This is a genomic window from Amycolatopsis suaedae (assembly GCF_004214935.1).
GTDB lineage: Bacteria > Actinomycetota > Actinomycetes > Mycobacteriales > Pseudonocardiaceae > Amycolatopsis > Amycolatopsis suaedae.
Window position 1 is genome coordinate 284981 of the sequence record NZ_SFCC01000006.1, and the last position, 56344, is coordinate 341324.

A 56344-nucleotide genomic window follows, 5' to 3' on the forward strand; every position below is an offset into this window, starting at 1 on the left:
AACCAGACGGTCACCGAGTTCGACGCGCTGTCCCGGCCCACGGCCACGATCCTGCGAAGCCTCAACATCGAGAAATGGCGGACCACAACGGCCTACGGTGGGGACCGCATCCACATCACGCCACCGCAGGGCGAGACACCGAGCACGGTGATCTCCAACGCGCAGGGTAAGGCCGTCGAGCGCAGGCAGTACCACGGCAGTACCGCCACCGGGCCGTACGACGTCACCACCAACGTCTACAACCGCAAGGGACAGCTCGAATCCTTCACCGGCCCCACCGGCGCGACCTGGCGCTACACCTATGACGCACTGGGCCGGAAGGTCAGCGACCACGATCCGGACAAGGGCGTCACCACCTACGCCTACGATCAGTTTGACCGGCTGGTGTCCACAACGGACGCGCGTGGTCGTGTCGTATCGACCAGTTACGACGAACTCGACCGCAAGACCGCGACGTTCGACGGGCCGGTGGGCGGACCGAAGCTCGCCGAGTGGACCTATGACACCCTGCACGACGGCAAGACCAAGCGCTACGGCCAGCAGACGTCGAGTACCCGCTACGCCGGCGGCCGGGCCTATACCCGCTCGGTGCTCGAGTTCGACGTGATGAACCGGGTGAAGTCGAGCAAGGTCACCATCCCGGCCGAGGAGGGCGGCCTCGCCGGCGAGTATGTCTTCGGCACCAACTACAAGGCCGTCTCCGATCTGGTGTCATCCACCACCCAGCCTGCCGCGGGTGGGCTGCCGGCCGAGAACATCTTCCACAGCTACAACGACCTGGGCCTGCCCACCGAGACCGTTGGCCTGCAGGAGTACGCGCGCGAGCACATGTACTCCTTCGCCGGCGAGACGCTACGGCTCACGGTCGGCAACAAGACCAACGTCGCGTGGATCGGTCACAACTACGACGAGGCCACCCGCCGTGTAACTGAGACCCAGGTCAGCCGCAACAGCAGCGTCAGCTCGCGCGTGTTCAATCGCGCCTTCAGCTACGACCCGGCTGGCAACATCACCCGCGTGGCCGACACCCCGCACACGGGGCCGGTCGACACCCAGTGCTTCCGCTACGACTACCTGCGGCGCATGACCAGTGCGTTCACGCCGGCCGGCGGCGACTGCTCGGTGCAGCCGACCACCGCCAACATCGGCGGCAGTGCGCCCTATTGGCACGACTACACCTACGACAAGGCAGGCAACCGCCTCAGCAAGACCGATCACACAGCGCAGGGTGACACCACCTACAACTACGAGTACCCCAAGGGTGATCAGCCGCAGCCACACGCACTGCGTGCCATCACCCGTTCCGGCCCGACCGGAACGGCACGCGACGAGTACACCTACGACCCCGCGGGCAACACGGCCACCCGCATGATCGCCGGTGACACCCAGAAGCTCGACTGGGACAGCGAGGGCCACCTGGCCAAGATCACGCATCCCAACGGCGCCGAGACGACGCACGTCTATGACGCGGATGGGCAGCGTCTGCTCAAGCGTGAGCCCGGACTGGCCGTGCTGTACCTGCCCGGGATGGAACTGACGCTGGACACCGCCAAGCGGGAAGTGACCGGGAAGCGGTACTACACCCACGGTGGCTCCGCGGTGGCGATGAGGTCGTCGGTCGGTGGCGTGACGTTGCTCTTCGGGGATCACCAGGGTACGACGGTGGCGACCATCGCGGACAAGCCGGACCTGCCGATCACGCGACGTTTCCATGATCCGTTCGGTCTGCCTCGTGGCCCACAGCCGCAGTCGTGGCCGGATGACAAGGGGTTCGTCGGTGGGGTGAAGGACTCTTCGGGCCTGACTCACGTCGGTGCGCGGGAGTACGAGGCGGAGACCGGGAGGTTCATCTCGGTCGATCCGGTGATGGACACCGTCGAGCCGCAGCGGGCACATGGCTACGCCTACGCCAACAACTCGCCGGTGACCTTCTCCGACCCGACGGGGCTCGCCTTCTCCAACTCGTGCGGTCCGGACGGAATCCTCTGCGGCACCGGTCTGGCGATGCAGAGTTCCACGTACACCGAGACCCGCGTCTATTGGATGAAGAAAAAGAAGTACAGCCGCGCGGTCATCGGTCGTTTCCTCAAGGCGGAAAGGGAACGCAAGCTCTGGCGCGCCCGCCAGGCCGCGGCTCGTCAGCAGGGGCTGGCGAATGCCGGCATCAGTGAGCAGGAGTACGAGGAGCTGCGCAAGGTCGCCGCGTCCAAGGACGGTTGGTTCGACAAGGTCGTCGAGCAGCTGCCGGACATCCTCGGTGACGTCACCGGTGTGAACGACATCAAGGACTGCGTCTCCGGTGGTGACATGTGGGCCTGTGCCGGTGCGATCATCGGCCTGATCCCGTTGGGCAAGCTGGGCAAGGCGCTCGGTGCCGTCGGCCGCATCTTCGACGCGATCGTCGAAGGCTTCAAATGGGCGGACAAGGTCGCCGCGGCACGAAGACGCCTCAGTGGGGTTCAGGATGCGGTTGCCGCGGCTGAGAACGCGATGGGTTCGGCATGCAGTGTCAATAGCTTCGCTGCTGGAACGCTCGTATTGATGGCCGACGGAAGTCGAAAACCTATTGAAACTATCTTATTGGGGGAAAGCGTCTGGGCTGACGATCCGACAGTTGGTGTCGCGGGGCCCCGAAAGGTTGTTGGCACCATAGTCAGTGAGGGCATGAAAGACCTGGTTGAGATCTCCATGTTTCCGCCCTCGCCATTATTGTCCCAGGCGGGTACGGTGACGGCGACGGAAGGACATCCCTTCTGGCTTCCGGAAACTAGGAAGTGGGCTCGTGCGTCGGAGTTGACTTCTGGAACTATGCTGCGGACTGCAGCCGGATCCTGGGTGTCCATTGATACGGTAAACAGATCGCGATCGTCACGTACGGTATACAACCTGACAATCGCCGGGCTCCGTACCTATCACGTGGCCGTTCCTGAAGGCGACCTGCTCGTACACAACGCTGGCTGGAAATGCGGAGACGACGTGTTCTCTCCGACGGCTTCTGGAAAGGAACCAGCATGGTCGACGGTTCGCGCCCGCTTCTGGAAAAATGAAGCCGCTGAGCCTGCAGTCGCAGACCAGTATGGTGAAGCGAATGTCGCGCGCATGCAGCGCGGACGCGCTCCTCAGCGCAATAACCCCGTGACAGGTAAGGTAGAGTCTATGGAGTTGAGTCATGAACCGATTCCGGCTCGTGCTGGCGGACAACTTGTTACCCCTAGGTGGCCCGAAGATCACGCCAACATCGACCCGCATCGTCATCTTGGGAGCGGATAGGCATGGATCCGAATGATCTGCCGCTAACGTTTGGCGATCGATTTGTTCGAGAGCGCTCGGATGTTATATCTGTCGACGGCGTTGATGTTTACTTACGTTTGTGTATCCCGGAGGTGGCAGCCGGGGCTAAAATACAGATTTCGTTCGAGCGTTATATCAATTTTCCTAGGCAGGCGCTCTGCGTGGCTACAACGAAGGGGAAGTTCACTATTAATGGCGTCGCAGCTGCCCGCATGGTTCTCTGGGCAGACAATTCGCCAAAGTTCATAGAAGGACCTATTAGCAACAGGGTGCCAGCCGAGGTGGTCGTGTACAATGCATGGGAAAGAAGAGGTGGTGGTATTGACGCCGGTCTTCGTTATGCTGGTATTCGGATAGAAACTCTTGAAGAAGATCATTGGCGCCTAAACTGCAGCGATGGCATCGGGGAGGCCGATTTTGCGGACCTGGTAGTAAGTGTAAAATTATTGCGCGGTGCATGATGCTACTAGGGCGCCGTAGTTGAAACAGTGCACGTCTCGTCGACGGTCTACTCAAAGTACGGGCAGACTGGTGCAATAGCGACGGTTATTGGAACTGCGCTGAGAGAGTTTGCTTGGTGTTTGAACTCCAGTAGGCCTGCCAAAACTGCACGCACGCCTGTGGGGCATGCAAGGCGAGGGATCTTCCGGAAGGTTATGGCCAGCTTATCGAGGCAGGATGGGTGATCGTGAGCGGCGCCGTCCTGCTGAGGGAACTTCATAAAACTTATCATGGCGCTTTTGAAACGTTAACTCGTCAAGTGCATCGGGAACTGCCTGTTAATGGGCGAGGAATTCCTGACGGTGACCTTCCGGAGGGTCTTGACGGGCACCATCGCCTAGTTTTCCGAAGGGGTCTGGCATTTGCTTGGAAAGCCCTGTATCTACTTCGCAGGGCGGGCATCGTTGAAAGTTTCAACGCGTACGTAACGGTATTACCGACGTTGTATGACTCGGCCGTATTCACCGGGTCCGTGACATTCTGTTCGCTGACCCCAGATGCGCCGGTTGTGTCGGAAGAGGGTTACGCGGCCTCCTTGACGATGTCGGAGATCACGTCGCCATTGAAGCCGAGTGAGCAGCTGCGGTCGACGTGACGAGGTCATGGCTGACTTTCGGTGTGAAGCACCCGTCCATTCTGGAAAATTCCGTCTACACAGACCTGAGAGATCGCCTGATTGGGCGGTTGCCGGGCGAGTTCGCGCCAGGCGTTCCCGCTCGGTCATCGGAGCAGTCCGGTGGCGACGACGTCCGTTGCCACGGTGAGTAGCCTGCGTAGCTCGGCCTCGCCGCGGCGCAGCTCGTCCGGGCGCCAGCCGAGGCTGATGATGCCGTTCCATGCCGCCCACAGCACGGTGGTGACGTCCTCGACGTTCACGTCGCGGAGCTCTCCGGCGGCGATCCCACGCCGCAGCGCCATCGTGAGCCGTTCGTTCTGCTCGCTGACCGAACGGGCCAGTCGCTCGGCCAGCTCCTGGCCTGCCGGGTACTGACCGGGGCCGGTGGGGAACGCGAGCATCCGGAAGTAGTCGGGGTTGGCCAGGTAGAACGCCAGGTACTCGTCGGCCGCCGCGTAGATCTGCTGGAGCGGCGTCCGGTCGGAGGTGTAGGCGCGGTCCATGTGGTCGCGGTCGGCCTCCAGCGCGCGCTCGACGACCGCCGCGTGCAAGCCGGCCTTGGAACCGAAGTGGTTGTAGATCGAGCCGACGGCGACGCCTGCCCGCGTCGCGATCTCGTCGACGGTCACGTCGGCGACCGGGCGTTCCCGGAAGACCTCCTCGGCCGCGCGGAGCAGCGCGGTGATGGTCCGTTCCTTGCGGGGGTCCACAGCCGTCCCTTCTTGCAATCGTTGCACGACTGCTGTTAGCGTACCGGCATGTTCTTGCAACGGTTGCAAGAAGTGGAGCTACCGTCGGGCCCACTGCGCTACCACGACTCGGGCGACGGGCCGGTGCTCGTGTTCGTGCACGGCTACCTGGTCAACGCCGATCTCTGGCGCAAGCTGGTGCCGCTGCTGTCCGGGCAGTTCCGCTGCATCGCGCCGGACTGGCCGCTCGGCTCACACGCCGTGCCGATGCGACCCGGCGCGGACCTTTCCCCGCCGGGGATCGCCGGGATGATCACCGACCTGCTCGACGCGCTGGACCTGCACGACGTCACCCTGGTCGGCAACGACTCCGGCGGCGCCTACAGCCAGCTAGCCGCCGCGACCCGGCCGGAACGAATCGGCCGGCTGGTGCTGAACTCCTGCGAGACGCCATGGTGCACCTGGCCGCCGACCCATGGATCATTCGGCATCCTGAAAGCCGCGGCCAGGCACCCGCTGACACACCGGCTGCTCTACCAGCCACTGCGATCCCGGCTGACGTGGCGCTTGCCCAACACCTACGGCTGGCTCGCCAAGTATCCGATCGACGCCGAGGTGATGCGCGGCTACCTCCGCCCGGTGCTGACCGACGCTGCGATCCGCGCCGACGGGCGCAAGGCCATCGGCGCGGTCGACATCCGCTACGTCCGCGAGGCCGCCGAGCGGCTGCGCGGGTCCACGCTGCCGATGCTGTGTGCCTGGGCGGCCGACGACCACGTGTTCCCGCTGGCCAGCGCCCGCGAGTACGCGACGCTGCTGGGCGCCGACCTGCGCACGATCGGCGACTCCTACACCTACACCGCCGAGGATCAGCCGGAACGCACCGCCGGGGTACTGCGGGACTGGCTCAGCACGGCATCCTGAGCCCGCAGCACCTCGTCGCCGTGTTCGTCTGCCCACCGCCCGAGTGACTCGATCGGGCCCAACAGGCTCGCGCCGAGCGGGGTCAGCTCGTACCGGCCGGTGACGAGGCCGTTGAACTCGAGCCGCCGCAACGTCTCGGTCAGCACTTTCGCGCTGATGCCGCCGATCCGCGTGCGCAACCGGCTGTGCGAGACCGGCCCGGATCGCAACGCCCAAAGCACCACGCCGTTCCAGGTGTTGCTCAACAGATCGAGCGCGAGCCGCGCCCGGCAGTCCGCCAGTAGCTCATCTCCGGGAACCATCTGGTAACCACCGCCCTGCCTACCGTCGCTGACGTAGCCATCGAACCACGTCAGGAGACACGATGCGGATAGGCATTCTCGGCACCGGCAACATGGCCGACGCCCTCGGCGGGCAGTGGGCGCGACGCGGCCACGACGTCACGATCGGCGGGCGCGACCCCGGCCGCGCGGCCGACCTCGCTCAGCGGATCGGCGCCCGGGCGGGCACGCTCGCGGAGGCCGCGGGCGCGGCCGACGTCGTGCTGCTCGCCGTACCGCACGCGGCACTGCGTTCCGTGCTGGCGGCCGTACCGCTCCAGGGTCGGGTGGTGATCGACTGCACGAATCCCGTGGAGCACGGGCGGCTCACGGACGACCGGATCTCGGTGGCCGACGCCGCGCCGGGGGCACGCGTCGTCAAGGCCTTCAACTTGTGTCACGTCGACGTCTGGCGGATGACCCCACCCGTGTTCGGCGGGCGGCCGCTGTCGGTTCCGCTGTGTGGTGACGCGGTCGACGTGGTGGCTCCCCTGGTCGAGGACCTCGGCTGCCGGCCGGTCGACGCCGGTGGCCTGGACCGGATCGGACTGCTGGAGGCGACGGCGGCGTTCATGATCGGCCTGTGGTTCGCCGGCGAGGACGCGCAGGCGGTGCTCCCGCCGCTGCCTGCCTGAACAGCGTGCTCAGGTGGGCGTCGAACGCGGCCAGCGCCTCCTCCGGCCCGAGCGAGCCGCTGGCCGCGAGACCGCCGAGGCCCTCGACCAGTGCGACGAGCCCGGTCGCACTCGCGTGCGGATCGAGGGTCCTCGAAGCCTCACCGGCCGCCTGCGCCTGCCGGATCTGGCCCGCCACCACGTCCCGCAGCCGCTCGTGGCCCTCACGTAGCCGGGCGGCGATCGCCGGGCTACGGACCGCGTAGGCCTGGAACGCCAGCGCGACCCGCAGTTCGGCACGCCGCGGTTCGTCGAAGGGCAGTTGCTGGACGAGCAGCTCCCGCAGCATCGCGCCGGTCCCGCGTGCCGTCGACGCCTCCACGCGGGCCTGGACGCGTTCGCCGATCACGTCCAGCGCGAACAGCAGCATCTCCTCCTTCGTGCGGAAGTAGTGCTGCACCATCCCGGTCGTCACGCCGGCGGCCGCGGCGACGTGGCGCAGGCTGACGGCCTCGATTCCGTCGGTCGCCGCTACCTGGAACAGGGCGTCGGCGATCCGGGTGCGGCGCTCGTGGTGGTCGACCAGTTTCGGCACCGTCCCATGGTTTCACATTGCGTCTGTAATGGACAAGCTGTTACGTTACGACTGTAACGCATAAAGTCCTGTGAGGTGACCGATCATGCGAACCATGCCGTTCGAACGGCCCGATCCGCTGCGCCCGCCACCCGCCTACGCCGAGCTACGGGCACGGGAACCCGTCGCCAGGGTCCGTGCCGAGGACGGCTCGGCGGTCTGGCTGGTGACGTCCTACAACGCCGTGGTCGCCGTGCTCGGCGACGACCGGTTCGGCGTGAACCCGCCCGGCGGGGGCGGCGAGGGCACGCTGCTGCAGGACGGCGACGGCCACCGCCGGCTGCGCCGCCTGGTCGGTGGCGCCTTCACGCCCGGCCGGATCGAACAGCTGCGCCCCCGCGTCCGGCAACTGGCCGAGGAGCTGGCCGGGGCGCTGCCGCCGTCGGCCGACCTGGTGGCGGACTTCGCCGCCCCGCTGGCGATCGGCGTGATCGCCGAGCTGCTCGGCGTCGACATCGCCGAACGCGATCGTTTCCGGAGCCTCGCCGACGCGGCCGGTTCGGCGGACTTCACCACCGGCGACGCTCAGGCGTGGCTGGCCTTCGCCGCCTACATCGACGAGCTCGTCGCCGCGAAACGCGAACGGCTCGGCGACGACCTCATCAGCACTTTGCTCCACAGTGGACTGGGCGATCATGAGCTGACCATCCTGGTGCTGTCGATCCTCGCCGCCGGTTACCTGACGGCCACCAACGCCATCGCGGTCGGCGCCGTCATGCTGCTCGCCGAGGGCAGGCTGGCGCCGCTGGCCACGGCGGGCGACGCGGAGGTGGCGGCGGTCGTCGAAGAAATCGTCCGGCTGCAGATCGGCGTGATCGGCGAGGTCTTCCCGCGGTGGGCGCGCGAGGACGTCGAACTGGCCGGGGTCACCATCCGGGCGGGCGAGCGGGTGTTGTGCAGGCTGGGCGCGGCCAACCGCGACCCGGGCCACTTCGCCGATCCGGACGCCGTCGTGCCGGGGCGTGCCGACGGCAGGCACATCGCGTTCGGCAGGGGGCCGCACCACTGCCTCGGGGCCGCGCTGGCCCGGATGGAAGTCGCCGTCGCGCTGCGGGTCCTGGCGGAGCTACCCGGCCTGTCGCTGAGCGGACCGGTCGCCGGCCTGGAGTGGAATCAGGGCAGCCTCGACGCGGGACCGGCCGCGGTGCCGGTGACCACCACGTCGACGGCGAGCCCGGCCACCAGTGCCAGCCCGGCGCCGGCCACGCCGGGCAACGCCGTGGTGGACGCCACCGCGACAGCGGTCACCAGGACGACGACGTGAGCGGCGCTGGCGTAGACGAGCCGTGATGTCGCACCCGCGGCGATCAGCACGCCGTGTAACTGGGCTCGCAGCACCCAGAGCGCCGGCATGGCCAGCAGCACCGGGGCCCAGCGCAGTCCCAGCGTGGCCGGTCCCTCCGCGACGGCCAGCAGGTCGACCAGGTAGACGCGCGCCAGGTCGCTGAACAACACTACGGCGAACGCCGCGGTGAAGCCCGCGGCCAGCCAGCCGGTGAGCCAGCGGACCGTGGCGGAACGGGGATGCTGCCGCAACTCGGCTCCGCTGACCGACTCCCAGTCCGTGGTCGGCGAGACGAACAGCATCGTCAGCTCGTACAACGCCGGCCAGACCACCAGCGACGGCAGCGGGTCGGCTGAGTGCGCGATGCCCACGGTGGTGACCAGCATCGGTACCATCGCCAGCAGCCGGGTCGACGACAGGTGCGCGTGCCTGCCGGCGAGCCACCGCAGTCGCCGGTCCGGCAGCGGCCGGGGCGTGGGCAGACGCCGGACGGCAGGCAGGAGCAGCACGGTCTCCAGCAACGCGCCCGCGGTCAGTGCCAGGCCGCCGGCCAGCGCGGCCCGTTCGGGGATCAGTGTTACCGCGACCCAGGCCAGTCCACCGGAACCGGCGATGCGGACCACCGCGGCCACGGTGATCGCCGCGGTCCGGCCCGCGACGATGCACCGGCCGTGCAGCAGCCTGCGCAGCGCTACGCCGAGCGGGTTGACGGCGAGGCCGAGCAGGCCGTCGCTGACGTGCCCGGCGAGGGTGGTGTCGAGTCCGAAGAGGACGGTCGGGACGGGGGTGAGCGCGAGTGTCAGCAGCACGGCCGTTCCGGCCAGGCCGGTGAGCCAGGACCAGCGGCGTAACCCGCCGTGTTCCGGTGCGGCGACGACCAGCGGGGTCAGCGCCAGCGCGGGGGTGTTGACCACGACCAGCAGCGAAAGGCACATCCCCATCGCGGCCAGTGCGCTGCCACCGTCGAGGCCGCGGGCGACGGCCGCGTAGACCAGCGGTATCTCGACGACGAGCATGGACGACCCGAGCGCGGTGGGCAGCCACCGGCGGAACAGCCGCGCGGTCGTCATCCGTCCAGTGTGATCTCCAGACCGACCGCGCGCCCGCCGTTGCGCCGGACGGATCCCGCCAGCGTGACGAGCACGAAGAACCGGAACGCGTTGCCGTACTTGGCCGTCAGCGCACGTTTCGCGGTCCGCAGCTCCCGTCCCGTCAGCAGGCGTGCCGTGCCGGTACGCCAGGGCTGTGCCGGGTTGCCGTCGAAGTCGGAGCCGGCCACCTCCACGCGGGGATCGCGGCGGAGTCGCCGGACCTTGGCCGAACGGCCCGGCGTGTAGCCGTACCAGCGACCGTCGGCCGGTGCCAGCCAGATCGGGGTGGACACCGCGCTGCCGTCGCGGCGGAACGTACGCAGCGCGAAGAATCGGTCGCCGTTCGGATCATCGCGTCGGGCCACGGGCAGCCTCCCTATACGACGTATAGTTCTGGCTGAACTGTACACCGTATAGGGTCGGGATCGTGGTGCGCAGGGGACTGAGCCGGGACGCCGTGGTCGACCGGGCGATGGAACTCGCCGACGCCGAGGGACTGGACGCGGTCACCCTGCGCCGGGTGGCCGACCTGCTGGGCGTCACGCCGATGGCCCTCTACTGGCACTTCCGCGACAAGGACCAGCTGCTGTCCGCGCTGGCCGAACGCGTCCTCGGCTCGGTCGATCTCCCCGGCGACGTGGACGAGTGGACCGCCGGGCTTCGTGAACTGCTCTGGTCGGTCGTGCGGGTGCTGCGCCGGCATCGCTGGGCGACCGGCCTGCTCGCCGGCCGGATCGAACCGTCCGCGCCGCTGCTGCGTGTACTGGACGCGGTCCTGGGTGTACTCGACCGGGCGGGGTTTGCCCCCGAGCGGGCGGTCAGCGTCACGAGGCACGTCCTGCGGACCGTGATCGGGCTGGTGACCGACGAACCCGGTGGCACGCCGGCCCGCGGACTGCCGGAGGAGGTGTCGGCCCAGGAATACCCGTACCTGGTCGCGGCGGCGAAACCGCTGAGCGTGTGCGACGACCCGGAGGACTACTACGAGTTCGGCCTGGAGCTGGTCCTGGCCGGCGTCGTGGCGGTACGCCGCGAACCCTGACATTGGTCCAACGGCGTTGCCGTGCCGTGGGGCTTGAACCCGTCGCGAGGGCGTCTCGTGTGGAAAGCACATGAACGCACAGCAGAACTTCGCCGCGCTGGTCATGGACGACCTTCTGCCCAGCCGCATGCCCGACGTCCGGCTCATCCGCGACTACCTCGCCGACGGCTGCCCGCACGGTGATCCGCTCTGTTTCAGCTTCGGCGAGACGTGGAACCAGGTTCCGCCGGGACTGGTGGCCCACGTCGACGCGAACCGCCCGGCCGCGCACGGGTATCAGCTGTCCATGTACGGGCTGCCCGCGCTGCGCCGCGCGATCCTGGAGCACGTCGTCACCGGCCAGCGGGTGCCCGGCGCCGCCGTGCCGGGCAAGGACTTCCAGGTCGCGGCGACCTGGACCGGAACCCGCAGCGCGATGTTCGACTTCGGCCGCTACCTGCTCGACGAGGACCGCGGCGACAACCGGCAGCCGGTCGTGCTGGCGGCCGGGCCGAGCTGGGACTACGAGGGCGTGTTCGGCGCGCTGGGCTACCAGGTGCGGTACGGCGTGCTCGACCCTGCGGACGGGTTCCGGCCGGACGCCGCCGCATTTGGCAGGCTGGCCACCGAGATCGCCATGTCGGCGGACCAGAAACTGGCGCTCGTCGTGGTCAACACCCAGCACAACCCGACGGCGGTCAACTGGTCCCCGGAGTTCACCGGCACCCTGATCGACCTGGCGCTGGCGACCGGCGCCGGATTGCTGCTCGACGACGCGTACTTCGCCGTTCACGACCCGGAGGTCGAGCCCACGTCGGCGCTAGCGCTGCTGCTGGAACGGCTGCCCGGCGCGCCGGCCGCGGCCGCGCGGCGATGGCTGTGCGTACGGTCGCTGGGCAAGCAGTTCCACTGCAACGGCTGGGGAATCGGCGCGCTCGTCGCCGCGCCGGACGTGCTGGACCTGCTGGTGAACCGGTACCGGCTGCACTCCGGCCTGATGTACGGCGGCGTGCACCAGGAGGCGATGGCGGGCTGGCTCGCCGACCCGGCGTCGGCGGCTTTCCTTGCCGTGCAACGGGTCGGCTACGCGGACAAGCGTCGTCAGGTGGACCGGCTGTTCCGGGAGCTGCTGGGGTTCCCGGACGGCGTGTACCCGGGGGAGTGCACGTCGTACCTGATGTTCGAACTGCCGAGGGCGTACGCCGAACTGCCCGACGGCTGCGAACGGTTCCGCGACGACTGCTTCGCCGAGACGGGTGTGTTGTTCGCACCGGCGTGGCCCTGGCCGTACTCGACGGGCGCGAAACCGTTGCCCGCCATGCGGATGTACCTCGGGCCGGAGCCGAGGCGGATCGACGAGGGGCTGGTTCGGCTGGCGCGCGCGGGTTTCCGCTACGACATGCCGGCGCGCTGAAGCGCGGCCGCCGCGAGTACGCGGTCGACGATGTCGAGCGAGGTTCGTAGATCGGCGATCTGGCCGCGTAGGCGGTGGCGGGCCTGTTCGAGGTCTTCGGCCAGGCCCGCTGACGGAACGACGTGGTCCTCGACTCCCGCCACACAGGGGAGCAGCTCAGCGATCCGGCTGCTGCGCAGCCCGGCGGAGTAGAAGAGCTGGATCTGCGTCACCGTGGCGACATCACGCTCGGTGAACCGGCGGTAACCGTTCTCGTCGCGGTCGGGGCTGAGGAGGCCCTCCTCCTCGTAGTACCGCAGCGAACGCACGCTGACGCCGGCCCGCTGCGAGAGCTCACCGATTCGCATGGCGGACACCCTAGCCCGCACGCACCGTCCACATGCCCCAAACCGCGCGGTTAGTTGGCGGCCGGTTTCACCAGGGGGTTGGGCTTGCCGTCGCGGGCCTTGGGGCTGGGCAGCGGGGCCGCCGGGATCGTCGGGGCACCGGCGGGGTCGGCCGGGACCGCCGTCGCCAGCGGGGCAGGCGCGGGCGGCACCTCCTGCTTGGCCGGGCTGGTGTCGACCTCCGACTCCTCCTCCGGCGGTTCCAGTGCGTCCTCGTTGCGGGCCAGCACCTCGCGTGCCTCCTGCAGCCGGGCCCGGGCCTGCTCCCGCAGCTTCGTCAGCCGCTCGACGTGCTGATCGGCCTCGGTGGTGCGGCGCTTGGCGTCCGCGGTGGCCTCGTCGACGAGCGAGGCCGACTTCACCGTGGCCTCCTCGACCAGCTTGCGGGCCTTGGCCGTCGCCTCGTCCACCAGCCGCTTCGCCTCGGCGGTGGCCTCGGCCAGCCTGCGCTCGGCCTGCTGCTTGCTGGCCGTGCGCTGGTCGGCGATGTGCTTGTCCAGCGCGGCCTTCTCGGCGGCCATCTTCGCGTCGAACTCGTGCTCGATCGACCGGCGCTTGCGCTCCGCCTCGGCGTCCTGCTGCTCCCGGTGCCGCACGGCGTCGACGGTGAGCCGCTGGACCTCCGAACGGGTCGCCTCCAGTGCGGCCCGCTGCTCCCGCTGGATGGCCTCGGCCTGCTTGTCGACCTCGGCGATCATCTTCGAGTACCGCTCACGCAGCGTGTCCGCGGCCTCGGTGGTCGACGTCCAGTGCTGCTCCGCGGCGATCTGCGCACGCTTGGTGATCTCCTCGGCCTGCGCGTGCGCGAGCTGCACCGTGCGCTGCATGCGCTCGTCGAGGTCCTCGATCCGCTCCGGCGGCTTCTTCAGCTCCTCGACCCGCGCCCGCAGGTTGCCGATCTCCCGCCGCGAGTTCTCCAGCTCCCGCGACAGCGTGCTGGCCTGCGCCATCGCGGAATCACGGTCCGCCATGATCCGCCGGACATGCCCCTCGACATGGTCGAGGTACTGCATGATCTGGCCGCGGTCGAACCCGTGCCACGCCTGGCCGAAGTCCCGGCGAAGGGGAAGCAGACCGTTGTCTCGCTCGGAAGCCATGGGCCGACGTTACCTCCGTACTCGTCGCGACCGTGTACAGGTACGTGTTTACCAGTGGAAGCCGCGGGTCAGCTTCGCCAGCGCCGTCGCCGCGCGGGAGAGATGCCGTTCGCCGCGGCCCAGCTTGATCCGGTCGGTGCCGCCGGCCGCGGCCGAGTCCGGGAAGATCCGGAACCCCTGGTAGGCCACGGCGTCGGTGAGCGTCGGGGTGAGCGTGTACGCCAGCCCGATGGCCTGCCCGATCGGCGTGCCGATGTGCTTGGGCCGCTTCTTCAACGCCTTGACCACCATGTCGGCGGCCTGTTCGGGCGACTTCGTCGGGAACGCGTCGTAGATCTTGGTCGGCCGGATCATCGGCGTGCGCACCAGCGGCATGTGGATCGTGGTGAACGTGATCCCGTCGCCGTGCGTCTCGGTCGCCGCGATGCGGGCGAAGTAGTCCAGTGCCGCCTTCGACGCGGCGTACGCGGAGAACCGCGGCGCGATGCCCTGCACACCGATCGACGACACGTTGACGATGTGCCCGAACTTGCGCTCCGACATGTGCGGCAGCACCGCGAGGATCAGCCGCACCGCGCCGAAGTAGTTGATCGCCATCGCGCGCTCGTAGTCGTGGAAGCGGTCGTAGGACAGCCGGATCGACCGGCGGATGGACCGGCCGGCGTTGTTGACCAGCATGTCGATCCGCCCGTGCTCGGCGATCATCGCGTCAACGGCCTTGTGCACCGACTCCTCGTCGGTCAGGTCGGCGGGGTAGACGGCCGCGTGACCGCCCGCGGCGATGATCTCGTCGCGGACCTCCTCCAGCTCGTGCTGCCGGCGCGCCACCAGCAGCGGGACACCGCCCTCGGCCGCGACCTTCAGCGCGGTGGCCCGCCCGATGCCCGACGACGCGCCGGTGATGATCACCCTGCGGCCGTCCAGCTCACCCCGCGGACCGTGCTTGCGGGCGCGGAACGGGTCGAGGTGTTCGCGCCAGTACCGCCACAGCACCGGCGCGTAGTCCTCCAGCCGCGGCAGCTCGATTCCCGATCCGGCCAGCGTCTTGCGGGTACTCGCCGTCGAGAACACCGAAGGGAACGTCAGGTTGTCCAGCAGCACCGGCGGAATCCCCAGCCGCTCCAGCACCGCGTCGCGGGCGATGGTGACGCCGGGGATGTGCTCGGTGAGCTTGAGCAGGCCGACGACGCCACGCGAGACCCGCTCGTCCAGTTCGACCGTGATCGTCGGCGCCCCGGCGGCCTTGGCGAAGGCGTTGTAGACGTCGGTGACCGGCTGCGGCTCCGGGCTGACCAGGTGGAACACCTGCCCGTCCAGGCCCGGCTTGAGCGCCAGCGCCAGCAGCGACTCGGCGACGTAGTCCACCGGCACCACGTTGGTGTCGCCGATGTCCGGGCCGACCAGCGGCAGGCTGGGCACCGACGTGAGCTTGCTGATCGCCGGGAACAGGTAGTACGGCCCGTCGATCTTGTCCATCTCGCCGGTCTGCGAGTTGCCGACGACGATGGCCGGGCGGTAGATCCGCGTCGGCACGTCGTGCTGCTCGCGCACCAGCCGTTCGGCCTCGAACTTCGTCCGGTGGTACGGCGTCGGCAGGCGCTGCCCGACGTCGAACATCTCCTCGGTGAACACCCCGGCGTAGTCACCGGCGACGGCGACCGACGACACGTGGTGCAGGCAGCCCGCCCGGACGTCCCGGGCCAGGTCGATCACGTGCTGCGTGCCCTCGACGTTGGCCCGGACGCTGTCCTCGTCGTCGGCGGTGATGTCGTAGAGGGCGGCCAGGTGCACCAGGTGGTCGACGTTGCCGCGCAGCGCCTCCCGGTCCGCGTCGGTGACGCCGAGCCCGGGTTCACCGAGGTCGCCGGAGAGCAGTTCGACGCGGTCCGGGTTCGGCCACTGGGCGACCATCGCGGTCAGCCGGTCCCTGGACGCGTCGCGCACCAGCAGCGTGACCCGCTCGATGTCCTCCCGTTCGAGCAGCAGCCGGGTGAAGTGGCGGCCGATCAGGCCAGTCGCACCGGTCACGAGGAAGGTGGCCATGGCATCTCCTGCTCTTGTGTCGCCCGCGGAACCCACGGGCATTGTGCCACCATTCAGTCGATCGGCTCGGCGATGACCACCCGGTTCTCCGCATATCCGGTCGAGCCGCCGAGCCAGCGTCCGCCGCAGGTGACCAGCACGATGCGGTGCTTGCCCTGCTGGCTGAACAACGCGTCGGCGCGTGACGGCAGTTCGTCTTTGCCAAGCGTGAGGGTCTGCGCGACGCGGTAGGTGAACGTCTTGCCCTTCGCGTCCTGCACGGTCACCTGCTCGCCGATCCGGGTCGCCCACAGCTCGGCGAACGGGCCGACCCTGCCGTGCCAGTTGACGTGCCCGGCGAACACGCTCGCGCCGTTCGACGCGGCGAGCCCGGCGCCCCACCAGGTCGCCTCACCGAGATCGTCGGGGACGGGCAGCACGGCGTTGGGCCCCTGGACCTCCTTGCGCACCAGGGTCGCCGAGCCACCGGCGGGCAGCCGGATGCTGTTCGGCCGCTGCCCGGCGTCCTGCCGGGCGGGCGACTGCGGTTTCGGGGTGGTGGCCGTGCCGGGCGCGGGTGGCGGTGCCGCCGGTGCCGCGGCGGCCGCCTGCGCGGGTGCCACGGCTGCCGTTGCCGCCCGCGCCGAGCCCGCGACGGTCTCCGTCCGCGGTTCGGCGACGACCACCGCGACGGCTATTTCGAGCGCCAGCAAGCTGGCCGCACCCAGTAGGAAGGGTGCGACCAGCTCACGGCGGGGACGACGGCCGGACATGGACTACCGCTGGCCGTACCGCCGTCGGACGACGAAACCGACCAGGCCGGAGACGATCGCGGCGAGCACGCCCATGGCGGCCAGCGCGGCCACCGGCGGTGCCGACGTCGTGGCGCCCTGGGCGATCACGTTGGGCTCCGAGCCCGCCGGGATCGTCCTGGGGACCTCGCTCGGGACGTTGTCGATCTTCAGCGCCAGCGTCTCGCCCGGCTTGACCTCGCCGCAGGCCGACGGCGGGTTGTTCGGGTCGAAGTTGTAGCCGTGTGGCGGGGTGGCCTCGACGATGCAGATCTTCTGCGGTGTCTTGAGGTTCTCCGCGACGGCGACGCCGTCGGCGCCGGTGGTCAGCACGGCGGGCTTGCCCTCCGGGTCGACCAGCGGTTTGCCGTTCGCGCCGAGGGCGGGCGACTTCTTGTCCTCACCGGTCAGCCGCAGGCCGACCGACGGGATGCCCTTGCCGGTCTTGGCGTCGACCTTGGTGACCGACACCTTGCCGCCCTTGGCCTTGGTCTTGCCGGAGAGCTTGTGCTCCTTCTCCCCGCCGGTGGCCACCACGCGCTGGGTCTTCGGCTTGCCGACGGCCTTCTGCACCTGCGGCTTGTCGGCCGGCACGGACAGCTTCCCCGCCACCGTGACGTCCTCCGCCGACGGCGTGACCTTCGCCGTCGCCTTGCCGTCCTTGTCGGTCTTGACCGTGAGCTTTTCCTTGCCGTCCGGGCCGGTGGCATTGGTCAGCGTGAGCTCGATCGGGACGTCGGCGACGCCCTTGCCCGCGGCGTTGGTGACGGTGACCGTCCAGTCCCCGGGGGCACCGATCGCCTGGTCGCCCTTAGGGGCGGTCAGCTCGACCTTCCACGGACCGCGGTTGGCCTCGGCGTCCTTCTCCAGCCTGGCGACGTCGCCGTCGGCACCGGCCTTCTTGAGCTGGGCCTCGTGCAGTCCGACGTTGTAGCCGATCTTGTCCGACGGCAGGCTGTCGTCGAGGTCACCCTCGTTGCGCGGGGTGGCGGTGTACTTGTGCAGCAGGTGCGCCAGCGCGGCCGCCTCGTTGTTGTCCTTCGTGTTGCCGTAACGCAGCAGCAGGTAGGAGATCTTGGCCGCGACCTCGGGGGAGAGCGCGTCGCCCCACTTGGTCGTCAGGTCGCCGCCGGGCTCGAACTTCTCGTTGGCGTCCGGCTCGTCCATGGCGAACTGCACGCAGAACACCTGCTTGCCGCCGACCATGTAGGCGCCCAGGTGGTAGTTGTGGTCGCTGTTGCTCCAGCGCTGGCCCGGTTTGATCTCGATGCCGGGCCCGTTCTGCTCAGCGGCGAGGGCCGGCGTGGCCATCGTGCCGAGCGAGAGGACGCCGAGCAGGCTCACGCCGATCAACCCGAGCAGGCGTCTGCCCGGGTGTCTGGTCCGCCCCATTTCGTGCAGGTCTCCTTCGATCGCGCCTGTGCGTGCGAACACGCCTGGTGAGCGCGCCCTTCTTGCCCCAGTTACCCCTGTCACCCACAGGTGCCGGGTGGTCTGTGCAGGCTTCACCGCCGCTGCACGACCCGTCACCGCCCCGACACGTTCCGGGCACGCCCATGCGAGGGTCACCTACCTGGGCCTTCGGTGCAATAGGCCAGCTGAGCGAAGTGTCGATGGAAACGTGACCGACGGTCACTGGCATAGTGGCCGGGACTGCGGGCACCTTTGTGAGTAAAGTCGGTTTTACCGACGGGAACAGGCCGCCGTCCGCGGTCGTTGACGTCATGCAGGTGCCAGTAGATCCAGGAGGATCAGGTGCGTTCCAGTAGCAACCCCGCGTTCCGCAGGCTGCCGACGCGCAATGCGGCGTACGGCGGCTTCGGCCCGAACGTAGGCTTCAACGAGCCGCAGGGCGGCGTGCCGGGCTACGGTCCGCCGCAGGCGCCCGCCGGCTCCGCAGACCGTCCGATGACGGTCGACGACGTAGTCATCAAGACCGGCCTCAGCCTCGGTGTGGCGCTGCTCACCGGTGTCATCACGGCCTTCTGGGCCCAGACCCAGCTGACGCTCAACAGCGCAGGCCAGGTGGTCGGCGTCAGTGGTGCGCTGATCGGTGCTCTGGTCGGCGGCATGCTCGTCGGCCTGGTGCTGTCGCTGGTGATGATCTTCCGGCAGAAGCCGAGTGGCGTGATGACGCTGCTCTACTCGGCTGCCGAAGGTGTGTTCCTCGGTGCCATCAGCGGGCTGTTCGAGATCGTCTACCCGGGCATCGCGCTGCAGGCGATCGTCGGTACCGCCGGTGTGTTCATCGGCATGCTGATCGTCTACAAGACCGGTGCAGTCAAGGTCACCCCGAAGCTGACCAAGTGGATCGTCGGCGCCGTCGTCGGTGTCGCCATCCTGATGCTGGTCAACCTCATCACCAGCTTCTTCGGCTTCAACCCGCTGCGGGACGGTGGCCCGATCGCCATCATCTTCAGCCTCGTCGTGATCGGCATCGCGGCGTTCAGCTTCCTGCTGGACTTCAACATGGCCGACGAGATGATCCGCGAGGGCATGCCCTCGAAGTGGGCCTGGTTCGCCGCGTTCGGCCTGATGACCACGCTGGTCTGGCTGTACCTGGAGATCCTGCGCCTGCTGTCCTACCTGCAGTCGAGCGACTGATCTCGGCTCTTCCAGGAAGGGGCGTCCCGCCACGGCGGGGCGCCCCTTTCGCTTGCGCGCGGCGTTCTGTCAGCGGGCCTCGTTCCAGGGGCGCGGGGTGCCGGGGGCGGGCTCGGTCTCGGCGGCGGGCTCGGCGGCGCGGCGGCGGCGCAGGGCCGTGACCACCGTGGCCAGCAGGAGCAGACCCGCGCCGGCCGCGGCGTTGGTGAAACCGTCCCGGAGCCCGGGGATCTCGAACGTCCCGTCGGCGGCCTGCAGCGCCCACAGGCCGGTCGGCACCAGCGCGGCGAGCGTCGCCAGGCCCAGCAGCACCCTCGACCGGACCAGCGCGCCGAACAGCCCGACGACCACGGCGGCCAGCAACAACACGGCGACCGATGTGAAGAACCCGGCCTCGGTGGTCGTCGGCGACTGCGTGAACACGTCCCGCAGCGCGAAGTCGCTCGCCGAGCGATCCTCCCGCCAGGACCGGAACATGCCCAGCACCAGACCGCCGGACCCCAACAGCGTCAGCAACAGCGCGAGCAAGTACCTCATGGACTCACGCTAGCGTCGTGAGTCAGAAGTTGCTGCGTGGCTCGGCGGATCCAGGTTTCCGCCGGCAAGGCGCCGGATCGCCCTCGTACTGGACCGTACTCGGGCGGTCCGGCAACGCCGCCGGCGGGAAGCTGGGCCGTCGAGGCGCCCAGCGTATTTCTGACTCAGGACGCTAGGCCGCAAGTAACGACCGTGCCATGGGGCAGGCCCCACCTGGCGTCCTGCGGTGTGAGACACCGGGAAATGACCCCATGCTCCGACCTAGCCTTGCGCCGTGAGCACCCAGACCACGTTCCAGACCTCCTGCGCCGCACCGCTGCCGAAGCCCGCCGAGCCCGCCCGGCCCGTTCCGCTGGCCGTCGCGGGCGTGCTGGCCGCCGGGCTCACCTGGTATGTCTGGGCCGCCCACGGCCCGAAGTTCGGGGTGCTGCTCGCGCTCGGCCTCGGACTCGGCTTCGCGCTGTTCCACTCCCGGTTCGGCTTCACCTCGGCGTGGCGGCAGCTGATCGCCGTCGGCAACGGCCAGGGCCTGCGTGCCCACACGCTGCTGCTCGGCACGGCCACCACGCTCATCGCGCTGATCGTGGCGACCGGGTCCGGCCTGTTCGGCTCGGTGCCGAAGGTGAGCGGCGGGCCGCTCGGCCTCGCGTTGCTGGTCGGCGCCGTGTTGTTCGCCATCGGCATGCAGCTCGGCGGTGCCTGCGCGTCGGGGACGCTGTTCGCGGTCGGCTCCGGGCAGTCGACGATCGTGCTCACCCTCGGCGGCTTCATCGCCGGGTCGGTGCTCTACACCTGGGCGTTCCCGCTGCTGGACGGCTGGCCGGCGCTGCCCGGCGTCGTGCTCGCCGACCACGTCGGCTGGTTCGGCTCGTGGGCCATCACGATCGCCGTGCTGGCCGGGATCGTCTACGTCACCAAACTCGTCCAGGCCCGCCGCAACCCGCCACCGACCGCCGCGGTGCCGACCGCCCGCGGCGTCGTCAGGGTGCTCCGCGGATCGTGGCCGATGCTGGTCGGGGCGGTGGTGCTCGGCGTGCTCGCCGGGGCGGTCTTCCTCGTGTCCGGGGGTATCTGGGGCGTGACGTCCGCGTTCGCCCTGTGGGGCGCGAAGATCCTGCAGCTACTCGGTTTCCACCCGGAGACGTGGGAGTTCTGGCAGAGCCAGGCCAACGCCAAGTCGCTGGCGGGTCCGATTTGGACGGACAAGACCAGCCTGACCAACATCGGCATCATGATCGGCGCGGCCGTCGCGGCAGCGGCAGCGGGTGCGTGGAAGATCCACAGCCAGATCCCGTGGCGCACCGCGCTCGCGGCCGTGCTCGGCGGCATCCTGATGGGTGTCGGAGCACGGCTCGCGGGCGGCTGCAACATCGGCGCGTACCTCGGCGGCATCTCCACCGGCAGCCTGCACGGCTGGCTGTGGGGCGTGTTCGCACTGGGCGGCACCTGGATCGGGCTGAAACTGCGCCCGCTGTTCGGCCTCGGCAACCCGAAGCCGGCGGACAGTGTCTGCTAGGAGAGCCGCTCCAGTACCATGGCCATGCCCTGGCCACCGCCGACGCACATCGTCTCCAGGCCCCACTGCTTGTCGTGGTGCTGCAGCGAGTTGATCAGCGTCGAGGTGATCCGCGCGCCGGTCATCCCGAACGGGTGCCCGATGGCGATCGCGCCGCCGTTGACGTTGAGCCGGTCCAGCTCGATGCCGAGATCCTTGTACGACGGGATGACCTGGGCCGCGAACGCCTCGTTGATCTCGACCAGGTCGATGTCACCGATCTGCTTGCCTGCCCTGGCCAGTGCCTGCCGGGACGCCTCGACCGGGCCGTAGCCCATGATCTCCGGCGACAGCCCGGAAACGCCGGTCGACACGATGCGTGCCAGCGGCGTGATGCCCAGCTCCTTGGCCTTGGTGTCGGACATGATCACCAGCGCGGCGGCGCCGTCGTTGAGCGGGCAGCAGTTGCCTGCCGTGATGCGGCCGTCGGGCCGGAACACCGGCTTCAGCTCGGAGACGCCCTCCAGCGTGACGCCGGGACGCGGGCCGTCGTCGGCGGCCACCACCGTGCCGTCGGGCTTGGTGACCGGCGTGATGTCCTTGGCCCAGAAGCCGTCGGCGATGGCCTTCTCCGCGAGGTTCTGCGACCGCACGCCGAACTCGTCCATCTCCTGGCGGGAGACGTTCTTCAGCCGTGCCAGGTTCTCCGCGGTCTGGCCCATCGGGATGTAGACGTCGGGCAGCAGGCCGCTCTCCCGCGGGTCGGTCCAGCTGTCCGCGCCCGTCTCGGCCGTCCGCTGGGTGCGGGCTTCGGCCTCGGCGAACAGCGGGTTGTGCGTGTCCGGCCACGAGTCGGAGCTGCCGTTGACGAACCGCGAGACCGTCTCCACCCCGGCCGAGATGAACACGTCGCCCTCGCCTGCCTTGATGGCGTGCAGCGCCATGCGGGTGGTCTGCAACGACGACGAGCAGTACCGGGTCACGGTGCACCCCGGCAGGTGGTCGTAACCCAGCTCGACGGCGACGGCGCGGCCCATGTTGAACCCGGACTCGCCACCCGGCAGACCGCAGCCGAGCATCAGGTCGTCGATGTCGGCCGGGTCGAGCTGTGGCACCTTGTCCAGCGCCGCGCGCACCATCAGCGCGGCGAGGTCGTCGGGCCGCATATCCGCCAGCGACCCCTTCTTGGCCCGCCCGATCGGGGAACGGGCGACGGACACGATCACTGCTTCAGGCATGCGATTGACTCCAACAGGTGACGTTACTAAGCGGGCGCTCACCCCATCCTGCCTCGTGATCCGCCAGAAGCAAGCCCCTGGGGCTACCCTGACCGCGTGGAATACGCCGAACACATCGTCGACCTGGTGGGCAACACCCCGCTGGTCAAGCTGAACTCGCTGGCCGAGGGGCTACAGCCGCTCGTGCTGGCCAAGGTGGAGTACGTCAACCCCGGCGGCAGCGTCAAGGACCGGATCGCGCTGCGCATGGTGGAGGCGGCCGAGCGGTCGGGCGAGCTGCGTCCCGGCGGCACCATCGTCGAGCCGACCTCGGGCAACACCGGCGTCGGGCTGGCCATGGTGGCCCAGCGCAAGGGCTACAAGTGCGTCTTCGTCTGCCCGGACAAGGTCAGCGAGGACAAGCGCAACGTGCTCAAGGCCTACGGCGCCGAGGTCGTCGTGTGCCCGACGGCGGTCGCGCCGGAGCACCCGGAGTCCTACTACAACGTCTCCGACCGGCTCGTCCGGGAGATCGAGGGCGCCTGGAAGCCCAACCAGTACGCCAACCCGGAGAACCCGGCCAGCCACTACCACTCCACGGGCCCGGAGATCTGGCGGCAGACCGACGGCAAGGTGACGCACTTCGTCGCGGGCGTCGGCACCGGCGGCACCATCTCCGGCACCGGCAGGTACCTCAAGGAGGTCAGCGAGGGCCGCGTGCGCATCGTCGGCGCGGACCCGGAGGGCTCGGTGTACTCCGGTGGCACCGGCCGTCCGTACCTGGTGGAGGGCGTCGGCGAGGACTTCTGGCCGGACACCTACGACCGCGGCGTCGCCGACGAGATCATCGCCGTCACCGACGCGGACTCGTTCGACATCACCCGCCGCCTGGCCCGCGAGGAGGGCCTGCTGGTCGGCGGTTCGTGCGGCATGGCGGTCGCCGCCGCACTGGAACTGGCCCGGCGCGGCGGTCCGGACGACGTCATCGTCGTGCTGCTGCCCGACGGCGGCCGCGGCTACCTGACCAAGGTGTTCAACGACTCCTGGATGTCGTCCTACGGCTTCCTCCCGCCGGACTCGACGCAGGCCACGGTCGGCGATGTGCTGCGCCGCAAGGACGGCTCGCTGCCCGACCTGGTGCACAGCCACCCGAACGAGACCGTCGCCGAGGCGGTGTCCATCCTGCGGGAGTTCGGCGTGAGCCAGATGCCGGTGGTCAGCGCGGAGCCGCCGGTCATGGCGGCCGAGGTCGTCGGCGCGGTCAACGAGCGTGATCTGCTGGACGCCCTGTTCACCGGGAAGGCGGCGCTGGCCGACCGGCTGGAGACGCACATGTCGCCGCCGCTGCCCACGATCGGCGGTGGTGAGCAGGTCAGTTCGGCGATGAAGGCGCTGACGGCCGCCGACGGCGCCATGGTGCTGATCGACGGCAAGCCGGCCGGAGTGGTCACCAGGCAGGACCTGCTGGCGTTCCTCGCCGGAAGGTGATCTGTGTTCCATCGGGTGTCCGGGCCGGGGCGTTACGAGCGCCCTACCCGGGTATCCGATAGCGTGTGCCCCGAGTGAGAAGGACAATTCCTCGTCAAGGGGGTTCAAGACCCACATGAGCGCTCCCCAGCCTCCCAACCAGCCCTGGGGTGGCGGCCAGCCACAACAGGGCCCGCCGAGTGGGCCGCAGCCCCAGCAGGACAGCCCGTTCGGCCAGGCAGAGCCGACGCAGGTCGTGCAGCCGGGTCAGCCGCCGCAGGGTGGTGGCCAGTTCGACGGACCGGAGCCGACCCAGGTCGTCCAGCCGCCGCAGCCAGGCCAGGCGCCTGACGCCGGTGCCACGCAGGTCGTGCCGCCCGTGGGTGGTGGCGGCGGTGAGCAGGGCGCGGACTCCACGCAGCTGGTGCCACCCGGTTCGCAGCCACCTCCGGCCATCCCGTACGCCCCGCCGCCCAGCGCCGCGGACAACCCCGGCGGCTTCCAGCAGCAGCCCTTCCCGGGGCAGCCCGGCGGGTTCGACCCGTCGCAGGGGCAGGGGCAGCAGCCCGGTGGCCAGTTCGGCCCGCCGCCCGGTCAGCCGGGGCAGTTCGGCCCGCCGCCGGGGCAGCCCGGCTTCCCGCCGCCGCCCGGTCAGCCCGGCGGCTTCGGCCCGTCCGGCCCCGGTGGCCAGCAGGGCGGTGGCAACAACTCGATGTTCGGCCTGATCGCGGGCGCCGTCGTCGGATTGCTCGGCCTGATCGCGCTGATCTTCACGTTCGTGGACCTCGGCGACGTCAGCGACCTGTCGGACCTGCTGGAAGGTGCGCCGAACGACGGGGCTGTCGACGAGTTCCTCGACAAGGCCGGGATCGTTTCTCCCGGCACCATGACCTTCTACCTGATCCTGATCATGCTTGGCGCGCTCGCGGCGATCGCGGGCGGAGTGCTGCTCGCGCTCGCCGGCAAGCTCTCGGCGATCTTCAAGAAGGTGGCGCCGGGTGCGGTCGCCGGCGGCGGTTTCCTGATGTTCGTCTTCGGGATCCTGCTCATGATCGGTACGACCGTCTCGAGCGAGTTCGAGCGGATGGTCGGTGGATCGGAGAGCCTCGGCACGGCGATCCTGTACCTGATCATGGGTCTGCTGATCCTCATCGTCGGTGTGCTGGGCTTCATTCCCGCCACGGCGCAGTACGTCGGTCTCGGCGGTGGCGGCTCGGCGTTCGGTCCCGGCCCGGGTGGGCCCGGCGGCTTCGGCCCGCCGCCCGGTGGCGGCTTCGGTCCGCCGCCCGGTCAGCCGGGGCAGTTCGGCCCGCCGCCGGGGCAGCCCGGCCAGCCCGGTGGCTTCGGCCAGCCGCCGCAGGGTCCGCCCAGCGGCGGATTCGGGCAGCCGCAGCAGGGGCCGTCGAGTGGCGGGTTCCCGCAGCCGGGTCAGCCCGGTCAGCAGCAGCCGGGCCAGCCCGGCGGCTTCGGCGGTCCGCCGCCCGGGCAGCAGCCCCCGCAGTGGTGACCTCCTGATTCCGGATGCCCCCGGCCGATCGGCCGGGGGCATTCGTTTTGTCCCCACGTCGGGTGTTCGCCCGCTAGGGTGAGCGCCGTTGAATCCGCCGAGCAGTTGGGGGAGCCGTGACGAATCCGTACGGGTACCAGGCGCAGCAGCCGCCGCCACCGGGCTACGGGTACGGCTACCCGGCGGCGCAGCAGTCGCGTCCGGGCGGCGGTACGGCGATCACGGCGGCGATCTTCGGCCTGTTCGCCGCGATCGCCAGCGCGTACATCCCGATCCGCGCGTTCATCGTCCTGCCGTCCGGCGCTGGCATCGGCGATCTTCCCGGCGAGGTGCTGACCGTGCTGGCGCTGTACCTCGGTGCGGCGCTCCTGCTCCTGATCGGCGCGCTCGTCACGTTCTTCCGCGCCGTGTTCGGGGCCATCCTGCTGATCCTCGGCTCCGTCCTGACGCTCACCTCGATCATGCTGGAGCCCGCCCTGTTCCCGATGAGCAGGTTCGACCGCTACTTCGAGGCGATCTTCACCTTCGACAGCGAGCCGGCGATCTGGCACTTCGCCGCGCTGGTGCTCGGCGTGCTCACGCTGCTGTTCGCGATCCTGCCGCCGACGTTCAAGTACCTCACCTACAAGCCGCGCCCCACCCAGCCGTACGGCCAGCCGCCGATGCAGGGCTATCCTCCGCAGACATGGTGAGTGCGCAGACCTCCGAACCACGCAGCGGCACGGCGATCACGGCCGCTGTCTTCGCTGCCATCAGCGGCTTCTTCCATGCGTTCGGGCTAATCGTCATGGTGCTCGACGCCTTCGACAGCGGGCTCACGGTCGCCTCGGCGTTCACCCTCGTCGTCAATGCCGCGGTGTGTGTCGCGTTGCTGGTCGGAGCCGTGCACCTGTGTGTCCGCCGGCCGTACGCACGGCTGTTGCTCATCGGCGGTGAGGTGGCGGCGTTGCTGATGTACGTCGTGTTCGCCACCGGCTTCGCCGTGGGGACGGGCTCGTTCACCGGCAGGGCGTTGCTGGTCATCGGTGCGCCCGCCGTGCTGGCGCTGCTGCTGACGCTGGCTCCGTCGACCCGGCGATGGGTGACGTCGGCGACGACTCGCTAGTCGCGTTCCACCGGCAGTGACGGAGCGACTACAGCTGGAGTACCCTCACGTCCAGGGATGGCTTGGGCCATGAGGGAGGGACGGCGATGAACTATGCGCAGCCACCGCCGGCGCGGTCGCAGGGCGGCGGGATCTTCGGTCTGCTGCAGATCGTCAGCTGGGCGTGTGCCCTGGCGGTGACGGGCCTGGGCGTCACCGGGGTGATCTCCACGGTGATGATCGTGCTCCTGCTCATCGGATCGATCATCGCGATTGTCGGCAGGTATGACGTCGCCCAGCCGGTGGGGAGGCCACTTCGATGACGTATCCACCGTTTCCCCAGCAGCCCGGGTTTCCCCAGCACCCGGGCTACCCCCAGCAGCCGGGCTACCCGCAGCAGCCGGGTTATCCGCCCCAGCCGGGCTACCCGCAGCAGAAGCCGAGCGGCGGAACCGCCATCACCGCGGGAGTTCTCGCGCTCGTCGGCGGGCTGTTCCACCTGACTGCCGCCATTCTGGTGGTGATCGACATCCTCGACTACCGGTTCACCGTGGGGACCACCATTCCGCTAGTGCTGAACCTCGTGCTGGCCGGCCTGTTGTCGCCCGGCGGGATCCTGCTCTTCATGCGCAAGCCAGCAGGCCGCATGTTGACGATCGTCGGCAGTAGTGTGGCGCTCGGACTCTTCGTGCTGTCCCTTGTGCCCCTGGGCTACATCGAGCATCTGCACGTCGGTGTCGGCTTCGCCGGCCGGAGCCTGACGGCTCTCATCGCCATGGCACCCGCCATCGCCACACTGGTCCTGGCGATCGTCAAGCCCACCGCGGTGTGGGTGGGCGCGGCGAAGCCGCAGCCGCCGATGATGATGCCCGGGCCGGGACCGTACCCGCCGCAGCAGCAGTACTGGGGTGGGCCGCAGGGATGACCTACCCGCCGTACTCCGCTGGTCGACCGCCGAACGGCATGACCGCGATCCTGGCGGGCGGACTCGCGATCTTGATCAGCTCCGCGCACCTCAGTACATCGGTCGTGCTCCTGCTGCTCGCGACAAGTCCCCTCCGGGTTGTGCTGCTGGTCGGCTGCCTCCTTCTGGCCGGCCTGCTGGTGTCGGGCGCGATCCTGCTGTTCCTGCGCAAGGCAACCGGACGCGTACTGGTGATCATCGGCAACATCGGAACGATGGCCGGCCTCGGAGTCGTCGCTATCCTACGGAGTGTCGACAGGTCTCTCCTTGGCCCGTTCACGTCGTTCAGCTTCGAGCTCGTTCTGCTGGCCGTCATGATCCCGGTCGACATAGTGCTGCTCCTTGTTCAGCCCACCAGCGCCTGGCTGGCCCGTTCGGCGTAGTCTCTGCGGCATGGCTGAGGACTTGTCGAAGCTGGGGTTCGAGACACGCGCCATCCACGCCGGGCAGGCGCCCGACCCGCGGACCGGCGCCGTCATCACGCCGATCTACCAGACGTCCACGTACGCCCAGGACGGTGTCGGCGGCACCCGGGAGGGCGACTACGAGTACTCGCGCACGGCGAACCCGACGCGCACGGTGCTCGAGGGGGCCATCGCGTCGCTGGAGGGCGGGCGGCACGGGCTGGCCTTCGCCTCCGGAATGGCGGCGACCGACGCCGTGCTGCGCACGCTGTTGCGGCCGGGCGACCATCTTGTACTGGGCGACGACGCCTACGGTGGCACGTTCCGCCTGATCGACAAGGTCCTGACCGAGTGGGGAGTCGACTACACCGTCGCTCACCTGTCCGACCTGGACGCCGTCCGCGCCGCCGTCCGGCCGCAGACCAAGCTGATCTGGTGCGAGTCGCCGACCAACCCGCTGCTCGGCATCGCCGACATCGCCGCGCTAGCGGGCGTCGCGCACGGCGCGGGTGCCCGGCTGGTCGTGGACAACACGTTCGCCACGCCGTACCTGCAGACCCCGCTCGAGCACGGCGCCGACGTCGTCGTGCACTCGACGACCAAGTACCTGGGTGGGCACTCCGACGTCGTCGGCGGCGTCGTCGTCACCAACGAGGACGAGCTGCGGGAGCGGCTGTTCTTCCTGCGCAACTCCTCCGGCGCGGTGCCGGGGCCGTTCGACGCGTGGCTGACGCTGCGTGGCCTGAAGACCCTCGCGGTACGCATGGAGCGGCACTGCGACAACGCCGAGCGGGTCGTCGAGGCACTGACAGCTCATCCGAAGGTGGCGAAGGTCTACTACCCGGGCCTGCCCGAGCACCCCGGCCACGAGGTCGCCGCCAAGCAGATGCGCAGGTTCGGCGGCATGGTGTCGTTCACCCACGCCGACGGTGAGCAGGCCGCACTGGACGCCGCGGCCCGGACGAAGGTGTTCATCCTCGCCGAGTCGCTCGGCGGCATCGAGTCGCTGATCGAGCACCCCGGGCGGATGACGCACGCCAGCGTCGCCGGGTCGATGCTGCAGGTGCCGGTGGAGCTGCTGCGCCTGTCCGTCGGTATCGAGGACGTCCGTGACCTGGTCGCAGACCTGACCGCGGCACTCGGCTGAGGCTCCCTCGTATGCCAGGGCCCGGCAAGGCCGGGTGGTCCGGAGCGCGTCATTCGCGTTCCGGAAGCCGAGGCTCGCGTTCCTGAACACGAGCCTCGCGGCGAATGGCCCGTTGGCGCGGTGCGCCGTTCACAGGCTGGGACGCCAGGTTCGGATGATGAGTGTCGTGTTCAGGAACGCGAATGACGTGTCCAGGAACGCGAAACTCGCGTTCCGGTCCGGCGCGGCCGCGCGAGCGGTCCGTTCGCCAGGCGAGGGCAGGGCTGGGTCTCGCGATCTGGAACCGGCGTGTCAGGTGGTGGGATCGGGTAGGCGGGAACGTGCAACTCGCGGGTCGGGAACGGAGGACTCGCGCGAACGGCCTTTCACATGGGCGATCGGCACCACGTGAGAACCGACGTCCACATGGTGAGTTCTGCGCTCACGCACGCGAGTTCTGCGTTCCGGTACGTGAGTTCCACGCTCGAGACCAGCCACCTCGCCTGCCCCGCGACGGACCTTGCCGGGACCCTGGACATGAGACGCCGTGAAGGCGTGTGCACGCCTGGCGCGAGGCCGCTACGGGCGGTAGTTGCTGTGCTCGGCTTCCACCGGGTCGGGCTTGGGCGTCGGGGCGACGCCGGGCAGCTGCGAACCGTCGACGCAGCCGCCGACCAGCTCGATGTGGCTGTCATGCCGGATGTACTGGCCCGCGTTGAAGCAACCGGCGTGCTCGACCGTGTAGAAGGCGGCGCCGGTGAGCGCCAGCGCCGACGCGACGGCCGCGACCATCGGCACCGTGCCAGACCGTGACCCGCGCAGCTTCGCCACCACCTTTGCCGTGGTCCCCCGTGGCATGCGCTGCTCCCTGGTCGTCGAGGTCGTGCATCTCACAGGATAGCGCGTCCCCGGGCTGGCGCCCGCAGCCGCTCGAAGGCTGTCATCATCGCCTGTCATGCGGCTCGTAAGCCTGGACCGGATCAACGAAGCACGGGACCTGCTGGCCGGCGTGGTCCGGGAAACGCCCATGGAACACGCCAGGGACCTGCGTGACCTGCACGGCGGCCCGGTCCACCTGAAGTGCGAGAACCTGCAACGCACTGGATCGTTCAAGGTGCGCGGGGCCTACACCCGCATCCACGGGCTCACCGACGAGGAGCGGGCCAGAGGCGTCGTCGCGGCCAGCGCGGGCAACCACGCGCAGGGCGTCGCGCTGGCCGCGTCGCTGCTCGGGACGAGCGCGACCGTCTTCATGCCGGAGCGCGTCGCCCTGCCCAAGCTGGCCGCCACCCGCGGCTACGGCGCCGACGTGCACCTCCAGGGCTCCGTGCTGGAGGAGACGCTGGCCGCGGCGGTGGAGTTCGGCGGACGGACCGGCGCGGTGTTCATTCACCCGTTCGACCACCCGGACATCATCGCCGGGCAGGCGACCGTCGGACTGGAGATCCTGGAGCAGGTGCCGGACGTCGCCACGATCCTCGTCGCGACCGGTGGCGGCGGGCTCGCCGGCGGCATCGCCGCGGCCGTCAAGCCCCAGCGGCCGGGCGTGCGGGTGGTGGGTGTCCAGGCCGCCGCGGCCGCGGCCTACCCGCCGTCACTGGCGGCCGGCGCACCGGTGCGGCTGCACGACCTGCCGACCATGGCCGACGGCATCGCCGTCGGCGAGCCGGGCCCGGTGAGCTTCGCCCACGTCGCCGAGCTGGTCGACGACGTCGTCACGGTGACCGAGGAGTCGCTGTCCCGGGCCGTCCTGCTGTGCCTGGAGCGACGCAAGCTCGTCGTGGAACCCGCGGGCGCGGCGACGGTTGCCGCCCTGCTGGAGCACCCCGGCGCGTTCGAGCCACCGGTGGTGGCGGTCCTGTCCGGTGGCAACGTCGACCCGTTGCTCCTGCTGCAGATCATCCAGCATGGCATGACCGCGGGCGGCCGGTACCTGGAGCTGCGGCTGAAGGTCCCCGACCGGCCCGGAGCACTGGCCGCGGTCCTGCTGCGGGTCGGTGAGCTGGGCGCCAACGTGCTGGACGTGCAGCACTCGCGTATCGCCGGGGCACTCGCCCTCGGCGAGGTCGAGGTGGCACTCAACCTGGAAACCCGCGGGCCGGGGCATCGCGCCGAGGTCGCCGCCGAACTGCAGCGCGCCGGCTACGTCATCATGGCCTGACGGTGGGTGCCCCGCAGGAAGTTCGCCGGTAGGTACCCGGATTCGACATCGACGGTCATTCCGGCGGACCTGGCCAGCACGGCGACAGCCAGCGGCGCGAGTGCGACGAAGCCGCCGGGGTCCGCGGCGAGTTCCCTGTTGCCCGTCCAGAACCTCCTGTGCTGTTCCGCAGCGCGTGCGAGCGAGTCGGTGAACTTCCCGGAGTCTCTGCGCAGCAGGTGGTAGAACATCTCGATCGGTGGGTAGATCAGCCGGAGCATTACTTCCGGTGCGGTCCGCTGGACCGTGTCCGGGTCGGTGCCGTCCATCACCGTGCCGAACAGCTCGGCGGTGACCTCGCGGTTGACGAGGAAGTTCTGCACAGTCTCGACCCACGGGTACAGGTACGCGTCGTGCTCGGCACCGGACGCCCGCAGTGCGTCGAGGGGAATCGCGGCCAGTTGCCGGAGCAACGTGTCGTTGCGGTCGATCACGGCCAGCCAGGTGACTGTGAGCCACGTACCCGCGTTGGCGTATGACGTGGGACCCGTCGCCGGGAACCGCACCGGCCTGGCCACTACGGCGTCGATCTCGCCTTCACCTGCCGCCGCCCGGAGCAGCGCGGTGCCGGCCTGCGCGGCGATCCGCAGCTCCAGCCACGTCACTGCCTCTGCCGCGGTCGGATCGAGCACGGTGCGGTACCGAGTGAGCTTCAAGCCGCGTCGGAAGATGCTCTTGAGCGCGCCGGGGTCGGTCTCGATCCGGTCGATGTCGTCGGCGTTCTTCGCTGCCAGGGCCTCGACCACCTTCGCCGCGGCGTCGCTGTTCACCTCGTGCCTCGGCACGGTCGTCATGAATCGCCCTACTGCTGCGTTATCGCCGCGATGGCCAGGTCGCGCTGCGACTCCTCCACCTCGGGCATGGTGAACTGGCGGGCACGGATGTGCGCCAGGAACTCGGGATCCGGCGGCAGCTCGTGTTCACGCAGGTAGTAGGCAACTGCTCCGGGCCAGAACCAGCTTCCGTCGGTGCGGAAGTTCATCGGCACCGACGGCTCTCGGCTGGGGTCGAACGCGTCGGCGCTGAACGAGCGCGCCGCCAGCACGACCGGTGCGTTGTCCAGGTACGCCAGCACCCGCTCCCGTTCCGCGGCCGTGAGCGGTTCCCGGTTCACCACCGGCCGCCCGGAGTCGTCCAGGCCGTCGTAGACGCGGGGCGTACGCAGCGCGTCGGCCGTCTCGGCAGGCGGGGTCGCCACCGGGAGGGGCGCGAGTCCGGCACGTTCACGCAGCCAGCCGGGCAGGTGCTCGTCGGCGCGGGGGAAGAAGCGCAGCTCGTCGGTGAACCCGACGGGTGGTGGAGCCTGCCGCCATGGCGGTTCCAGGTCGTACATGAAGTCCGTGCTGAGCACCGTCGACTGCCCGTACACCACGATGGCGCCCAGCCACGTGCCGCGCCCTGGCTCGTACATGCCCGCCCGCAGCATCCCGGCCAGCCGCACGGCCTCGGGGTGCGGCTGCGCCGGATACGGCAGACCGTCGTGGCCGGTGACCAGCAGGTCGGCCTCGACGTGCCTGCCCACCGCCCGGTACTCGAACCGCATCTGCTGCCAGCCGGGAGCGATGGCGCTCGCCAGCGCGTGACCGGCCTGCCAGATCAGCTGCTGCCGCTGCTGCTCGGTCAGTGGTTGCGGTGGCTGGCTCATCGTGTCGCCTTTCCGCCTCTCAGGTGGACATCTCGCCGACTCGGGTGCCGTCCAGAAGGTGGATCGGCAGGTAGTCCGACTCGACCTCGATGGTGACGCCCGCGTCGCGTGCGAGGCACGCCATGGCGAGCGGCCCGAGCGCCACGTAACCCCTGGGGTTACGCAGGCGTTCCTCTTCGGCCGTCCAGTATCGCTTGTGCAGCTCCAGCGCGGTGGCCAGCGAATCGTTGAACTTGGCGTCCTCGCGCTGGGTCAGCAGATAGAACAGCTCCATCGGCGGGTAGTAGAGCTGCAGCACGGGCTCGGCCTCGAAGCGCTGCAGCCGTTCTGGCTCGGTACCGCGCATGGCCTCCAGAACGGCGTCGATCAGGCCGTCCTCCCCGCGCCAGTAGACCTGCAGTGCGTGCACCCAGGAGAACAGGAACTCGTCGTACTGCGGCCCGGACTCGCGCAGCAGGTCGATCGGAACACCGGCCAGCAGGTCGATCCGCTGACGTTCCCTGCCGATCATGTTCAGGTACATGGCGGTCAGCCAGTTCGCAGCATGACTTTCCCTCGTCGCCCCGGTAGCCGGCCTGCGGATCGTGTCCTCGCCGTAGCGGAACTCGATTTCCTCGCCCTCGGGCTTGCTGGCTGCCAGGAAGAAGGCCGAGGACGCCTGCATCGCACGGACGAACACGTACCACGTTTCACTCCAGGCGGCCCTCGGGTCGCCGACGCACCGGTTGGCGAATTCGTCCAGCGACCGATTCATCGCGAATTCGAACCCGAGAGGGATCTCCTCGATGTCCTCTCGCGCTTCGTGGGCGCGCCCCGCCAGTCGTTTGACGGTCTCTTCGGCGTTGACCTCATCGATGTCGTGCCGGGCAATTGTACGCACCAACGGTGTCACTCCCTGTTGTTCCTGGGCGGCCTGGGTGACAGATCGAATTCCTTCAAGTTGTAGCCACCGTACACTTGCCGTTGCTTGTACTTGCCGGGGTTGTCGGGGTCGGGAATCTTGTTCCCGTCGCTGTCGAGCAGGTCTTCCTCGCGTACCCGAGCCTTCGCCACCGAGTACTCCAACGTGTTGCGCCGCATCGCACGGTCGAGGTCCTCGGCGAGGTTTTTCTCCGCTTCGGTTCCGTTGAGCCGCATGTTCTCGATGATGCTCTTGACGTACTCGGGATGCCCCTGCTCGTATTTGAGGCTGTCGGTGGCGCCGCTACGCACGCCGAGGCCCGCGTTCGGGCCCTTCGCCTCGACGACGACGATGTGCTTCTGCCCGGTGTTCCGGTCGGTGACCTCGTAGATCTGGTCGAACCTGCCGGAGCCGGGCTTTTCACCCACCCGGGTGTTGTCGCCGTGGCGTGCCGGGTCCGGAAGTTCGGTGACCTCGTAGTCCTTCGCCGGGTACTTGTCGGCCACGGCGTCCCTGGCCGCGTGCTCGCCCAGGTCCTCGCCCGCGTTGGTGCGGTCCCTGTGAGCGGTCGACCGCTCGACCTCGATCTCGTTGGTGAGGGTGCCTTTCTCCTTCGCGTCCTGGTAGGTGGACTCGGCTTCCCTCGCGCGCTGGTTCGCCTCCGCGCGCCGGTCGATGAGATCCTGTGCGTCTTCCTTCTGCTTCGTGGTCGCGGGGTGCTCGACTTCGCGATCCTTGTGGTACCGGGCTTCTTCGTAGTCGTCCGACTTCTGCTCGAACCGTTCCGGGGAGTTCTCGGGCTTGTCCGTGTTCTCCCGGATCTTCTTGACGGGCTCGTCGTTGTAGTCGGTCTGGTCCGCGTTCTTGCGGGTGTAACTGCCGTCCTTGTGCGGACCGTCGTAGTACTTGTCCCGGTAGGCCTTGTCGTTGATCTTCTCCTGCATCGACGCGGGCGGATCCCGCCGCTCGATGGCGACGGGCTCGTCGTCGATGTAGCGCTTCCCGCGTGCGACAGCGTCGTCGCCGTCGACGTCCTGCTTATCGGCGTGCGAGGTGTCCGGCGTGAAGCCGTCGTCGCCGACGCGCCGGGACGTGCCGTCGGGGCTGTGGATGTCCCACTCGCCGTTCGGCGGGATCTTGGGGCGGACCTTGCCGTCCGGGCCGATCTCGTAGTCCGACGAGAAGACGCGGCCGCTGGAGTCCGTCCACGCGGGCTTGCTCGGCGCCATCACCTCGGTGTCGAGTTCCCGCGAGAGCCGCTTGGCGAAGTCGTTCGAGCCCGCGTCACAGCCGATCAGCCGGATCGGGCGGCCGTCGTAGTCGCCGTTGCGGCGCAGGATGTCGGCGAACTGCTCGGGGGTGTAGAGCCGGTTGCCGATGCGGGCGTGCCCGTCCGGCGTGACGTGCACGTCGACCGTGTAGCGGCCGTCGGGGTCGGGCCGGACCCGCTGCGGCAGATCGCCCATGTCCGGGTCGCCCCGGTGGTACGAACTGCCCGACGGCGTGCTCTCCGAGTGCCGCTGGTTGACCTCGTCCGGCGTCAGTGGACGTTCCGGGGTCAGGTCGGGGCCGTCACCGTGCGGACCGTCGGGATGCCCACCGGTGCCGGGACCGAACTCGCCGCGTGCAGCCTGGTGCGGCTGCGCCGGGGAGTGCGGCCTGCCGGGCTCGGGAGTGCGCGGGGCGGGCGCGTCCGGGGTACGCGGGGTGGGTGCGTCCGGCGTACGGGTACCCGGGGTGCCGGTCCAGCCGGCAGGGCCGGACGAGCCGGGCCTGCCGCCGACGCCGCCGGGCGATCCGGCGCCGCCGGGATGGGCTCCGGGCGCCATGCCGCCGCCGACCGGCCCGCTCTGCTGCGGCGAACCGTCGGGGCCGCCGCGCTGCGGTGGCACACCGCCGGGGCCGGCGTCGCCGACCCTGGACGGGGGCGGCGCGGTCGGTGCGGTGCCGCTGGAGGTCGTGCTGCTGTCCGGGGTACGGCTGGGCGGCGTGTCGGACCGCGGGCCGTCGCCGGACGGGCCGCCGGTGTCGGATCGGGTGCTGGGCGCGTCGCCGCCGTCGGACCGCGGGCTCGGCGAGTCGGGCCTGCTGCCGGGGCTTGGCGTGTCGCTGTCGGGCCGGGACGAGCTGGGACTTGGCGAATCGCTGTCCGGCCGGGCGCTCGGGCTCGGCGAGCTGTCGGGCCTGCTGCTGGGGCTTGGCGTGTCGCTGTCCGGCCGGGACGAGCTGGGGCTCGGTGAGTCCGGCCTGCTGTTCGGCGTGTCACCGTCGGGCCGGGCGCTGGGGCTCGGCGAGCTGTCGGGCCTGCTGCCCGGGCTCGGCGTGTCGCTGTCGGGCCGGGAACTCGGGCTTGGCGAGCTGCTGTCGGGCCGGGAGCTGGGGCTCGGGGTGTCGCTGTCGGGCCGGGAGCCGGGGCTTGGCGAGTTGCTGTCCGGCCTGCTGCCCGGGCTCGGCGATTCGCCGTCCGGCCTGGTGTTGCCCGGCGCCGGGCTGTCCGTGCGGCTGTGCGGCGACGGGCCGCCGGTGTCGGACCGCGTGCTCGGGGTGTCGCCGTCGGACCGCACGTTGCTCGGGCCGTCGCCGGGATCGGACGAGCTGCCGTCCGGCGAACTTCCGTCCCGTGTGGACGGACCGGAACCGTCCGGGCCGTCGGAACCGTTCGAGCCGTCGGGCCCGTCGCCCCGGCCCGATCCCGGCGTCGCGCCGCCGCCGTCCGGCCCGTCACCGCCGCGGCCACGGGTGAGGAACCTGTCGCCCTGGATCCGCTTCGGGCTGAGCGCGTCGAGCCCGGTCAGCTTGCCGGTGATCTTGCCGAAGATCTTGATGATCTTGACGAAGACGTCGGCCAGCTTGCCCAGCAGCGGCGACACCCTGCGGATCGTGTCGCACAGGTCGTCGAGCTTCTTGGCGATCTTCGCGGCCCACTCGGCGATCGCGGTGACGGCCTGCGCGACGACCACCGGGGTGCCGAAGCCGAGGGAGAACACCGTCTCCATCACCCACGAGATCAGCTTGCCGACGGCCTCGGCGATCAGCTCGCGAATGAACTCCCTGACGAACGCCACGACCTCGCCGAAGATCATCACGACCGTGCCGACGGTCCCCGCGACGGTGGCCGCCGCGGCGATGGCCTCGGCCTGTTCCGCCGCTTCCTTGCGGTAGGCGTCCGCGGCGTCCCCGGTCCAGCCCGCGGTGCCGTTCTTGACGTTGTTCTCGTAGTTGACCTTGGTCTCTTCGAGCGACTTGGCGATGTTGCCCCAGGTCTCCGAGTACGACTGGATGACCGGTGGGTCGCCCGCGACCGAGTCGAGCATGTCCTTCAGCGGCTGCATGTGCTCCATCAGGAACGACGCCACCGACGACATCAGGTAGCCGAACGGGTCGATCGCGGCGCTGGCCATCTCGCCGGCCAGGCTCAGCACGCCGAGGCCGCCCGCGACCCAGTTGCCGTCCTTGATGCCGTTGAAGGCGTCCATCGCCGACTCGGCGACGCCGATGCCGGCGGCGTAGCCGTACTCGCTGTTGCCCGCGGTCAGTGGTCCGGGGCCGTCGCCGTCGGTCGGGGCCTTGGCGACCAGTGGATTCGGCTCAGACATCGCTGGACTTCCAGCCCTGCTCGACGTTCGTGTCGAACTCCTGGTACGACTTCGCCGCCTTGTTCACCTTCTCGGAGACGGACTCCATGGCCTCGACGGCCTTGTTCAGCGCGTCGATGCCGTACTGCTCGACCGGGTCGAGCATCATCCGGAACGGCTGGCAGAGGATGCCGTACGCGTCGGTCGGCATGCTGACCTGCTGGGCCGCGTCGACGGCCTGGCGCAGCGAGTCGGTGATCCCGCCGAGCTGCTGCGAGTGCGCCGTCAGGTCGGCGCCGAGCTCGAAACCCTTGCCTGCCATGGTGTCTCCCCTCTCCGTCCCCACACCTGTCCGCTACCGCAGGATCCGCCCGTCGAAGCCCTCGTCGTCATCGTCATCGTCGTCGTCGCTGGTGCGGCGCCGGCGGGGGATCGGCTTCGGCTGTGGCGGTGCCGGCGGGCGGGCCGGTGGCTCCTCCTCGTCCTCCGGCCCGAACCGCAGGTGGCGCTCGGGTTCCGGGGGCGTCGGATCCTCCTCCGGCGGCGGGGCGGGGAACGTGCTCTGCGCCTGCGCGATGACGGAGTTGGCCGTGTTGTCGGCGGTGCCGACCGTCTCAGCCATCGCCTGCTGCAGCAGCTCGGGAATCCGCGACTGCGCCTTCTGGATCAGCCGCATGATCTGCGAGGACACCTCGGCCATCCGCTTACCGCTCGCGGCCTCGGCGATGGCGATGTTCGTCACCAGGCCCTTCGAGTTGACGGTGACCTCGATGAGGTTGTCGCGCGACCGCTCGGTGACGACCTGGCCCTCCATGCGTGCGGCCATCGCCTGGTAACGCGTGGCTGCTTCCTGGACCTGTCGGGTCCAGTTCGCCACCATCTGCTCGCTGGCGTCGACGCTGTCCGGCATCAGAGCCCTTCCCACGGTGCTGCGTACCCATACTGACGGCACCCCGGACTCCGTGGTTCCACCGAGCCCGAGTCGCGTTCGAACAGCCTAGTGTCACAGTCCGCCGGTCCCCAAGAATGCCGTGAAGGGGGCCCTCACGGCAGCAGACGCCGTGAGGGCCCCCTTCACGGATGGGGAACTACAGGTTGCCTCGGCGCTCCTGCTCACGCTCGATGGCCTCGAACAGGGCCTTGAAGTTGCCCTTGCCGAAGCCGAGCGAGCCGTGCCGCTCGATCAGCTCGTAGAAGACCGTCGGGCGGTCGCCGATCGGCTTGGTGAAGATCTGCAGCAGGTAGCCGTCCTCGTCGCGGTCGACGAGAATCCGGTGCTCCTTCAGCGTTTCGATCGGCACGCGGACCTCGCCGATCCGGGCCCGCAGCTCCGGGTCGTCGTAGTACGAGTCGGGGGTGTCCAGGAACTCGACGCCCGCGTTCCGCATCGCGGTCACCGTGCCGATGATGTCGTTGGTGGCCAGCGCGATGTGCTGGCAGCCCGCGCCGTCGTAGAACTCGAGGTACTCGTCGATCTGCGACTTCTTCTTGGCGATGGCCGGCTCGTTGAGCGGGAACTTGACCCGGTGGTTGCCGTTGGAGACGACCTTGCTCATCAGGGCCGAGTACTCGGTGGCGATGTCGTCGCCGACGAACTCCGCCATGTTCACGAAGCCCATGACCCGGTGGTACCACTCCACCCAGTAGTCCATCTTGCCCAGCTCGACGTTGCCGACGCAGTGGTCGACCGCCTGGAACAGCCGCTTCGGCGCGCCCTCGGGCCGCTTGACGGTGCTCCGCTTGGCGACATAACCCGGCAGGTAGGGGCCGTTGTAGCGGGACCGGTCGACCAGGGTGTGCCTGGTCTCGCCGTAGGTGGCGATGGCGGCCATCCGCACGGTGCCGTTGTTGTCGCTGACGTCGTGCGGCTCCTCCAGCACCGTCGCGCCCTGCGAGCGGGCGTGCGCGATGCATTTGTCCACATCGGACACTTCGAGCGCCAGGTCGATGACGCCGTCGCCGTGCCTGCGGTGGTGGTCCAGCAGCGACGAGTCCGGCTTCACCCCGCCGTTGATCACGAACCGTGCCGAGCCGGACTTCAGCACGAACGACTTGCGCTCCGGCACACCGGTCTCCGGGCCGGAGTACGCGACCAGCTGCATGCCGAACGCGACCTGGTAGAACCAGGCCGTCTGGGTGGCGTTGCCGGAGATGAACACCACCGCGTCCATGGCCTTGACCGGGAACGGGTCGGCCGAGGAGTCGTGGTCGACCAGGCCGACGAGCTGACGGAGCTGGTCGTAGCTGACGTCGTCCATCCCCGCGGATGCCTCGTGGGGGTCCAGTGTGTGGGTCATGTCTCGAAGGATGCTGCTGTCGGGCAAGATGCGCAATGGCCGAAGAATTCATTGCGCAATATGCTCAGTGATCTCACGCTGTGTGTGGATAGTGTGGGCATACTGCGCAGGAGGTGACCGGTGGCTGTCGACGCCCTCGACGCACGGCTGTTGCTGCTGCTGACCGACTCGCCCCGGCTGGGCGTCCTGGAATGCGCGCGCCGCCTCGGCGTGGCCCGCGGCACGGTGCAGGCGCGGCTGGACCGGCTCACCGAACGCGGGATCCTCGGCGGCTTCCCGCCCGAGCTGGACCTCGCGGCCATGGGCTACGGGCTGACGGCGTTCGCCGTGCTGGAGATCGCGCAGGGCAGGCGGGCCGAGGTCGTCGCCGCGCTGACCGCCATCGACGAGGTCTGCGAGGTGCACGCCACCACCGGCCAGGGCGACCTGTTCATCCGGATGGTGGCCCGCGACAACGACGACCTGCAGCGGGTCATCGACAAGGTGGTCGGCGCGCCGGACGTACTGCGGACGTCCACCTCGATCGCCCTGTCCACCCCCGTGCCGCCGCGCGTGCGCCCGCTGCTGGAGCGCGTCGCCAGGGGAAGCTGACGACCAGGGTCAGTCGCGCACGTACTCCAGGTAGCGGCGCGCCGAGCGCTGCACGATCTCGTGCGCGTCCGCCGGGATGCCGGACTCCCACCAGGCGCCGTAGAGCGCTTCGAACCGGTACGGCTCCAGCAGTTCGGCCGCCCTGCGCACGACGCTGGGCCGCTCGGGGATCAGGTTCGGGTAGCTGTACATGAAGCCGACGTGGGTGCGGTCCGGGATCACCTGCACGATGTCGCCGGACAGCAGTGCGCCCGCACCCTCGCTCCAGTGCAGCACGGTCCCGCCGGTGAAGTGCACGCCGAGGTTGATCAGCTCGAGGTCGTCGGCCAGCCGCAGCGTGGTGCCGCTCCACAGCTCGATCTTCGGGTCCGGCCGCCCGATCCACTGCTTGTCGCCCTCGTGCAGGTGGATCGGCACGTCGAAGGCGTGTGCCCATTCGACCATCGTCGAGTAGTAGTGCGGGTGGCTGATGGCGATCCCGGTGATGCCGCCGAGTGCGTTGATCCGCTCGACCAGCGCGTCGTCGATGAACGCGGTGCAGTCCCACAGGAAGTTGCCCGACCCGGCGCGGACCAGCAACGCGCGCTGCCCGATGCCGAGCCGCTCGTGGGTGCCGATGCCGATCAAGCCCGGGCCCTGATCCTCGACCCGCGCCGTGAACCCGTCGCGGATCGTGGCCAGGTCGGTCCACTGCTGACCGCTCGCTGGCACGTACTGCCGCTCGTCGGTGCAGATGGGGCAGTCCTGCCGGGGTTCGGCGTACTGCATGGCGCAGGTCTTGCAGATGGGAAGCGTGCTCACGAGCAGATCCTAGACATGAAACGGCCCGCTCCTACATAACAATGTTCGCAGGAGCGGGCCGGTCGACAGCTCAGTCCGCGTACGGCACAGCCTTGACCAGGGTGACCTTCTGGGTCTTACCGTTGGGGAGCTCGTACTCGCGGGCCTCGCCCTCCTTCGCGCCGAGCAGTGCCCGGCCGAGCGGGGACTCCGGCGAGTACACGTCGAGCGGACCCTCGGCGCCTTCCTCGCGGGTGGCGAGCAGGAACTTCTCGTCCTCGTCGTCGCCTTCGTATCGCACGGTCAGAACCTTGCCGGGCTCGGCGATTCCGTCGTTGGCCGGAGCCTCGCCGACCTTGGCGGCACGCAGCAGCTCCTGCAGGTGACGGATCCGGGCTTCCTGGTGCGCCTGCTCCTCACGAGCGGCGTGGTACCCGCCGTTCTCCTTGAGGTCACCCTCTTCGCGGCTGTCGTTGATCTTCGCGGCGATGACCGGACGATTCTCGATGAGTTCCTCGAGCTCGCTCTTGAGCCTGTCGTAGGCATCCTGGGTCAGCCAGGTCACCTGGGTGTCGCTCACGGTCACCATCTCCTCGTAGGGCCTGCCGACCTGGGTATACAGGCCGGCGCCCCGCTGACGTGGCTTGCCAGCGCGGCTGAGATAAAGGAAAAACACGGCCCGCCTGGGGCCGTGCCGGTAGAACAGGGTAGCACGACCAGGCGTTCGAATGCCGCCCTCGTGGTCGCTCGACGGACGCTGGTCGCCCGGTTCACCCCGTTGGCCGCTAGGGCCTTGACAAATACTCTGGTACAGAGTATGAGCAGCCGAACACATCGGCTGTGACCGGGCGTGTCATGCTCTGGACGACGCTGGTGATCACGGTACTCGTCTCGCCAGGTGGGACGTAGACCTCACGGCGACCACTCTCCGCACCCGAAATGTCACGCACTCGGACGATGCAAACCCCCGGTTTGGCCGGTTCGTCCCTCGTCACGTCGATCGTGATCGACATCGCCGGCGCGGGCCCCGGCTGCTCCGCGAAGCCGAGCCGCTGTGCCTCGATCGGCGTCGAGCCCAGGTTCTGGTACGCGACGTAGGTCAGCACGCCGCCGAACGCCACCGCGGCCGCTCCGGCCAGTACCCGCTGCCAGCGCTTCGTCGGTGTGCCTGTCCGGCGCCGTGACCGTCCGTAGCGGCCCTCCGGCAGCGTCGGACCCGCTTCCGGCGGGGCGGATTCGGTGCGCAAACCGGGCCTCCGGGCGATCTCGTCGGGGTCGCGAGGACAATGAGGACGAGTCCGAGTATCCGCGCCCGGAATGTTGGGGAGCCCGGCGGGGGTTGTTGGGGGAAGCGGACCACGAAGCGAACAGAAGGGACCCTGTCGGTGATGTCTCAGTCGGCCAGAGCCGGACTGCGCATGATGGCGGTGCACGCGCACCCCGACGACGAGTCGAGCAAGGGCGCGGCCACCATGGCGCGCTACGTGGCGGAAGGCGCCGAGGTCATGGTCGTGACCTGCACGGGAGGCGAGGCGGGCAGCATCCTGAACCCGGCGATGGACCGGCCAGAGGTGCTGGAGAACATGACGGCCATCCGCAGGGAGGAGATGGCTCGCGCGGCGAAGATCCTGGGGGTGCAGCACCGGTGGCTGGGCTTCGTCGACTCGGGCCTGCCCGAGGGCGACCCGCTGCCGCCGCTGCCGGAGGGCTGCTTCGCGCTGGTGCCGCTGGAGGAGTCGACGGAGGCGCTGGTCGAGGCCATCCGTGAGTTCCGCCCGCACGTGATCGTCACCTACGACGAGAACGGCGGCTACCCGCACCCGGACCACATCCGCTGCCACGAGATCAGCGTCGCCGCGTTCGACGCGGCCGCCGACCCGGACCGCTATCCGGAGGCCGGCGAGCCGTGGCAGGCGCTGAAGCTGTACTACTCGCACGGCTTCGCCCGCACCCGGATGCAGAAGCTGCACGACGGCATGCTGGCCAGGGGCCTGGAGTCGCCGTACGAGGAGTGGCTGAAGAACTGGGATCCGGAGCGTCCCGACGTGATGGAGCGGGTCACCACGCAGGTCGAGTGCGCCGACTACTTCGAGGTCCGCGACGACGCCCTGCGTGCCCACGCCACCCAGATCGACCCGAACAGCCGGTGGTTCGTGATCCCGCTCGACCTGCAGCGCGAGGTGTGGCCGACGGAGGAGTACGAGCTGGTCCGCTCGCTGGTGGACAGCACGCTGCCGGAGGACGACCTGTTCGCGGGCGTCCGGGTCAGCGAGAGCGTAGAGACGGAGAAGGTGGAGACATGAGTTTGGCCCTGCCGGCACCGGTTGCCGAGCCGGTCACGACGGTCGCCGTCGTGCTGGCCCAGCAGCCCGGTTCCGGCGACAACGGCGGGCAGGGCGAGGACTTCGGCAAGTCCTCGCCCGTCGGCCTGCTGGTGTTGATTCTGTTCCTGATCGCGGTGGCGTTCCTGGTCCGCTCGATGACCAAGCACCTCAAGCGCGTGCCGGCGAGCTTCGACTCCGAGGAACCGAAGCCCGAGCAGGAGGCCGAGACCGGCAAGGCCGACGACCCGGCCCCCGCCGCCGAGACCGAACCGGCGGAGGCCGAGCCGCCCCGCAAGACCTAGCGGTTCACAACCGCGGATCGACCGGGTCCGACTCCAGCGCGAGCACGGCGAACACGCACTCGTGCACCCGCCACAGCGGCTCGCCCCTGGCGACGCGGTCGAGCGCCTCCAGACCCAGCGCGTACTCCCGCAGCGCCAGCGCCCGCTTGCGGCCCAGACCCCTGTCCCGGAGCCTGCTCAGGTTCTCCGGCAGCGTGTAGTCCGGGCCGTAGATGATCCGCAGGTACTCCCGTCCCCGCACCTTCAGCCCGGGCTGGACCAGGCCCTTGCCGCCCCTGGTGAGGTTGCCCGCCGGCTTGACGACCATGCCCTCGCCGCCCGCCGCGGTCAGCTCCTCCCACCAGCCCGCCGCCTCGGCGACGGCGCCGGGGTCGGTGGTGTCGACCGTCCTGGTCGCGGTCGGCGCGACAAGGTCCGGGTCGGCCGCGGCCAGCCGGTCCAGCAACGCCAGGTGCCACGCGTGCGGCCGTTCGTGGTGTGCCGCACCCTCCGAGGCAAGCACCTGGAACGGCGCCAGCCGCACCCCGGCCAGGCCGTCGGTCTGCCAGCAGTACCGCCGGTAGGCGGACCGGAACGCCGCCGCGGTGGACTCCCGGGTGCGGGTCCTGCCGAGCAGCTCACCCACGTCGACCCCACGGGCCGCGGCCGCCTCCAGCTCGGTGGCCGCCACCGGCAGCACCGCGTTCGCGGCCGCTCCGACCGCGGCGTACTGCTCGATGAGCAGCGACTCCGCCTTGAGGCTCCACGGCATCAGCTCCGCGTCGAGCAGCAGCCAGCCGGTGGACAGCTCGTCCCACAGCCCGGCCGACGTCGCCGCCGCACGGACCCTGGCAAGCAGTTCCGCCTCCAGCGCGGCAGGCAGAAATGCCCGCCCGGTGCGGGTGTACACCACGCCGCCGCCCTCGATGCCGAACCTGGCAGGGGCGACCGACTCGTCGCGGCAGACCAGCAGCACCGCCCGCGAGCCCATGTGCTTCTCCTGGCAGACGACCTCCTGCACACCGGCCGTGCGGAAGTCGGCGAACGCCTGCTCCGGGTACTCCAGGTAGCCGTCGCGGTCCGCCGTCGAGCTGGGCGCCATGGTCGGCGGCAGGTACAGCAGCCACCGGGGGTCGACGGCGAACCGGCTCATCACCTCCAGCGCGGCCGCCGACTGCTCGGCGGACACGGTGATCCGGCCGTGGTGACGCGTCTGCAGCACCCGCTTGCCGGTGACGTCGGCCAGTTCCAGCACGGCGGGCTCCCGCCGCGCCTGTGCGGGCTCGGGTAGTTCGGACGCCGGCAGCAGCGGCTTGACCGGCTCGTACCAGACCTTGCGTGCGGCGACCGCGACGATTTCCCGCTCCGGGTACCGCAGCGCGGTCAGCTTGCCGCCGAACACGCAGCCGGTGTCCAGGCACAGCGTGTTGTTGACCCACTCCACCTCGGGAATCGGCGTGTGTCCATAGAGGACGGTCGCCTGGCCGCGGTACTCGTTGGCCCACGGGTACCGCACCGGCAGGCCGTACTCGTCGGTCTCGCCGTTGGTCTGCCCGTACATCGCCGTGCTGCGCACGCGGCCGGACGCCCGGCCGTGGAACCGCTCGGGCAGCCCGGCGTGTGCGATGACCAGCTTGCCGCCGTCGAGGACGTAGTGCGCGATCAGCCCGTCACAGAAGTCCAGTGCCCGTGCGGTGAACTCCTCGCCCGCCGCCTTCAGCTGGTCCAGCGACTCGGCCAGGCCGTGCCCGATCCGCACCTGCTTGCCCTTCAGCGCGCGGACGAGCTTCTCCTCGTGGTTGCCGCGTACCGACATCGCGTTGCCGGACGCGACCATGCCCATGACCAGCCGCAGGACGCCGGGGGTGTCCGGTCCGCGGTCGACGAGGTCGCCGACGAAGAACGCGGTGCGCCCGGCGGGGTGCGCGGCGTCGACGGCCAGGCCGGCGGCGTCGCGCTCCAGTACGTAACCCAGCTCGGTGAGCAGGTCCTCCAGTTCCTCGCGGCAGCCGTGCACGTCGCCGATGACGTCGAACGGACCGGTGAGGTCGCGCCGGTCGTTGAACAGGGGCTCGACGACGATCTCGGCCTCGGCGACCTCCTGTTCGGTTCGCAGCACGTGCACGTGCCGGAAACCCTCGCGCTGCAGGAACTTCAGCGATCGGCGCAGGTCGTTGCGGTGCCTGCGGACGACGGCGGCACCGAAGTCGCGGTCGGGCCGCGCCTCGGTGCGTTCGACGCACACCTTCTCCGGCAGGTCGAGCACGATCGCCGTGGGCAGCACATCGTGTTCCTTCGCCAGCGCGACCAGCGGTGCGCGGGCAGCTCGCTGGACGTTCGTCGCGTCGATGACCGTCACCCGGCCGGCGGCCAGCCGCTTGCCCGCGACGTAGTGCAGGGCGTCGAACGCGTCGGCGGAGGCGGACTGGTCGTTCTCGTCGTCGGCGACCATGCCGCGGAAGGCGTCGCTGGACAGCACCTGCGTCGGCGCGAAGTGGGTGCGGGCGAACGTGGACTTGCCCGAGCCCGACGCGCCGATCAGCACGACCAGGGACTTGTCCGGAATGGACAGACGCATCTCACGCCACCTCCTTCGCGGTGAACACGGCGAGCTGGGTCGGCGAGCCGACCTCTGGGTCGTCGGTACCGACCGGCAGGTACCGGACGGCATAGTCGCGGCGCGTGGCCACGCCGTCGGCCCACTCGCGGAACTGGGCACGCGTCCACTCGAACCGGTGATCGCTGTGCCGGAAGTGGCCGGCGGGCAGGGCCTCGAACCGCACGTTGTACTCCGAGTTGGGGGTGGTGACGACGACCGTGCCCGGCCGGGCCACGCCGAACACGGCATGCTCCATCGCGGGCAGCCGCTCCTGGTCGATGTGCTCGATGACCTCCATCAGCACGGCAGCGTCGTAGCCGGTCAGCGACGGGTCGGCGTAGGTCAGTGCCGACTGCCGCAGGCTGATCCGCGAACGGCTGTGCTCCGGCAGGCGGTCCAGCCGCAGCTTCCGCTCGGCGACGTCGAGTGCGCGGGCCGAGACGTCGAGCCCGACGATCTCGGTGAACGACGGCTCGCCCATCAGCACCTTCAGCAGCGCGCCGCCGCCGCAGCCGAGGTCGAGCACGCGCCGGGCACCCGCCGCGCGCAGCACCGCGAGCACGCTGCCCTGCCGCTGCACGGCCAGCGGCACCGGCTGGTCCGGTGCCTCGGTGATCTCCGGCTCGGCCAGCGCGTCGGGAAGGTCGCTGGCCTCGGCCAGCCGCTCCAGCGCGTAGTCGACGATGGGCCTGCGGTGCACCAGGTAGCGGTGGGTGATCAGCTCGCGCTCCGGATGCGCCGCCAGCCAGCCCTCGCCGACGCGGAGCAGCTTGTCGGCTTCGTCCTGACCGATCCAGTAGTGCTTGCCGCCGTCCAGCGCCGGCAGCAGCACGTACAGGTGCCGGAGCGCGTCGGCCAGCCGCAGCGTGCCGTCCAGCGTCAGGTCGACATAACGAGATTCACCCCATTCGGGGAACTCCGGGTCCAGTGGTACGGGGATCGCCGTGACCTGCCAGCCGAGCGGCTCGAACAGCCGCCGGGTCAGGTCGGCGCCGCCGCGGGCGGTCAGCGACGGAACCCGGATCCGCAGCGGGAGCGGGGTTTCGGCCAGTTCCGGACGCTGGTCGCAGCGGCCCTTCATCGCGGTGCCGAACGCCGTGCGCAGCGCGACGGCGAGGAGTGAGCCCGCGGCGTACGGACGGTCGTTGACGTACTGGGTGAGCTGGGCGCGGTCGCCGCGCACCAGCGCCACCGAGTCGACCTCCACCTGCAGCGCCGCCGTGCACTCGGTCTCGGTGGCGCGCGGGAAGAACACGTGCGCGCGCCCGGCCGACAGCGTGACCGACCGGGTCCGCTCGGGATGCTTGAACAGCAGGAACCCGAGGTCGGTCGCGGGCCGGTGGGTGGTGGTGATCGTCAGTAGCACCCGGTCAGTGTGCCGGACCTACCTTTGCGGCACAGGTGGTTTTCGGCATGAGAGGCTTGGTACATGGCCAACCGACTCGCCGCCGCGACCAGCCCGTACCTGTTGCAGCACGCGGACAATCCGGTCGACTGGTGGCCGTGGGGCCCCGAGGCGCTGGCGGAGGCGAAGCGCCGCGACGTGCCGATCCTGCTGTCGGTGGGTTACGCGGCGTGTCACTGGTGCCACGTGATGGCACACGAGTCGTTCGAGGACCAGAACACCGCGACGCTGATGAACGCGCACTTCGTCAACATCAAGGTGGACAGGGAGGAGCGGCCGGACATCGACGCGGTCTACATGACCGCGACGCAGGCGATGACCGGCCACGGCGGCTGGCCGATGACGTGCTTCCTCACGCCGGAGGGCACGCCGTTCCACTGCGGCACGTACTACCCGCCGACGCCCCGGCCGGGCATGCCGTCGTTCCCGCAGCTGCTCGTCGCGGTCGCGGAGGCGTGGCAGCAGCGGCCGGACGAGCTGCGGACCGGCGCGGCGAAGATGGTCGAGCACATCGCCAGCAACACCGGTCCACTCGATTCGTCCACTGTGGACGCCGACGTGCTGGCCGCGGCGGTCGAGACCCTGCACGGCGAGGTGGACCGGGAACGCGGCGGATTCGGCTCCGCGCCGAAGTTCCCGCCGTCGATGGTGCTGGAGTTCCTGCTGCGGCACCACGAGCGCACCGGATCGGGTAAGGCGCTGGCCGTCCTGCAGCCGACGATGGACGCCATGGCGCGGGGCGGGCTGTACGACCAGCTCGCAGGCGGCTTCGCGCGATACTCGGTGGACGCGGACTGGGTGGTGCCGCACTTCGAGAAAATGTTGTACGACAACGCCTTGCTGCTGCGTGTCTACGCGCACGTCGCGCGTGGCTCGGGACTGCCGCTGGCGCAGCGGGTCGCCGAGGAGACGGCCGGGTTCCTGCTGCGGGGGCTGCGGACCGAGCAGGGCGGCTTCGCAGCCTCGCTGGACGCCGACACGGACGGCGTCGAAGGTCTGACCTACGTGTGGACACCCGCGCAGCTGGTCGACGTGCTCGGTGCGGAGGACGGCCGGTGGGCGGCGGAACTGCTGTCGGTCACCGAGGCCGGGACGTTCGAGGAGGGCGCGTCCACGCTGCAGATGCGGTTCGATCCGGACGACCCGGCCCGCTGGGAGCGGGTGCGTGCGGCGCTGCTGGAGGCCCGTGCGGCACGTCCGCAGCCCGCCCGCGACGACAAGGTGATCGCCGCCTGGAACGGTCTGGCGATCACCGCGCTGGCCGAGGCCGGCGTCGCGCTGGACCGTCCACAGTGGGTGGAGGCCGCCGTCGCGGCTGCGGATTTCCTGCTGTCGGCGCATGTCGTCGACGGAAGGCTGCGGCGCAGTTCGCGGGACGGTGCCGTGGGTGACGCGCTTGGCGTACTCGACGACTACGGCTGCCTGGCCGAGGGTTTGCTGGCGTTGCACCAGGCGACGTCGGACGGCCGCTGGCTGACCGAGGCGACGGGCCTGCTGGACGTCGCACTGGAACGGTTCGCCGTCGAGGGGCAGCCCGGCGCGTACCACGACACGGCTGACGATGCCGAGGTGCTGGTGCACCGGCCGGCCGACGTCGCCGACAACGCCAGCCCGTCCGGCGCGTCGGCCCTGGCCGCCGCGTTGCTGACGGCGTCCGCGCTGGCGGGTCCCGAACGGGCAGGTCGCTACCGCGAGGAGGCCGAACTGGCCGTTGGCCGCGCCGGCCTGCTGGCCGCGCGGGTGCCGAGGTTCGCGGGAAACTGGTTGTCCGTCGCGGAGGCCCTGCTGTCCGGGCCGGTGCAGGTGGCCGTCGTCGGCCCGGACGCCGCCAGCCGTGCCGGCCTGCTGCGGGAGGCCGCGCGGGAGGTTCACGGCGGCGGCATCGTGCTCGCCGGGGCGCCGGACGCCGAGGGCGTGCCGCTGCTGGCGGACCGCCCGCTGGTCGACGGCGGTGCGGCGGCCTACGTCTGCCGTGGCTACGTGTGCGACCGCCCGGTCACCAGCGTCGACGATCTGACCGCCGCCCTGGTCTGAGCCCTCAAGCTCGTGAAGGCCACCTTCACCACGTCAGACGTAATGAAGGGGGCCTTCACGTGCTTTGGGGCCCGCTCAGGTTCGCTCGGAGTGAAAGCCGTACCGATCACCTCGACGCAGGCGTAGCTTGTGTATAGACGTAATCATGTAATCAGCGAGGTGAGGGCAATGGGGCGTGGCTGGCGAAGTGGTGGAAGAGGCGGCTGGCAGCAGGCGGAGGTGCCGCCCGCGGACGACGCGGCCGACTGGTTCGGCGGCAGGCTGCCGGACGAGTGGTTCACCGGGAAGCCGTCGGTGACAGTCGACCGGGAGGAGATCCTGGTCGTCGGTGAGCTGCCGCCGCTCGACGGCGAGTACGACGAGGCAGGCCGGGCCGCGGCCGAGTCCGGCCGGATCAGCCGGTTCCGCGAGCAGACTCGCGACGACCGCATCGAGATCGCGCGGCAGGCCGAGCACCGCTACCGCCGGAAGGTGTCCTGGGGCGCCCGGCTGGGCAGCACGCGGGAGTTGTTCACCACGGTGTCGGCACCGGTGATGACCCGGCTGCGGCAGCCGGAACGGCTGGTGCTGGACACGCTGGTCGACTCGGGTGTGGCGCGGTCGCGTTCGGAGGCGCTGGCCTGGGCGGTCCGGCTGGTCGGCGAGCACGCCGACACGTGGCTGACCGAGCTACGCGAGGCCATGTCGAAGGTCGATGACCTGCGCGCGAAGGGGCCCGATCTGGCCTAGGTGCCCATATAATTTCGTTATGGACAGCTGGGAGATCGCACAGGTCAACATCGCCCTGCCGACGGTTCCGCTGACGCAGCCGGAGCTGAAGTGGTTCGTGGACGCGCTGGAGCCGGTCAATGCCGTCGCCGACGCGGCCCCCGGCTTCCGCTGGCGGCTGCAGACCGAGGACGGTGACGCCACGGCTGTCCGTGCCTTCGGAGACGATCGGATCATCGTCAACATGTCGACCTGGGCGTCGATCGAGGCGCTGGCCGACTTCGCCTACCGCAACCCCGAGCACCTGGCCGTCTTGCGGCGCAAGCGCGAGGGCTTCGAGAGGCTGGGGCGGCCGCACATGGTGCTGTGGTGGGTGCCAGCGGGCCACCGTCCGACGGTGGCGGAGGCCGAACAGCGGCTGGATCACCTGCGCGAGCACGGACCCACCCCGTGGGCCTTCACGTTCCGCCAGCCGTTTCCCGCGCCCGGCGCCGAGGTGCAGGCGTCGGAGGAGGACTGGTACTGCCGAGCGTAGATCAGGGCCAGCTCCAGGAGGATGCCGTCGCCGGATTCGCGATTGGCCGGATGGCAGGTGCGGAGCAGCTGCTCCAGCCGCCGGATCGTCGCCTCGTGACCGAGTGCGGCACGGGACAACTCCTGGGTGAAACCGGGAAGGTCGACGAAGTCGGCGCCGTCGATGACCAACACGGGCAGGTCGTCGCGCTGGCTGGTCATGGCATCGTGCTGTGACCTAGGGGTACATGGCCAGCCAGATCGCGATGTAGTGCGACGCGGCGGCCAGGACCGTGCAGGCGTGGAAGTACTCGTGGTAACCGAACGTGTCCGGCCAGTGGTTGGGCCACTTGGTCGCGTAGAAGATCGCCCCTGCCGTGTAGAACAGGCCGCCGACCAGCAACAGAACGAGAGCGGCGACGCCGGCGTGGGCCAGCAGCTCGGGCAGCACGAAGATGGCCACCCAGCCGAGCGCGATGTAGATCGGCACCCCGAGCCAGCGGGGTGCGCCGGGCCAGAACAGCTTCATCGTCACGCCGAGCACCGCGCCGCCCCAGACCACGCTCAGGACGATGTACCCGGTCGACTGCGACATCGCCAGCAGGCTGAACGGTGTGTACGTGCCCGCGATGAACAGGAAGATCATCGAGTGGTCGGCACGCTTCATCCATTTGTACGCCGCCGGGCTCCAGATGCGCCGGTGGTACAGGGCGCTGACGCCGAACACACCGAGCACCGTCAGTCCGTAGACGGAGGTGGCCAGCGCGGCCAGCCCCGACACCGTCGAGGCGGCCAGCGAGATGAGCACCGCGGCTGCCGCCACGGAGCCGAAGAAGGACCAGAAGTGGATGTGTCCGCGCAGTCGCGGCCGGCTCTCGGGGCCTGGGGCCGGGGCGGTGTCGGTCGCAAGGCTCACAGTCCCCAGGCTACGGCACCGTAGGTTGGATTCCCGTTGTTCCGTGGCGAGTCCCACGGCGGCGGCCGGGACGCCCGCGCGTACCCTGCTCTGACGTGAAGCTCCGGAAGTTCCTCTCCGACGTCGTCTACAGCGTGTACGGGCGGCGCCTGATCCAGCAGGCCAAGGGCCGTCATCCCCGGCACATCGCGATCATGCTGGACGGCAACCGCCGCTGGGCGCGGGAGGCCGGGTTCACCGACGTCGCCGACGGTCACCGGTTCGGCGCCAAGAAGATCGCCGACTTCCTGCTCTGGTGCCAGGAGGCGAACGTCGAGGTCGTCACGATGTGGCTGCTCTCGACCGACAACCTCGGCAGAGCCTCCGAGGAGGTCGAGGCCCTGCTGGAGATCATCCCGGACGTCGTGGACGAGCTGGCGGCCGCGCCGATGCCGTGGCGGCTGCGCATCGTGGGCGCGCTGGACCTGCTGCCCGCGGAGACGGCGGCGCGGCTGCGGGGCGCCGCCGAGCGGACCGAGGGGCGCACCGGCATGGAGGTCAACGTCGCCGTCGGCTACGGCGGGCGGCAGGAGATCGCCGACGCCGTCAAGAAGCTGCTGCTCCAGCACGCCGACGAGGGCACCTCGATCCGCGAGCTGGCGAAGGTGCTCGACGTCGACCACATCTCCGAGCACATGTACACCTCGGGCCAGCCCGACCCGGATCTCATCATCCGGACGTCGGGGGAGCAGCGGCTGTCCGGTTTCCTGCTCTGGCAGTCGGCGCACTCGGAGTTCTGGTTCACCGAGGCGTACTGGCCCGCGTTCCGGCGGGTGGACTTCCTGCGTGCGTTGCGTGACTACGCGTGGCGGCACCGGCGATACGGCGCCTGAACAGCGAGAAAAGGGGCCCGGACGGGTGTCCGGGCCCCTTTTCTTGGCGTCAGTCGCTCAGTGTTCGTCGAACGAGCCGAGGATCAGCGCGGGGGTCGTGGCGATACCGGTGTAGGCGCCCGCCACCAGGGAGGCAGCACCGTAACCGAGTGCGCCGCCGCCTTCGATGAACGTGTAGTAAGCCTCTTCGAAGGTGACGCCTCCGTCGCCGTCGCCGGCCGGGGATGCCGGGGCCGCGAACGCTGTTCCACCGACCATCATCAGGCCAACTGCGGTGGCGGCCACAAAACCAGCCTTCTTCAGCACTGTCGCACACTCCTGTTGTCGGGAATGGGAAACGGGGGAGTTACCGACGATCCGGTGTGTCCCTCGCCTCGAAAAGTACCCCTCAGCAGGGCATCGTGACCGTTCGGTTACACGATTGTGTGAGCCGTTCGGGCTATTGATCACCCGGTTCAGCGGCCATTTCTAATTCGGCCGTGCGCCATTCTCTGACGCGTGTTAAAGCGCCGGTAATTCAGTTTCCGGAGTCGGTTTTGTAGATCGTATCGGTGAGGGCAATACGAATGGGCCAGCTCGACCGGGTGGTCGATCACGGACGGTCACGGCCTGTGTCGGACGACTGACGGTGAGATGACGAATCGGCGAATCACCTGTGTGGCTGCCTGCACGATTCCGGATGCGCAGGTAGCTTCCGAAGGTGATGGACCGCGAACCCAGGCGGGCCATCGCGGGAGGCCCTGGTCGTGGCAGTGGTAGAGGGAACGGCGAAGCCGTTCACGATACGCACGAGGGGGCCGGCACCCGGCCCTTGTGGCCGCATGAGCTGACGCTCCGGCGTCGGGGAGAGCGGACCAACCAGGGCGGTGCCCGGCCCAGCGAGTGCGGGCGTGGTGCCACGCCCACGAGGGAGATGCCGTCGTGACTGCGCAGCGTTTGCCCCGTAAGGCCTCCGGCCGTTCCTCGACCAGTGCCATCGGCACTGAGAAAGCGTCGAATTCATCCCCTGTTCAGCGCTGCACCTACGTGCTCGACACGTCGGTTCTGCTCTCCGACCCGTGGGCGGTGACCCGGTTCGCCGAGCACGCGGTGGTGCTTCCGCTGGTCGTGATCAGTGAGTTGGAGGCGAAGCGGCATCACCCCGAGCTGGGCTGGTTCGCCCGCGAGTCGTTGCGATTGCTCGACGACCTGCGGCGTCAGCACGGGCGCCTGGACGCTCCGGTGCCTATCGGCACCGACGGCGGCACCCTGCACGTCGAGCTCAACCACTCGGACCCGACGGTGCTGCCGCCGGGCTTCCGGACGGACTCCAACGACCACCGGATCCTGGCCTGCGCGCTGAACCTCGCGGTCGAGCTTCACGCAGTCACCCTCATCACCAAGGACATCCCGTTGCGGGTCAAGGCCGGCGCCGTCGGCCTCGACGCCGACGAGTACCGGGCGCAGGACGTCACCCCGTCCGGCTGGACCGGTATGGCCGACTTCGAAGTGGGCAGCGACCTCGTCGACGCCCTGTTCGCGGACGGCCCGGTCGATCCACTCGACTACGACCTGCCCGAACTGTCCGAACTGCCCTGCCACACCGGGTTGCGGCTACTGTCCGGCAGCTCCAGCGCTCTGGCCAGGGTCACCGCGGACAAGAAGGTGCGGCTGGTCCGCGGCGACCGCGAGGCGTTCGGCCTGCACGGCCGGTCCGCCGAGCAGCGGGTCGCGCTCGACCTGCTGCTCGACCCGGACGTCGGCATCGTGTCGCTGGGCGGCCGGGCGGGCACCGGTAAGTCGGCGCTGGCCCTGTGCGCAGGCCTGGAGCAGGTCATGGAACGCCGGGCACACCGCAAGGTCGTCGTCTTCCGGCCGGTGTACGCGGTCGGCGGGCAGGATCTCGGCTACCTGCCCGGCTCGGAGAGCGAGAAGATGCAGCCGTGGGCGCAGGCGGTCTACGACACGCTCGGCGCGCTGGTCAGCGAGAACGTCCTGGACGAGGTCATCGACCGGGACATGCTGGAGGTCCTGCCGCTCACCCACATCCGCGGGCGCTCGCTGCACGACGCGTTCGTCATCGTCGACGAGGCCCAGTCGCTGGAGCGCAACGTGCTGCTCACCGTGCTGTCGCGGCTGGGCACGGCCTCGCGGGTGGTGCTCACGCACGACGTCGCCCAGCGTGACAACCTGCGGGTCGGACGGCACGACGGCGTCTCGGCGGTGATCGAGAAGCTCAAGGGCCACCCGCTGTTCGCTCACGTCACGCTGACCCGTTCGGAGCGCTCGCCGATCGCCGCGCTGGTCACCGAGATGCTGGAGGACCACGGGTAACCGCGGCCTGCCGCCGCGCCCTCAGTCGAGGGCGCGGCGCAGGAAGCCCTTGATGCCGATGGCGCCGAACAGCCCGATCGACCCGGCGATGACCAGCAGGTCGATCCACAGCGGGATCGCCCGCACGGTGCCGCCGAGCAGCACGTCCCGCATGCCCTCGCTGACGTAGGTCAGCGGGTTCAGCGCGCAGACGACCTGGAACCAGCGCAGGTTGTGCAGTTCTGCCCAGGGGAACTGGGTGGAGCCGGTGAACATCAGCGGCACCAGGATCACCGCGAACATGATGTTGATCCGGCGCGGCGTGACCAGGGTGCCGATCGTCATGCCGATGGCCGCGCCGACCAGTGAGCCGAGCACGATCAGCCCGAGCATCGCGGGCCACGCCGACGCCGGCCAGTGCACGCCGTCGAGGATGATGAACCCGACCGGGATCATCAGCAGTGCCGCGAGCACCCCGCGCAGCGCACCGAACACCATCTTCTCGATGGCGACCAGCGGGATAGGCAACGGTGCGAGCAGGCGGTCCTCGATCTCCCGCGTCCAGGAGAAGTCCATCACCAACGGCATGGTCGTGTTCTGGAGGGCGCCGAGGAACCCGTTCAGCGCGACGATTCCCGGCAGCAGGATCTGCACGAAGTCGCCCTGCACGTAGCCGATCCCGGTGAGCACCACGCCGAAGATGAAGAGCATGAAGAACGGCTGGATGATCACCTGGGCCAGGAACGGGCCCAGCTCGCGTCCGGTGACGAAGATGTCCCGCCACAGCACGGCGAAGAACGTCCGCGTGGCCACACCGGCCCCGGCACGGGGGTTCACCGCAGGTCCCTTCCGGTCAGGTGGATGAAGACGTCCTCCAGGCTCGGGGTGCCGATGGACAGGTCGTGCACGTCGCAGCCCAGTGCCGCGAGTTCCTTCAGTACCAACGGAAGGACCGCGGACGGTTCCGCCGCCGTGTAGAGCCGGAACTGGGCGTTGCCGTCCTCTGCGGACTGTGCGGCGATCGGCTCGACCCGTTCCACCGAGTCCACTGCGGACAGTGTGGTGGCGATCCGGTCCCCGTTGTGGTCGCCCAGCCCTACGGTGGCGGTCAGGGTCGTGCTGCCCGGCAGCGAGCGGGTCAGCGCGGCGGGGGTGTCCAGTTCGAGTAGCTTGCCGTGGTCGACGATGCCGATGCGGTCGCACAGTTTGCCCGCTTCGTCCATGTCGTGTGTGGTCAGTACGACCGTGACGCCCTCGTCGCGCAGCTCGGCGACGCGTTCGTGCACGAACAAGCGCGCCTGTGGGTCCAG

The 56344-nt window shown here is 69.5% G+C and carries 55 protein-coding genes (2 of these 55 cut by a window edge); 27 read left to right on the top strand and 28 right to left on the bottom strand.

The features are described from left to right. Both EWH70_RS13880 and EWH70_RS13885 read left to right on the top strand, forming a co-directional pair. Positions 1-3270, top strand: partial view of an RHS repeat-associated core domain-containing protein gene (locus tag EWH70_RS13880; RefSeq protein ID WP_130475763.1) — the end only. The gene continues 3489 nt to the left of window position 1, outside the view; 3270 of the gene's 6759 nt are visible here — the last part of the coding sequence; its start codon lies off the left edge, out of view; the stop codon is at positions 3268-3270. A gap of 2 nt (positions 3271-3272) precedes the next feature. Next, a complete protein-coding gene (locus tag EWH70_RS13885; RefSeq protein WP_130475764.1) occupies positions 3273-3752 on the top strand; it encodes a hypothetical protein in 480 nt (159 codons plus the stop codon). 760 nt (positions 3753-4512) lie between these two features. On the opposite strand, the gene EWH70_RS13890 is transcribed toward EWH70_RS13885, so the two are convergent. Continuing rightward, positions 4513-5118 carry a TetR/AcrR family transcriptional regulator gene (locus tag EWH70_RS13890; protein ID WP_130475765.1) on the bottom strand — a complete coding sequence of 202 codons (606 nt, stop codon included), beginning with the start codon at positions 5116-5118 and terminating at the stop codon, positions 4513-4515. A gap of 48 nt (positions 5119-5166) precedes the next feature. Between EWH70_RS13890 and EWH70_RS13895 the strand changes: the two genes are divergently transcribed. Beyond that, the gene (locus EWH70_RS13895; protein WP_130475766.1) at positions 5167-6021 is read left to right on the top strand and encodes an alpha/beta fold hydrolase; all 855 of its coding nucleotides are present in this window, start codon (positions 5167-5169) and stop codon (positions 6019-6021) included. Here the strand turns inward: EWH70_RS13895 and EWH70_RS13900 are convergent. Continuing rightward, positions 5967-6323 (bottom strand): winged helix-turn-helix transcriptional regulator, encoded by a 357-nt coding sequence (locus EWH70_RS13900; protein WP_130475767.1) that lies wholly within the window; start codon positions 6321-6323, stop codon positions 5967-5969. The two genes, EWH70_RS13895 and EWH70_RS13900, sit on opposite strands and share 55 nt — an antisense overlap. Positions 6324-6385: 62 nt before the next feature. On the opposite strand from EWH70_RS13900, the gene EWH70_RS13905 reads away from it, so the two are divergent. Beyond that, positions 6386-6976 (top strand): NADPH-dependent F420 reductase, encoded by a 591-nt coding sequence (locus EWH70_RS13905; protein ID WP_130475768.1) that lies wholly within the window; start codon positions 6386-6388, stop codon positions 6974-6976. Here the strand turns inward: EWH70_RS13905 and EWH70_RS13910 are convergent. Next, positions 6912-7550, bottom strand: coding sequence for a TetR/AcrR family transcriptional regulator (locus EWH70_RS13910; protein ID WP_130475769.1), 639 nt, complete (start codon positions 7548-7550; stop codon positions 6912-6914). The genes EWH70_RS13905 and EWH70_RS13910 overlap by 65 nt on opposite strands. 85 nt (positions 7551-7635) lie before the next feature. Here EWH70_RS13910 and EWH70_RS13915 point away from each other — a divergent pair, with 85 nt between their 5' ends. Further along, a complete protein-coding gene (locus EWH70_RS13915; RefSeq protein ID WP_130475770.1) occupies positions 7636-8853 on the top strand; it encodes a cytochrome P450 in 1218 nt (405 codons plus the stop codon). 1087 nt (positions 8854-9940) lie between these two features. Here EWH70_RS13915 and EWH70_RS13920 read toward each other — a convergent pair. Then, positions 9941-10330, bottom strand: a complete 390-nt coding sequence (locus tag EWH70_RS13920) for a PPOX class F420-dependent oxidoreductase (RefSeq protein WP_165436268.1) — start codon at positions 10328-10330, stop codon at positions 9941-9943. Positions 10331-10392: 62 nt separating this feature from the next. On the opposite strand from EWH70_RS13920, the gene EWH70_RS13925 reads away from it, so the two are divergent. Continuing rightward, on the top strand, positions 10393-11007 hold the full coding sequence (locus EWH70_RS13925) for a TetR/AcrR family transcriptional regulator C-terminal domain-containing protein (RefSeq protein ID WP_130475772.1): 615 nt from the start codon (positions 10393-10395) through the stop codon (positions 11005-11007). A gap of 70 nt (positions 11008-11077) precedes the next feature. After that, on the top strand, positions 11078-12400 hold the full coding sequence (locus EWH70_RS13930; RefSeq protein ID WP_130475773.1) for a pyridoxal phosphate-dependent aminotransferase: 1323 nt from the start codon (positions 11078-11080) through the stop codon (positions 12398-12400). On the opposite strand, the gene EWH70_RS13935 is transcribed toward EWH70_RS13930, so the two are convergent. From EWH70_RS13935 to EWH70_RS13955, 5 genes are read right to left on the bottom strand one after another with little or no spacing between them, the layout of a single operon-like run. After that, positions 12379-12747, bottom strand: coding sequence for a MerR family transcriptional regulator (locus EWH70_RS13935; protein WP_130475774.1), 369 nt, complete (start codon positions 12745-12747; stop codon positions 12379-12381). The genes EWH70_RS13930 and EWH70_RS13935 overlap by 22 nt on opposite strands. 50 nt (positions 12748-12797) lie before the next feature. After that, positions 12798-13883, bottom strand: coding sequence for a coiled-coil domain-containing protein (locus EWH70_RS13940; RefSeq protein WP_240686971.1), 1086 nt, complete (start codon positions 13881-13883; stop codon positions 12798-12800). Between the two features lie 48 nt (positions 13884-13931). Next, positions 13932-15926 (bottom strand): SDR family oxidoreductase, encoded by a 1995-nt coding sequence (locus EWH70_RS13945; RefSeq protein WP_130475775.1) that lies wholly within the window; start codon positions 15924-15926, stop codon positions 13932-13934. A 53-nt stretch (positions 15927-15979) separates the two neighbouring features. After that, on the bottom strand, positions 15980-16678 hold the full coding sequence (locus EWH70_RS13950) for a class F sortase (RefSeq protein WP_130475776.1): 699 nt from the start codon (positions 16676-16678) through the stop codon (positions 15980-15982). Positions 16679-16681: 3 nt separating this feature from the next. After that, a complete protein-coding gene (locus EWH70_RS13955; protein WP_130475777.1) occupies positions 16682-18088 on the bottom strand; it encodes a SpaA isopeptide-forming pilin-related protein in 1407 nt (468 codons plus the stop codon). A gap of 363 nt (positions 18089-18451) precedes the next feature. Here EWH70_RS13955 and EWH70_RS13960 point away from each other — a divergent pair, with 363 nt between their 5' ends. Then, positions 18452-19300 carry a Bax inhibitor-1/YccA family protein gene (locus EWH70_RS13960; RefSeq protein WP_130475778.1) on the top strand — a complete coding sequence of 283 codons (849 nt, stop codon included), beginning with the start codon at positions 18452-18454 and terminating at the stop codon, positions 19298-19300. Between the two features lie 69 nt (positions 19301-19369). On the opposite strand, the gene EWH70_RS13965 is transcribed toward EWH70_RS13960, so the two are convergent. Then, on the bottom strand, positions 19370-19837 hold the full coding sequence (locus EWH70_RS13965) for a hypothetical protein (RefSeq protein ID WP_130475779.1): 468 nt from the start codon (positions 19835-19837) through the stop codon (positions 19370-19372). 274 nt (positions 19838-20111) lie between these two features. Here EWH70_RS13965 and EWH70_RS13970 point away from each other — a divergent pair, with 274 nt between their 5' ends. After that, entirely contained in the window at positions 20112-21353 is a 1242-nt protein-coding gene (locus tag EWH70_RS13970) for a YeeE/YedE family protein (RefSeq protein WP_130475780.1), read from the top strand. Here EWH70_RS13970 and EWH70_RS13975 read toward each other — a convergent pair. Beyond that, positions 21350-22570, bottom strand: a complete 1221-nt coding sequence (locus EWH70_RS13975; protein ID WP_130475781.1) for an acetyl-CoA C-acetyltransferase — start codon at positions 22568-22570, stop codon at positions 21350-21352. The two genes, EWH70_RS13970 and EWH70_RS13975, sit on opposite strands and share 4 nt — an antisense overlap. Positions 22571-22666: 96 nt before the next feature. Here EWH70_RS13975 and EWH70_RS13980 point away from each other — a divergent pair, with 96 nt between their 5' ends. The 8 genes from EWH70_RS13980 (at position 22667) to EWH70_RS14010 (ending at position 29122) form a co-directional block, all read left to right on the top strand. Further along, complete coding sequence (locus tag EWH70_RS13980) at positions 22667-24037, top strand: cystathionine beta-synthase (protein WP_130475782.1); 1371 nt, start codon at positions 22667-22669, stop codon at positions 24035-24037. Positions 24038-24152: 115 nt separating this feature from the next. Beyond that, positions 24153-25523 carry a hypothetical protein gene (locus tag EWH70_RS35460; protein ID WP_165436254.1) on the top strand — a complete coding sequence of 457 codons (1371 nt, stop codon included), beginning with the start codon at positions 24153-24155 and terminating at the stop codon, positions 25521-25523. A gap of 116 nt (positions 25524-25639) precedes the next feature. Then, the gene (locus tag EWH70_RS13985; protein ID WP_130475783.1) at positions 25640-26215 is read left to right on the top strand and encodes a hypothetical protein; all 576 of its coding nucleotides are present in this window, start codon (positions 25640-25642) and stop codon (positions 26213-26215) included. Beyond that, positions 26209-26628, top strand: a complete 420-nt coding sequence (locus tag EWH70_RS13990; protein WP_130475784.1) for a hypothetical protein — start codon at positions 26209-26211, stop codon at positions 26626-26628. Before EWH70_RS13985 ends, EWH70_RS13990 begins: the two co-directional genes overlap by 7 nt. An 86-nt stretch (positions 26629-26714) precedes the next feature. After that, positions 26715-26930: a hypothetical protein gene (locus EWH70_RS13995; RefSeq protein WP_130475785.1), complete on the top strand. Its 216-nt coding sequence runs from the start codon at positions 26715-26717 to the stop codon at positions 26928-26930. Then, on the top strand, positions 26927-27532 hold the full coding sequence (locus EWH70_RS14000) for a hypothetical protein (protein ID WP_130475786.1): 606 nt from the start codon (positions 26927-26929) through the stop codon (positions 27530-27532). The genes EWH70_RS13995 and EWH70_RS14000 overlap by 4 nt, the downstream gene beginning before the upstream one ends. A gap of 38 nt (positions 27533-27570) precedes the next feature. Beyond that, the gene (locus EWH70_RS14005; protein WP_130475787.1) at positions 27571-27954 is read left to right on the top strand and encodes a hypothetical protein; all 384 of its coding nucleotides are present in this window, start codon (positions 27571-27573) and stop codon (positions 27952-27954) included. 10 nt (positions 27955-27964) lie between these two features. Next, positions 27965-29122 carry a cystathionine gamma-synthase gene (locus tag EWH70_RS14010; RefSeq protein WP_130475788.1) on the top strand — a complete coding sequence of 386 codons (1158 nt, stop codon included), beginning with the start codon at positions 27965-27967 and terminating at the stop codon, positions 29120-29122. 558 nt (positions 29123-29680) lie between these two features. Here the strand turns inward: EWH70_RS14010 and EWH70_RS14015 are convergent. Beyond that, entirely contained in the window at positions 29681-29959 is a 279-nt protein-coding gene (locus EWH70_RS14015; RefSeq protein WP_130475789.1) for a hypothetical protein, read from the bottom strand. A 97-nt stretch (positions 29960-30056) separates the two neighbouring features. Between EWH70_RS14015 and ilvA the strand changes: the two genes are divergently transcribed. Next, positions 30057-31262, top strand: coding sequence for a threonine ammonia-lyase (gene ilvA, locus EWH70_RS14020; RefSeq protein WP_130475790.1), 1206 nt, complete (start codon positions 30057-30059; stop codon positions 31260-31262). Here ilvA and EWH70_RS14025 read toward each other — a convergent pair. The 7 genes from EWH70_RS14025 to hppD form a co-directional block, all read right to left on the bottom strand. Continuing rightward, positions 31244-32095, bottom strand: a complete 852-nt coding sequence (locus EWH70_RS14025; protein WP_130475791.1) for an immunity 49 family protein — start codon at positions 32093-32095, stop codon at positions 31244-31246. The genes ilvA and EWH70_RS14025 overlap by 19 nt on opposite strands. Before the next feature lie 8 nt (positions 32096-32103). After that, positions 32104-32946, bottom strand: coding sequence for a ferredoxin (locus tag EWH70_RS14030; protein ID WP_130475792.1), 843 nt, complete (start codon positions 32944-32946; stop codon positions 32104-32106). A gap of 19 nt (positions 32947-32965) precedes the next feature. Then, complete coding sequence (locus EWH70_RS14035; RefSeq protein ID WP_276320559.1) at positions 32966-33700, bottom strand: immunity 49 family protein; 735 nt, start codon at positions 33698-33700, stop codon at positions 32966-32968. Between the two features lie 134 nt (positions 33701-33834). Next, the gene (locus tag EWH70_RS14040; RefSeq protein ID WP_240686972.1) at positions 33835-37443 is read right to left on the bottom strand and encodes a hypothetical protein; all 3609 of its coding nucleotides are present in this window, start codon (positions 37441-37443) and stop codon (positions 33835-33837) included. Beyond that, entirely contained in the window at positions 37436-37744 is a 309-nt protein-coding gene (locus tag EWH70_RS14045; protein WP_130475794.1) for a type VII secretion target, read from the bottom strand. Before EWH70_RS14045 ends, EWH70_RS14040 begins: the two co-directional genes overlap by 8 nt. A gap of 33 nt (positions 37745-37777) precedes the next feature. Further along, positions 37778-38332 carry a YbaB/EbfC family nucleoid-associated protein gene (locus EWH70_RS14050; protein WP_130475795.1) on the bottom strand — a complete coding sequence of 185 codons (555 nt, stop codon included), beginning with the start codon at positions 38330-38332 and terminating at the stop codon, positions 37778-37780. Positions 38333-38510: 178 nt separating this feature from the next. Continuing rightward, positions 38511-39719 (bottom strand): 4-hydroxyphenylpyruvate dioxygenase, encoded by a 1209-nt coding sequence (gene hppD, locus EWH70_RS14055; protein ID WP_205669120.1) that lies wholly within the window; start codon positions 39717-39719, stop codon positions 38511-38513. Positions 39720-39839: 120 nt separating this feature from the next. Here hppD and EWH70_RS14060 point away from each other — a divergent pair, with 120 nt between their 5' ends. Continuing rightward, positions 39840-40310 carry an Lrp/AsnC family transcriptional regulator gene (locus EWH70_RS14060; RefSeq protein ID WP_130475796.1) on the top strand — a complete coding sequence of 157 codons (471 nt, stop codon included), beginning with the start codon at positions 39840-39842 and terminating at the stop codon, positions 40308-40310. A gap of 9 nt (positions 40311-40319) precedes the next feature. Here EWH70_RS14060 and EWH70_RS14065 read toward each other — a convergent pair whose 3' ends face one another. From EWH70_RS14065 to EWH70_RS14075, 3 genes are all read right to left on the bottom strand, one after another. Beyond that, positions 40320-41111, bottom strand: coding sequence for an MBL fold metallo-hydrolase (locus EWH70_RS14065; RefSeq protein ID WP_130475797.1), 792 nt, complete (start codon positions 41109-41111; stop codon positions 40320-40322). 70 nt (positions 41112-41181) lie between these two features. Then, complete coding sequence (gene greA, locus EWH70_RS14070) at positions 41182-41679, bottom strand: transcription elongation factor GreA (RefSeq protein WP_130475798.1); 498 nt, start codon at positions 41677-41679, stop codon at positions 41182-41184. Between the two features lie 196 nt (positions 41680-41875). Then, the gene (locus EWH70_RS14075; RefSeq protein WP_130475799.1) at positions 41876-42337 is read right to left on the bottom strand and encodes a DUF4307 domain-containing protein; all 462 of its coding nucleotides are present in this window, start codon (positions 42335-42337) and stop codon (positions 41876-41878) included. Positions 42338-42478: 141 nt separating this feature from the next. Here EWH70_RS14075 and mca point away from each other — a divergent pair, with 141 nt between their 5' ends. Then, positions 42479-43393: a mycothiol conjugate amidase Mca gene (mca, locus tag EWH70_RS14080; protein ID WP_130475800.1), complete on the top strand. Its 915-nt coding sequence runs from the start codon at positions 42479-42481 to the stop codon at positions 43391-43393. Then, complete coding sequence (locus EWH70_RS14085; protein ID WP_130475801.1) at positions 43390-43716, top strand: hypothetical protein; 327 nt, start codon at positions 43390-43392, stop codon at positions 43714-43716. The genes mca and EWH70_RS14085 overlap by 4 nt, the downstream gene beginning before the upstream one ends. Positions 43717-43720: 4 nt before the next feature. Here EWH70_RS14085 and EWH70_RS14090 read toward each other — a convergent pair whose 3' ends face one another. Beyond that, positions 43721-46273: a polynucleotide kinase-phosphatase gene (locus EWH70_RS14090; protein ID WP_130475802.1), complete on the bottom strand. Its 2553-nt coding sequence runs from the start codon at positions 46271-46273 to the stop codon at positions 43721-43723. Position 46274: 1 nt separating this feature from the next. Then, positions 46275-47660: a 3' terminal RNA ribose 2'-O-methyltransferase Hen1 gene (locus tag EWH70_RS14095; protein ID WP_130475803.1), complete on the bottom strand. Its 1386-nt coding sequence runs from the start codon at positions 47658-47660 to the stop codon at positions 46275-46277. Between the two features lie 63 nt (positions 47661-47723). On the opposite strand from EWH70_RS14095, the gene EWH70_RS14100 reads away from it, so the two are divergent. The 4 genes from EWH70_RS14100 to EWH70_RS35465 all read left to right on the top strand — a co-directional run bounded on the left by EWH70_RS14100 (position 47724) and on the right by EWH70_RS35465 (position 51191). Further along, on the top strand, positions 47724-49733 hold the full coding sequence (locus EWH70_RS14100; protein ID WP_130475804.1) for a thioredoxin domain-containing protein: 2010 nt from the start codon (positions 47724-47726) through the stop codon (positions 49731-49733). Positions 49734-49901: 168 nt separating this feature from the next. Continuing rightward, positions 49902-50462, top strand: a complete 561-nt coding sequence (locus EWH70_RS14105) for a hypothetical protein (RefSeq protein WP_130475805.1) — start codon at positions 49902-49904, stop codon at positions 50460-50462. A gap of 19 nt (positions 50463-50481) precedes the next feature. Continuing rightward, positions 50482-50976 (top strand): DUF3291 domain-containing protein, encoded by a 495-nt coding sequence (locus EWH70_RS14110; protein ID WP_130475806.1) that lies wholly within the window; start codon positions 50482-50484, stop codon positions 50974-50976. A gap of 50 nt (positions 50977-51026) precedes the next feature. Next, positions 51027-51191, top strand: coding sequence for a hypothetical protein (locus EWH70_RS35465; protein ID WP_165436270.1), 165 nt, complete (start codon positions 51027-51029; stop codon positions 51189-51191). 1 nt (position 51192) lies between these two features. Here EWH70_RS35465 and trhA read toward each other — a convergent pair whose 3' ends face one another. Further along, positions 51193-51870, bottom strand: coding sequence for a PAQR family membrane homeostasis protein TrhA (gene trhA / locus EWH70_RS14120; protein WP_205669121.1), 678 nt, complete (start codon positions 51868-51870; stop codon positions 51193-51195). Between the two features lie 95 nt (positions 51871-51965). On the opposite strand from trhA, the gene EWH70_RS14125 reads away from it, so the two are divergent. After that, complete coding sequence (locus tag EWH70_RS14125; RefSeq protein ID WP_130475807.1) at positions 51966-52742, top strand: isoprenyl transferase; 777 nt, start codon at positions 51966-51968, stop codon at positions 52740-52742. A 57-nt stretch (positions 52743-52799) separates the two neighbouring features. Here EWH70_RS14125 and EWH70_RS14130 read toward each other — a convergent pair whose 3' ends face one another. Then, on the bottom strand, positions 52800-53048 hold the full coding sequence (locus EWH70_RS14130) for a hypothetical protein (RefSeq protein ID WP_130475808.1): 249 nt from the start codon (positions 53046-53048) through the stop codon (positions 52800-52802). 669 nt (positions 53049-53717) lie between these two features. On the opposite strand from EWH70_RS14130, the gene EWH70_RS14135 reads away from it, so the two are divergent. After that, on the top strand, positions 53718-55055 hold the full coding sequence (locus EWH70_RS14135) for a PhoH family protein (protein ID WP_420809058.1): 1338 nt from the start codon (positions 53718-53720) through the stop codon (positions 55053-55055). A 21-nt stretch (positions 55056-55076) separates the two neighbouring features. Here the strand turns inward: EWH70_RS14135 and EWH70_RS14140 are convergent, their stop codons facing one another. Both EWH70_RS14140 and EWH70_RS14145 read right to left on the bottom strand, forming a co-directional pair. Then, positions 55077-55871, bottom strand: coding sequence for an ABC transporter permease (locus EWH70_RS14140; RefSeq protein ID WP_240686974.1), 795 nt, complete (start codon positions 55869-55871; stop codon positions 55077-55079). After that, positions 55868-56344: the 3' portion of an ABC transporter ATP-binding protein gene (locus EWH70_RS14145; RefSeq protein ID WP_130475810.1), read on the bottom strand. 501 nt of this gene lie beyond the right edge of the window; the window shows 477 of its 978 coding nt (coding positions 502-978); its start codon lies off the right edge, out of view — the gene reads right to left on this strand; it ends in the stop codon at positions 55868-55870. The genes EWH70_RS14140 and EWH70_RS14145 overlap by 4 nt, the downstream gene beginning before the upstream one ends.

Bases quoted from the DNA above. Each gene is read 5' to 3' on its own strand.
- EWH70_RS13885 (WP_130475764.1), top strand. From the start codon at position 3,273: ATGGATCCGAATGATCTGCCGCTAACGTTTGGCGATCGATTTGTTCGA.
- EWH70_RS13895 (WP_130475766.1), top strand. From the start codon at position 5,167: ATGTTCTTGCAACGGTTGCAAGAAGTGGAGCTACCGTCGGGCCCACTG.
- EWH70_RS13900 (WP_130475767.1), bottom strand. From the start codon at position 6,323: ATGGTTCCCGGAGATGAGCTACTGGCGGACTGCCGGGCGCGGCTCGCG.
- EWH70_RS13905 (WP_130475768.1), top strand. From the start codon at position 6,386: ATGCGGATAGGCATTCTCGGCACCGGCAACATGGCCGACGCCCTCGGC.
- EWH70_RS13915 (WP_130475770.1), top strand. From the start codon at position 7,636: ATGCGAACCATGCCGTTCGAACGGCCCGATCCGCTGCGCCCGCCACCC.
- EWH70_RS13930 (WP_130475773.1), top strand. From the start codon at position 11,078: ATGAACGCACAGCAGAACTTCGCCGCGCTGGTCATGGACGACCTTCTG.
- EWH70_RS13935 (WP_130475774.1), bottom strand. From the start codon at position 12,747: ATGCGAATCGGTGAGCTCTCGCAGCGGGCCGGCGTCAGCGTGCGTTCG.
- EWH70_RS13940 (WP_240686971.1), bottom strand. From the start codon at position 13,883: ATGGCTTCCGAGCGAGACAACGGTCTGCTTCCCCTTCGCCGGGACTTC.
- EWH70_RS13945 (WP_130475775.1), bottom strand. From the start codon at position 15,926: ATGGCCACCTTCCTCGTGACCGGTGCGACTGGCCTGATCGGCCGCCAC.
- EWH70_RS13950 (WP_130475776.1), bottom strand. From the start codon at position 16,678: ATGTCCGGCCGTCGTCCCCGCCGTGAGCTGGTCGCACCCTTCCTACTG.
- EWH70_RS13955 (WP_130475777.1), bottom strand. From the start codon at position 18,088: ATGGGGCGGACCAGACACCCGGGCAGACGCCTGCTCGGGTTGATCGGC.
- EWH70_RS13965 (WP_130475779.1), bottom strand. From the start codon at position 19,837: ATGAGGTACTTGCTCGCGCTGTTGCTGACGCTGTTGGGGTCCGGCGGT.
- EWH70_RS13975 (WP_130475781.1), bottom strand. From the start codon at position 22,570: ATGCCTGAAGCAGTGATCGTGTCCGTCGCCCGTTCCCCGATCGGGCGG.
- EWH70_RS35460 (WP_165436254.1), top strand. From the start codon at position 24,153: ATGAGCGCTCCCCAGCCTCCCAACCAGCCCTGGGGTGGCGGCCAGCCA.
- EWH70_RS13990 (WP_130475784.1), top strand. From the start codon at position 26,209: ATGGTGAGTGCGCAGACCTCCGAACCACGCAGCGGCACGGCGATCACG.
- EWH70_RS13995 (WP_130475785.1), top strand. From the start codon at position 26,715: ATGAACTATGCGCAGCCACCGCCGGCGCGGTCGCAGGGCGGCGGGATC.
- EWH70_RS14000 (WP_130475786.1), top strand. From the start codon at position 26,927: ATGACGTATCCACCGTTTCCCCAGCAGCCCGGGTTTCCCCAGCACCCG.
- EWH70_RS14005 (WP_130475787.1), top strand. From the start codon at position 27,571: ATGACCGCGATCCTGGCGGGCGGACTCGCGATCTTGATCAGCTCCGCG.
- EWH70_RS14010 (WP_130475788.1), top strand. From the start codon at position 27,965: ATGGCTGAGGACTTGTCGAAGCTGGGGTTCGAGACACGCGCCATCCAC.
- EWH70_RS14015 (WP_130475789.1), bottom strand. From the start codon at position 29,959: ATGCCACGGGGGACCACGGCAAAGGTGGTGGCGAAGCTGCGCGGGTCA.
- ilvA (WP_130475790.1), top strand. From the start codon at position 30,057: ATGCGGCTCGTAAGCCTGGACCGGATCAACGAAGCACGGGACCTGCTG.
- EWH70_RS14025 (WP_130475791.1), bottom strand. From the start codon at position 32,095: ATGACGACCGTGCCGAGGCACGAGGTGAACAGCGACGCCGCGGCGAAG.
- EWH70_RS14030 (WP_130475792.1), bottom strand. From the start codon at position 32,946: ATGAGCCAGCCACCGCAACCACTGACCGAGCAGCAGCGGCAGCAGCTG.
- EWH70_RS14035 (WP_276320559.1), bottom strand. From the start codon at position 33,700: ATGAATCGGTCGCTGGACGAATTCGCCAACCGGTGCGTCGGCGACCCG.
- EWH70_RS14040 (WP_240686972.1), bottom strand. From the start codon at position 37,443: ATGTCTGAGCCGAATCCACTGGTCGCCAAGGCCCCGACCGACGGCGAC.
- EWH70_RS14045 (WP_130475794.1), bottom strand. From the start codon at position 37,744: ATGGCAGGCAAGGGTTTCGAGCTCGGCGCCGACCTGACGGCGCACTCG.
- EWH70_RS14050 (WP_130475795.1), bottom strand. From the start codon at position 38,332: ATGCCGGACAGCGTCGACGCCAGCGAGCAGATGGTGGCGAACTGGACC.
- hppD (WP_205669120.1), bottom strand. From the start codon at position 39,719: ATGACCCACACACTGGACCCCCACGAGGCATCCGCGGGGATGGACGAC.
- greA (WP_130475798.1), bottom strand. From the start codon at position 41,679: ATGGTGACCGTGAGCGACACCCAGGTGACCTGGCTGACCCAGGATGCC.
- mca (WP_130475800.1), top strand. From the start codon at position 42,479: ATGTCTCAGTCGGCCAGAGCCGGACTGCGCATGATGGCGGTGCACGCG.
- EWH70_RS14085 (WP_130475801.1), top strand. From the start codon at position 43,390: ATGAGTTTGGCCCTGCCGGCACCGGTTGCCGAGCCGGTCACGACGGTC.
- EWH70_RS14090 (WP_130475802.1), bottom strand. From the start codon at position 46,273: ATGCGTCTGTCCATTCCGGACAAGTCCCTGGTCGTGCTGATCGGCGCG.
- EWH70_RS14100 (WP_130475804.1), top strand. From the start codon at position 47,724: ATGGCCAACCGACTCGCCGCCGCGACCAGCCCGTACCTGTTGCAGCAC.
- EWH70_RS14105 (WP_130475805.1), top strand. From the start codon at position 49,902: ATGGGGCGTGGCTGGCGAAGTGGTGGAAGAGGCGGCTGGCAGCAGGCG.
- EWH70_RS14110 (WP_130475806.1), top strand. From the start codon at position 50,482: ATGGACAGCTGGGAGATCGCACAGGTCAACATCGCCCTGCCGACGGTT.
- EWH70_RS35465 (WP_165436270.1), top strand. From the start codon at position 51,027: ATGGCAGGTGCGGAGCAGCTGCTCCAGCCGCCGGATCGTCGCCTCGTG.